Annotated in this window: 47 protein-coding genes and 1 tRNA gene (2 of these 48 only partly in view); 19 read left to right on the top strand and 29 right to left on the bottom strand. The window is 68.3% G+C overall.

All coding sequences use genetic code 11. From position 1 onward, the window contains the following. The 4 genes from glmS to maf form a co-directional block, all read left to right on the top strand. Positions 1–225: the 3' end of a glutamine--fructose-6-phosphate transaminase (isomerizing) gene (gene glmS / locus KF709_03270; GenBank protein MBX3173401.1), read on the top strand. It extends 1,602 nt beyond the left edge of the window; 225 of the gene's 1,827 nt are visible here — the last part of the coding sequence; its start codon lies beyond the left edge, outside the window; the stop codon is at positions 223–225. Positions 226–574: 349 nt separating this feature from the next. Next, positions 575–3,040, top strand: a complete 2,466-nt coding sequence (locus KF709_03265; protein MBX3173400.1) for a M20/M25/M40 family metallo-hydrolase — start codon at positions 575–577, stop codon at positions 3,038–3,040. Positions 3,041–3,078: 38 nt separating this feature from the next. Beyond that, positions 3,079–3,516, top strand: a complete 438-nt coding sequence (dtd, locus tag KF709_03260; GenBank protein ID MBX3173399.1) for a D-tyrosyl-tRNA(Tyr) deacylase — start codon at positions 3,079–3,081, stop codon at positions 3,514–3,516. Next, positions 3,501–4,121, top strand: coding sequence for a septum formation inhibitor Maf (gene maf / locus KF709_03255; protein ID MBX3173398.1), 621 nt, complete (start codon positions 3,501–3,503; stop codon positions 4,119–4,121). Before dtd ends, maf begins: the two co-directional genes overlap by 16 nt. Here the strand turns inward: maf and KF709_03250 are convergent. The 3 genes from KF709_03250 to KF709_03240 form a co-directional block, all read right to left on the bottom strand. Beyond that, entirely contained in the window at positions 4,118–6,535 is a 2,418-nt protein-coding gene (locus tag KF709_03250; GenBank protein ID MBX3173397.1) for an ABC transporter permease, read from the bottom strand. The two genes, maf and KF709_03250, sit on opposite strands and share 4 nt — an antisense overlap. Before the next feature lie 102 nt (positions 6,536–6,637). After that, on the bottom strand, positions 6,638–7,099 hold the full coding sequence (locus KF709_03245) for a hypothetical protein (GenBank protein ID MBX3173396.1): 462 nt from the start codon (positions 7,097–7,099) through the stop codon (positions 6,638–6,640). A 48-nt stretch (positions 7,100–7,147) separates the two neighbouring features. Next, the gene (locus tag KF709_03240; protein ID MBX3173395.1) at positions 7,148–7,582 is read right to left on the bottom strand and encodes an Rrf2 family transcriptional regulator; all 435 of its coding nucleotides are present in this window, start codon (positions 7,580–7,582) and stop codon (positions 7,148–7,150) included. A gap of 153 nt (positions 7,583–7,735) precedes the next feature. On the opposite strand from KF709_03240, the gene nosZ reads away from it, so the two are divergent. Genes nosZ through KF709_03210 form a run of 6 tightly spaced genes read left to right on the top strand, consistent with a single transcriptional unit; the run spans position 7,736 to position 13,988 of the window. Then, positions 7,736–9,721, top strand: a complete 1,986-nt coding sequence (gene nosZ / locus KF709_03235) for a Sec-dependent nitrous-oxide reductase (protein MBX3173394.1) — start codon at positions 7,736–7,738, stop codon at positions 9,719–9,721. A gap of 1 nt (position 9,722) precedes the next feature. Next, the gene (locus KF709_03230; protein ID MBX3173393.1) at positions 9,723–10,754 is read left to right on the top strand and encodes a nitrous oxide reductase accessory protein NosL; all 1,032 of its coding nucleotides are present in this window, start codon (positions 9,723–9,725) and stop codon (positions 10,752–10,754) included. A 22-nt stretch (positions 10,755–10,776) separates the two neighbouring features. After that, on the top strand, positions 10,777–12,009 hold the full coding sequence (locus tag KF709_03225; GenBank protein MBX3173392.1) for a nitrous oxide reductase family maturation protein NosD: 1,233 nt from the start codon (positions 10,777–10,779) through the stop codon (positions 12,007–12,009). Next, positions 12,006–12,731, top strand: a complete 726-nt coding sequence (locus KF709_03220) for an ABC transporter ATP-binding protein (GenBank protein ID MBX3173391.1) — start codon at positions 12,006–12,008, stop codon at positions 12,729–12,731. Before KF709_03225 ends, KF709_03220 begins: the two co-directional genes overlap by 4 nt. Further along, positions 12,728–13,519, top strand: a complete 792-nt coding sequence (locus KF709_03215) for an ABC transporter permease subunit (GenBank protein ID MBX3173390.1) — start codon at positions 12,728–12,730, stop codon at positions 13,517–13,519. The genes KF709_03220 and KF709_03215 overlap by 4 nt, the downstream gene beginning before the upstream one ends. Positions 13,520–13,553: 34 nt before the next feature. Next, entirely contained in the window at positions 13,554–13,988 is a 435-nt protein-coding gene (locus KF709_03210) for a c-type cytochrome (protein ID MBX3173389.1), read from the top strand. A 72-nt stretch (positions 13,989–14,060) separates the two neighbouring features. Here KF709_03210 and KF709_03205 read toward each other — a convergent pair whose 3' ends face one another. Further along, positions 14,061–14,336 carry a DUF4254 domain-containing protein gene (locus KF709_03205; GenBank protein MBX3173388.1) on the bottom strand — a complete coding sequence of 92 codons (276 nt, stop codon included), beginning with the start codon at positions 14,334–14,336 and terminating at the stop codon, positions 14,061–14,063. Further along, positions 14,329–14,538 (bottom strand): DUF4254 domain-containing protein, encoded by a 210-nt coding sequence (locus tag KF709_03200; protein MBX3173387.1) that lies wholly within the window; start codon positions 14,536–14,538, stop codon positions 14,329–14,331. Before KF709_03200 ends, KF709_03205 begins: the two co-directional genes overlap by 8 nt. An 86-nt stretch (positions 14,539–14,624) precedes the next feature. Between KF709_03200 and KF709_03195 the strand changes: the two genes are divergently transcribed. Beyond that, positions 14,625–15,647 (top strand): glycosyltransferase family 9 protein, encoded by a 1,023-nt coding sequence (locus KF709_03195; GenBank protein MBX3173386.1) that lies wholly within the window; start codon positions 14,625–14,627, stop codon positions 15,645–15,647. A 246-nt stretch (positions 15,648–15,893) separates the two neighbouring features. Here KF709_03195 and KF709_03190 read toward each other — a convergent pair whose 3' ends face one another. From KF709_03190 to KF709_03175, 4 genes are all read right to left on the bottom strand, one after another. After that, positions 15,894–16,931, bottom strand: coding sequence for a glycosyltransferase family 9 protein (locus KF709_03190; protein MBX3173385.1), 1,038 nt, complete (start codon positions 16,929–16,931; stop codon positions 15,894–15,896). 64 nt (positions 16,932–16,995) lie between these two features. Beyond that, on the bottom strand, positions 16,996–17,763 hold the full coding sequence (locus tag KF709_03185) for a hypothetical protein (protein MBX3173384.1): 768 nt from the start codon (positions 17,761–17,763) through the stop codon (positions 16,996–16,998). After that, a complete protein-coding gene (locus KF709_03180) occupies positions 17,760–19,349 on the bottom strand; it encodes an FHA domain-containing protein (protein MBX3173383.1) in 1,590 nt (529 codons plus the stop codon). Before KF709_03180 ends, KF709_03185 begins: the two co-directional genes overlap by 4 nt. A gap of 15 nt (positions 19,350–19,364) precedes the next feature. Further along, positions 19,365–20,903: a chorismate-binding protein gene (locus KF709_03175; GenBank protein ID MBX3173382.1), complete on the bottom strand. Its 1,539-nt coding sequence runs from the start codon at positions 20,901–20,903 to the stop codon at positions 19,365–19,367. On the opposite strand from KF709_03175, the gene KF709_03170 reads away from it, so the two are divergent. From KF709_03170 to KF709_03160, 3 genes are all read left to right on the top strand, one after another. Further along, a complete protein-coding gene (locus KF709_03170) occupies positions 20,898–22,967 on the top strand; it encodes a hypothetical protein (GenBank protein ID MBX3173381.1) in 2,070 nt (689 codons plus the stop codon). The two genes, KF709_03175 and KF709_03170, sit on opposite strands and share 6 nt — an antisense overlap. Positions 22,968–23,148: 181 nt before the next feature. Beyond that, positions 23,149–25,464: a Flp pilus assembly complex ATPase component TadA gene (tadA, locus tag KF709_03165; GenBank protein MBX3173380.1), complete on the top strand. Its 2,316-nt coding sequence runs from the start codon at positions 23,149–23,151 to the stop codon at positions 25,462–25,464. 2 nt (positions 25,465–25,466) lie between these two features. Continuing rightward, entirely contained in the window at positions 25,467–25,940 is a 474-nt protein-coding gene (locus KF709_03160) for an NUDIX domain-containing protein (GenBank protein MBX3173379.1), read from the top strand. A 230-nt stretch (positions 25,941–26,170) separates the two neighbouring features. Here the strand turns inward: KF709_03160 and KF709_03155 are convergent, their stop codons facing one another. The 11 genes from KF709_03155 to dnaK all read right to left on the bottom strand — a co-directional run bounded on the left by KF709_03155 (position 26,171) and on the right by dnaK (position 38,696). Then, a complete protein-coding gene (locus KF709_03155) occupies positions 26,171–27,016 on the bottom strand; it encodes an acyltransferase (protein MBX3173378.1) in 846 nt (281 codons plus the stop codon). 278 nt (positions 27,017–27,294) lie between these two features. Then, positions 27,295–27,936 carry a ribosome biogenesis GTP-binding protein YihA/YsxC gene (yihA, locus tag KF709_03150; protein ID MBX3173377.1) on the bottom strand — a complete coding sequence of 214 codons (642 nt, stop codon included), beginning with the start codon at positions 27,934–27,936 and terminating at the stop codon, positions 27,295–27,297. Beyond that, positions 27,933–29,180 carry an ATP-dependent Clp protease ATP-binding subunit ClpX gene (gene clpX / locus KF709_03145; GenBank protein ID MBX3173376.1) on the bottom strand — a complete coding sequence of 416 codons (1,248 nt, stop codon included), beginning with the start codon at positions 29,178–29,180 and terminating at the stop codon, positions 27,933–27,935. Before clpX ends, yihA begins: the two co-directional genes overlap by 4 nt. Positions 29,181–29,359: 179 nt before the next feature. Further along, positions 29,360–29,986: an ATP-dependent Clp endopeptidase proteolytic subunit ClpP gene (gene clpP, locus KF709_03140; protein ID MBX3173375.1), complete on the bottom strand. Its 627-nt coding sequence runs from the start codon at positions 29,984–29,986 to the stop codon at positions 29,360–29,362. A gap of 44 nt (positions 29,987–30,030) precedes the next feature. Then, positions 30,031–31,275, bottom strand: coding sequence for a trigger factor (gene tig / locus KF709_03135; GenBank protein MBX3173374.1), 1,245 nt, complete (start codon positions 31,273–31,275; stop codon positions 30,031–30,033). A gap of 97 nt (positions 31,276–31,372) precedes the next feature. Continuing rightward, complete coding sequence (locus KF709_03130) at positions 31,373–32,269, bottom strand: carotenoid biosynthesis protein (GenBank protein ID MBX3173373.1); 897 nt, start codon at positions 32,267–32,269, stop codon at positions 31,373–31,375. Positions 32,270–32,295: 26 nt separating this feature from the next. Continuing rightward, complete coding sequence (locus KF709_03125) at positions 32,296–33,294, bottom strand: phytoene/squalene synthase family protein (protein MBX3173372.1); 999 nt, start codon at positions 33,292–33,294, stop codon at positions 32,296–32,298. Beyond that, positions 33,294–34,808, bottom strand: coding sequence for a phytoene desaturase (locus KF709_03120; GenBank protein MBX3173371.1), 1,515 nt, complete (start codon positions 34,806–34,808; stop codon positions 33,294–33,296). Before KF709_03120 ends, KF709_03125 begins: the two co-directional genes overlap by 1 nt. A 128-nt stretch (positions 34,809–34,936) precedes the next feature. Next, positions 34,937–35,018: transfer RNA gene (locus KF709_03115), tRNA-Leu, on the bottom strand. A gap of 99 nt (positions 35,019–35,117) precedes the next feature. Then, entirely contained in the window at positions 35,118–36,653 is a 1,536-nt protein-coding gene (locus KF709_03110) for a Do family serine endopeptidase (GenBank protein MBX3173370.1), read from the bottom strand. A gap of 111 nt (positions 36,654–36,764) precedes the next feature. Further along, the gene (dnaK, locus tag KF709_03105) at positions 36,765–38,696 is read right to left on the bottom strand and encodes a molecular chaperone DnaK (protein MBX3173369.1); all 1,932 of its coding nucleotides are present in this window, start codon (positions 38,694–38,696) and stop codon (positions 36,765–36,767) included. A 159-nt stretch (positions 38,697–38,855) separates the two neighbouring features. Here dnaK and KF709_03100 point away from each other — a divergent pair, with 159 nt between their 5' ends. The 4 genes from KF709_03100 to ppk1 all read left to right on the top strand — a co-directional run bounded on the left by KF709_03100 (position 38,856) and on the right by ppk1 (position 43,628). Beyond that, on the top strand, positions 38,856–39,641 hold the full coding sequence (locus KF709_03100; protein ID MBX3173368.1) for a rhomboid family intramembrane serine protease: 786 nt from the start codon (positions 38,856–38,858) through the stop codon (positions 39,639–39,641). 141 nt (positions 39,642–39,782) lie between these two features. Then, a complete protein-coding gene (locus KF709_03095) occupies positions 39,783–40,394 on the top strand; it encodes a DUF47 family protein (GenBank protein MBX3173367.1) in 612 nt (203 codons plus the stop codon). An 8-nt stretch (positions 40,395–40,402) separates the two neighbouring features. Beyond that, entirely contained in the window at positions 40,403–41,434 is a 1,032-nt protein-coding gene (locus tag KF709_03090) for an inorganic phosphate transporter (protein ID MBX3173366.1), read from the top strand. A 4-nt stretch (positions 41,435–41,438) separates the two neighbouring features. After that, positions 41,439–43,628, top strand: a complete 2,190-nt coding sequence (gene ppk1, locus KF709_03085) for a polyphosphate kinase 1 (protein ID MBX3173365.1) — start codon at positions 41,439–41,441, stop codon at positions 43,626–43,628. A gap of 53 nt (positions 43,629–43,681) precedes the next feature. Here ppk1 and KF709_03080 read toward each other — a convergent pair whose 3' ends face one another. The 9 genes from KF709_03080 to udk all read right to left on the bottom strand — a co-directional run bounded on the left by KF709_03080 (position 43,682) and on the right by udk (position 56,363). Beyond that, on the bottom strand, positions 43,682–45,268 hold the full coding sequence (locus tag KF709_03080) for a PAS domain S-box protein (protein MBX3173364.1): 1,587 nt from the start codon (positions 45,266–45,268) through the stop codon (positions 43,682–43,684). 159 nt (positions 45,269–45,427) lie between these two features. Further along, the gene (locus tag KF709_03075) at positions 45,428–47,041 is read right to left on the bottom strand and encodes a Ppx/GppA family phosphatase (GenBank protein ID MBX3173363.1); all 1,614 of its coding nucleotides are present in this window, start codon (positions 47,039–47,041) and stop codon (positions 45,428–45,430) included. Then, positions 47,038–48,135, bottom strand: a complete 1,098-nt coding sequence (gene pstS / locus KF709_03070; GenBank protein ID MBX3173362.1) for a phosphate ABC transporter substrate-binding protein PstS — start codon at positions 48,133–48,135, stop codon at positions 47,038–47,040. The genes KF709_03075 and pstS overlap by 4 nt, the downstream gene beginning before the upstream one ends. Positions 48,136–48,141: 6 nt before the next feature. After that, a complete protein-coding gene (locus tag KF709_03065; GenBank protein ID MBX3173361.1) occupies positions 48,142–48,747 on the bottom strand; it encodes a hypothetical protein in 606 nt (201 codons plus the stop codon). A 72-nt stretch (positions 48,748–48,819) separates the two neighbouring features. Continuing rightward, positions 48,820–50,232 carry a hypothetical protein gene (locus KF709_03060; protein ID MBX3173360.1) on the bottom strand — a complete coding sequence of 471 codons (1,413 nt, stop codon included), beginning with the start codon at positions 50,230–50,232 and terminating at the stop codon, positions 48,820–48,822. Between the two features lie 143 nt (positions 50,233–50,375). After that, positions 50,376–53,138, bottom strand: coding sequence for a TonB-dependent receptor (locus KF709_03055; protein MBX3173359.1), 2,763 nt, complete (start codon positions 53,136–53,138; stop codon positions 50,376–50,378). Between the two features lie 179 nt (positions 53,139–53,317). After that, positions 53,318–55,030, bottom strand: coding sequence for a HAMP domain-containing protein (locus KF709_03050; GenBank protein MBX3173358.1), 1,713 nt, complete (start codon positions 55,028–55,030; stop codon positions 53,318–53,320). Then, complete coding sequence (locus tag KF709_03045; GenBank protein MBX3173357.1) at positions 55,027–55,740, bottom strand: response regulator; 714 nt, start codon at positions 55,738–55,740, stop codon at positions 55,027–55,029. Before KF709_03045 ends, KF709_03050 begins: the two co-directional genes overlap by 4 nt. Then, on the bottom strand, positions 55,737–56,363 hold the full coding sequence (gene udk, locus KF709_03040; protein MBX3173356.1) for a uridine kinase: 627 nt from the start codon (positions 56,361–56,363) through the stop codon (positions 55,737–55,739). The genes KF709_03045 and udk overlap by 4 nt, the downstream gene beginning before the upstream one ends. Before the next feature lie 179 nt (positions 56,364–56,542). Here udk and KF709_03035 point away from each other — a divergent pair, with 179 nt between their 5' ends. After that, a protein-coding gene (locus KF709_03035) for a 5'-nucleotidase C-terminal domain-containing protein (GenBank protein ID MBX3173355.1) crosses the window boundary here: on the top strand, positions 56,543–57,671 show its 5' portion. It continues 1,973 nt past the right edge of the window; the window shows 1,129 of its 3,102 coding nt (coding positions 1–1,129); it begins with the start codon at positions 56,543–56,545; the stop codon falls past the right edge of the window.

Genomic DNA, 57,671 nt, shown 5'->3' with positions numbered 1-57,671 from the left:
GAGGTGAAGGCGCGCCACGGCAAGACAATCGTCATCACGAGTCGCGACGAGCCGGCGCTGGCTGGTTTGATTGACCACGAGATCCGCGTTCCCGAGACGCTCGACGCGCTGACGCCGATTCTGGCTTCTGTGCCGTTGCAGCTGCTGGCGTACTACATCGCGGTGAAGCGTGGGGCCAATGTGGACCAGCCGCGCAATCTGGCCAAGTCGGTGACGGTGGAGTAACGGCAACGGCTTTGCCACAGAGTCGGTGACGATCAAGTAACGGCAACGGCTTTGCCACAGAGACACAGAGACACAGAGGTGTCGGTGCGCTGAGTCGCCTCTGTGTCGATCCCAAGGGCAGCTTCTCAGGGGGCTCGGCGGACGGATCTGTCCGCCGGTCCCCTTTCAAGTGCAGTTGAAGAAGGCGCACGGCCTTTGGGCCTCGTAGATGTCCTCTGTGTCTCTGTGCCTCTGTGGCAATGCAGTTCCATCCGAATTCCGAGCCAGGATGAACCGCACGCGAATCGTGGCTACCTTACGAGGCTGACGGAAGGCAAGACTGATCTCCTCAAAGCCACGGACTGAGATGATGCTGCGTCGAATTGCCGCCCTCTGCGCGCTCGCTGCACTCCCGCTCGCTGCCCAGCAGGGCGCGCGGCAGGCCACCCTCACGACCGCCGAGCGCTTCGACCGCGCGTATTTCGCCTGGGATGCGGGGCGCTACGACGAGGCGCTCGTGGACCTCAAGGCGGTCTTGGCCGCGTCTGATGCCGATGCCTGGCAAGATCGCGTCGCCGAGCTCACGGGCGAGATCTATCAGACCGTCGAGGTCGCCAAGGACGCCCGCACGCCGGTGTGGTCGGCGGACGGACGGCATCTCGCGTACGCGACCGGCACCGGCGCCGCCGCCAAGATCGTCGTCGTGCGCAACGAGGCTGGGTTCCCCGTCGCGACCGAAGGGACAGGCGTCAACGTCAGCTTCGCTCCCGACGGACGCTCCGTGGCTTGGCTCTATCGCTCGGCCGCCGGCCGGCCCGCCATTCGGTGGGTGCCACTCGGTGGCGGCGAGGCGCAGGATATCCCACTCGACGCGGCCTCGGCGAGTTCGCTCACGCTGTTGGGAACGGCACCGCTGCGCGTGGCCCTGATCGTCGGCGACGAGAACGCCTCCAAAATCATCGTGCGAGACCTCACCGGCAACGACGGCACCTGGCGTGAAGTCGCGGTGGCTGGTCGCAACCCCATCCAGATTCTGTCGTCGCCGAACGGTCGGCGTGCGCTGGTGACGCTTGGAGAGCGCAGCGCCTTCGCGCGCTTCGTGCCCGGCTTCGCCGGCGGCGCGCGCAGCGACAGCTTTGCCGAGTTCACGCCGACAGGTCTCGGCGCGGCGATGGGTGGCGTGAGCCCTGTGTGGGCGCGCAGCAGTTCGGCATTCGCGTGGATTGAGAACGGTGGCGAAGTGGCCCGTGTGCGCGTGAAGCGCGACGGCGAGCCCACGACCGCGGCGACGCTCGAGGGTGCGTTCATGAATCCCGCGTTGTCGCCCGACGGCCGCACCGTCGTCTTCGGCCAGATGCCGCGCGAGGACTGGGAGCTGTTCGCCGTGCCCGCCGACGGCAGCGAGTCACCGCGACGCCTCACGCACGAGATCCAGCACGACCTCTTCCCGCAGTTCATCTCCGACGAGCGCCTGCTCGGCGTCATCGGCGAGGGTCGACATCGCCGCTCGTACCTGTACGACCTGAGTACCGGCGACCGGACGCGGCTCTTCCACAACAACACCGTGCGCACCGTCGCGCCGGAGTACGAGTGGGAGGTGAGTCCGGACGGGTCCCGCGTCGCCATCGTCTCCGAGCGCGACGGCGACACCGTGACGCCGCATCGCCATCTCTACGTGACGGACCTCGGCACCAAGGTGCCGCGCACGCAGCTGGTGGCGCGGGTGGACTCGATGCTGGGCGCCGAGCGGGCGTTGCGCGAGAACGGACGCCGTGCATTCGCGCCGATCGCCGAGCAGGTGCGCGCCGCGGTAGCCGAGGTGAGCACCGGCCGCATCTATTCGTACGAGAAGGCGCTGTTCGAATTCGACTCCAAGCACATCACCCAGCCCGGCAACTGGAAGGCCACCGACTGGTTGCTTGCGCAGTACCAGAGCTTCGGGCTGGATGCGCATCTCCAGCGCTTCACCACGCTGCAGGGCGGGGAGATCCCGGTCGCGAATGTCGTGGCGACGGTGAAGGGCACGGTGAACCCTGAGCTGATCTATGTGGTCGGCGCGCACTTCGACTCGCGTGCCGAGGGCCCCGGTGCCGACGACAACACGTCTGGCACGGCGATGATCCTCGAGGCGGCGCGCGTGTTGGCCAAGCGCCCGCTGCCCGCCACGGTGATGTTCGTGGCCTTCACCGGCGAGGAATCCGGCCTCCGCGGCGCCCGCGAGTTCGGCCGCCGGATGAAGGACTCGATCCACGTGGTCGGTGCGCTGAACAACGACATGATGGGCTGGTCCAACGATTCGCGGATGGACAACACCATCCGCTACTCGAACACGGGGATCCGCGACATCCAGCACGCCGCGGCCATCCAGTTCTCCGAGCTCATCACCTACGACGCCTTCTACTACAAGAGCACGGACGCCCACGCGCTCTACGACGCCTGGGGCGACATCGTCGGCGGCATCGGCTCGTACCCGATCCTCGGCAACCCGCACTACCACCAGGTGCACGACGTCCTGGAAACGATCAACCATCGCCAGTTGGCCGAGACGTCGAAGACGACGATCGCGACCATCATGCTGCTGGCGTCGAGCCCGTCGCGGCTCGTCGGACTCACGGCCGCCGGCAAGACGGCGACCTGGGAGCGGGCGGTGGAGAAGGAGATCACCGGCTACATCGTGCGCTACGGTCCCGCGTCGAACCCGATGCAGTACACGTCGCGCGTCACCAACCCGCGCATCACGCTCAACTCGCTGCAGCCGGGCTGGCACATCGCGGTGAAGGCGGTGAACGCGAAGGGGATGGAGGGCTGGGACTGGGCGCGGGCGGTTGTGCAATGAGGGGACTGCCCGCCGGCCTCCCTCCTGCATCCTAGAGAATGCGCGTCCTGCTTCAACGCGTCTCCCGTGCCGAGGTCCGCGTCGATTCCCGCGTCACGGGGAAGATCGACACGGGCTTCTGCCTGCTCGTGGGCTTCACACACACGGATTCGGAGGAGCAGTGCGTGTGGATGGCCGACAAGGTGGCGGGGTTGCGCCTCTTTGCCGACGACGAGGGCAAGATGAACCGCGGGCTGGACAACGTGGACGGAGCCGTGCTCGTGGTCAGCCAGTTCACGCTCTACGGCGACGCAGCCAAGGGACGTCGGCCGAGCTTCATCGACGCGGCGCGCCCGGAGGTCGCCATCCCGCTCTATGAGCGCTTCGTTGGCCTGCTGCGCGAGCGCGGCCTGCGCGTGGAGACTGGCGAGTTCGGCGCGATGATGGACGTCGAACTCGTGAACGATGGCCCCGTCACGCTGTGGCTCGAGAAGTGAGCGGCCTGCACGTCATCCTGGCCTCGCAGTCGCCGCGTCGGCGCGAGCTGCTCTCGCTGATCGGCATCACGCACGCCGTGATGCCGGCGGACATCAACGAGGATGTCCGTGCGGGCGAGGAGGCCGACGCCTACACGGAGCGTCTGGCGCGAGAGAAGGCGTTGGTGATTGCCGGCCGTGAACCGGAGGCCGTGGTCATTGCTGCGGACACTACGGTCGTCGTGGACGGCGACATCCTCGGCAAACCGCTCGACGCGGCGGACGCACGGGCGATGATCCGGCGGCTCTCCGGCCGCGAGCATACGGTGATGACCGGGATCGCGGTGGCGCGCGGCGCCGCGGTGCACAGCGCCGTCGAGGCGGTGCGCGTCACCTTCCGTCCGCTCACGGACAGCGAGATCGCCGAGTACGTGGCCACGGGCGAGCCGATGGACAAGGCGGGCGCCTACGGCATCCAGGGCTACGGCGCGACCATCGTCGAGCGAGTGGACGGCGACTACTTCAGCGTGATGGGGCTGGGCCTGCGGAGGCTCGTGGCGCTGCTCGAGCGCCACGGCATCCACTATCGCTTCTCCGACGGACTGTCCGCCGAGCCGCCGCGCTAGTCGGCGCGCATCGAGACCATCGGGTCCACGGTACTTGCGCGCCGGGCCGGCAAGAACGCCGCCAACATCGCAACGGCCAGCAGCATCAGCGACATCACCACGAACACTGCAGGATCCAGCGCCGAGACGCCGAAGAGGATGGAGCGCATCGCCCGGGTCGAGAGCAAGGCGGCCACGATGCCGAGTCCGACGCCGGCAAGCACGATCCGCGTACCCTGGCCGACCACCATGCGCTGCACGGCGCCGGCGGTCGCACCCAGCGCCATCCGCACACCGATCTCGCGCGTACGCTCTGCCACGACGTACGAGAGCACGCCATAGAGGCCCACTGCGCCGAGCACCAACGCCAGCGTGGACACGACGAGCAACGTGAGCATCGTGAAGCGCAACTGCACCATCGCCCGCTGCGAGAGGAACTCCATCGTGTACTCGCGATAGACCGGCGCCTCCGGCGCGATCTGCCGCACCAGGTCCCGGATTTCCCGCGTCAGCGAGGCGGCGCGCGGCGACTTCACCACGTAGGCCGGCGAGCCCATCGCCCAGAACTCAGGGGTCGGTCCCGTCAGCGGGTGGTACACGATTGCCTCACCCTCGTCGCGCCAGTCGCTCTGCTTCACATCCTCGACCACGCCGACCACTTGGTAGATGTGCGGCTGGCCCGGACGCCGCAGGCGTTGGTCAATCGGGTCCTGCCCAGGCCAGAGGCGCTCTGCTGCCGACTGGCTGATGATCACGCTGGTATTCGGCGTGACCGCCTCGCTGGTCGTGAAGTTGCGGCCCCGCAGCATCGAGATGCCCATTGTCTCGAAGTAATCGCCGCCCGCGAAGTTGCGGTCGAGCAAGGTGCCGGCGTCCTCGGCGGACATCCCCTCGGTCTGGTAGCGCACCGTGCCGGTGCCTTCGTCGAGCGGGATGTTGTTCACCACGCCAACCATCTCCACGCCGGGCAGGACGCGGATGCGATCCATGAAGTCGAGATGCAGCGCTCCCCAGGTCGGGCCGTCGATCAACTGCGGCTGCTCCGGCGCGAACTGGAAGGTGTAGAGGTCTTTCGTCTCGTATCCGGGGTCCACGCTGCGCAGTTGCTGGAAGCTGCGCACGAGCAGCGCCGAGCCGATGAGCAACACCAACGCCAGCGCTGTTTGGCCGACCACGAGCGCGTCACGCCCCCAATGCCGGCGGCCGGTGCCGGTGCGACCACCCTCTCGCAATCGCTGCAGGTCAGGCTTGCTCGCGCGGTAGGCGGGAATCAGGCTGCACAACGCCGCCGCCACGGCGACCAGGCCAAGGGCGGCCAAGATCACCGTACCGTCAAGCTGGACGCCGGAGAGGCGCGGAATGCCATCCGGGGCCGAGCGCAGCAACAGCGGCATCGTGACGGCGCTGATCCCGACGGCGAGCACCCCCGCCAACACTGCCACAACCACGCCTTCCGAGAGCTGCAGCCCAACCAGTTCGCCGCGGGCGGCGCCGAGCGCACGCCGCACGGCGAGGTCACGTTGCCGCCCCTCCACGCGCACGAGGAAGAGATTCGTCACGTTGGCGCAGGCAATCAGCAGCACGATGCCCACCGCGCCCAGCAGGACCCAGAGTGAGGTGCGTACATTCGGATCGACAATGACTTCGAGCGCCGGTGTGACGACCGCGCGATGCGCGGCGATCATCCGCGCATAGTTCGGCGATCCGCCGAAGCGTTCGGGCAGCTCCTTGGAGATCGTGGTGAGCTCCGTGGCCAACTGCTCCGTCGTGACGCCGGGCTTGAGGCTCGCGATGATCGGGACGCCAAGGTTGCCGGGCCGCACGTCGGCGGGTCGGAAGTTGCTGACCACCCAGAGCAGCGCGCCGTCGTCCGGGAAGATGAAGTCGCGCGGCATCACGCCGATTACCTGCCGCATCGCGCCGGCCGTGAAGAACGTGCGCCCGACGATGTTCGGGTCCCGCCCAAACCACTCGGCCCAGAGCCGGTCGCTGATGAGGATCACGCTCTCGTCGGACTCGGTCGGAACCCGCCCCAGTTGCGGAGAAACGCGCAACGCCTGCCACATATCCCAGGACGGGAAGGCCATCTCGATGCGTTCGACGCGGTCGTCGGTGCGGAACGTCGACGTGCCGCCACCGAAGGCGAAGATGCCGTCGATAAGCTGTGACCGCTCCTTGTAGTGCAGGTAGAAGTCCACGCCGAGGGCGAAGCGCTCAGGCAGGTCCATACCGGGCGCGCTGCCCTGCAGCACCACGAGGCGTTCGGAGTCCGGGTAGGGCAGCGGTTTGAGCATCACCGCGTTCACCACACTGAACATCCCCACGGCCGCGCCGATGGCGAGGGCCAGGGTACCGACGGTGGTGGCGAGGAATCCGGGGTTCCGACGCAGGCTGCGCCAGGCGACAAACAGGTCAGCGATCCAGCGATTGGGCACGACGCAGTCCTCCCCTTGGGGGTTGCGCGTGAGACAACGACAACCGCGGATTGGTTGCCTATCCCGGTGCCGTACGGGGACACGGCCCTACGGTTTCACGCCTCAGTGCGCGTCGGCCTGCGGCAGTGTCTCGAGCGGGCGTCCACCGCGCGCGTGCACGGCGGACATCGGGCTGGCGTCGATGGTGCGCCAGACGTTGAGCACGAAACATCCCGCCGCGACGGCTGAGGTCAGCCCGCCGACGGCCAGCAGAGCTGGTGCAGCGGCAAACGCGTGGGCGCGCAGCACGAAGCCCAATGCGAGCGCGGCGAGCCCGACCTGCGCCGCAAAGAACTGCACTTCGGCGAGACGCCGATGCACCAACGGCTGCCCGAAGAAGCGAGGGATCACGTGCAGCGCGACGCCGTAGATCATCTGCGTGACGAATCCGAGCAAGGCCATGTGCAGGTGCGCGGTGCGGTATCGCAGCAGGGCCGGCTCCAGGGCCATGGCAACCGCGAGCAGCACGGCGCTGCTGAACCAGACAAGGCTGGCCTTCAGGAAGGAGCGGACGAACCAGTCCATCTTGAGGATGAAGGATGAAGGATGGAGGATGAACGAGAGCGGCGGAGCCTAGGCCACCAACAGGCGCGTGAGTGCCCGTGGCTTGGCCACCAGGTCGGCGAGCGTGTAGCGATCGAGCACCGCGAAGAAGGCTTGTAGGGCCTCGTCCAGTGCCGGTGCCAGCGCGCACGCAGGCGCGATCGGACACTGGTTGGTCGCGGGATCGAAGCACTCGACCAGGTTGAGATTGTCCTCGGTCGCCCGAACGACGGCCCCGACGTTGATGTCCTGCGCCTGCTGCGCGAGCCGTACGCCGCCCTCGCGGCCGCGGATGGTCTCCACGTACCCCAACTGTGCGAGGCGCGCCACCACCTTGGCGAGGTGGTCCTGGCTCATCCCCATGCGTCGGGCGATGTCGGTGATCCGGGCCGGCCCCTCGTCGCGGTGGATGCCGAGGTAGATGAGGGCGCGCAGGGCATTGTCGGTGTGGCGGGTGAGTCGCACGCGGTCGCCGTGTCGGGGGTTTGCCTGACAGAGGTTCCGGAAAATCCGGACTGGATGAAAGATGCAAGTAATATGCATCTTTTAGCCGTCCGAGGCAAGTCCCCGGATCGGCCGGCCCGTCGCCGGAGCACCCCCATTGGTTGTGAGGTCGGTATGCCTCTGTTCTCTCGTTCACGCCTGATCGCCGGCGCCCTGCTCCTCGGAGCGGTCGGCTTCGGGTACGCCTGCGCGGGCCGCAGCACGGCTTCGCTCGCCGGCAGCGGCGCCAACGCCCAGCGCGTCTACGTGGCCCCCGGCGCGTACGACGAGCTCTACGGTTTCTTCTCCGGCGGATTCAATGGACAGGTCGGGGTCTATGGCCTGCCCTCCGGCCGGCTCCTCCGGCTCATCCCGGTGTTCTCGCAGCACGCGGAGAACGGCTGGGGCTATTCCGAGGAGACGAAGCCGATGCTCGAAACGTCCTACGGCTTCATTCCCTGGGACGACCTGCACCACACCGCGCTCAGCCAGACCAACGGTGAGGACGACGGCCGCTGGCTCTTCGTGAACGGCAACAACACGCCACGCGTGGCGCGCATCGACCTCACGACCTTCGAGACCTCCGAGATCCTCGAGATCCCGAACGCGGCCGGCAACCACGCCTCGCCCTTCGTCACCGAGAACTCGGAGTACATCGTCTCCTCCACGCGCTTCAGCATTCCGGTGCCGAACCGCGACGTGCCGATCGACGAGTACAAGCGCTTCTTCAAGGGTCAGATCTCGTTCATCACGGCCAACCAGCCGGGCAAGATGGACATCGCCTTCCAACTGATTGTCCCGGGCTTCAACTACGACCTCGCCCGCGCCGGCAAGGGCCCATCGGCCGGCTGGATGTTCTTCTCCAGCTACAACTCCGAACAGGCCAACACGCTGCTCGAGGTGAACGCCTCGCAGAACGACAAGGACTACATCGCCGCGGTGAACTACCGCACGGCCGAGGCCTGCGCCCGTTCGGGCAAGGGTTCGCGCGCCACCGTGGACTATCGCCACAACTTCATGGACGAGTTCACCCGGTCCGCGCACTCTGAGCGCAAGACCAGCGTCCTGCAGATCACGCCGGCCCAGTGTCCGGGCGTGATGTACTTCATGCCGACCCCGAAGTCCCCGCACGGCGCCGACGTGGATCCCACCGGTGAGTTCATCGTCGCCGGCGGCAAACTGGCGGCGACGATTCCCGTGCACAGCGCGGTGAAGATGCTCGACGCCATCAAGAACAAGGAGTTCGAAGGCGAGCTCGAGGGCATTCCCGTGCTGAAGTACGAGGCCACGATTGCCGGCGAGGTGCAGGAGCCGGGTCTCGGCCCCCTCCACACGGAGTTCGACGGCAAGGGCTACGCCTACACGTCGATGTTCCTCTCCTCCGAGATCGTGAAGTGGAAGCTCGGCACCTGGGAGGTCGTGGACCGTGCGCCGACCTACTACGCGGTGGGCCACCTGATGATTCCGGGCGGCGGCACACGGAAGCCCTACGGCCGCTACGCGGTGGCGATGAACAAGATCACGAAGGACCGCTATCTCCCGACCGGACCGGAACTCGCCCACTCGGCGCAGCTCTACGACATCTCCGGCGAGCGGATGCAGCTGCTGCTCGACTTCCCGACCATCGGCGAGCCGCACTACGCCAACGCCATCGACGCGAACCTCGTGCGCGAGCGGCAGAAGCGCTTCTATGCACTGGCCGAGAACCGGCACCCGCAGGCGGTGCGCGCCGAGCGCGAGACGGGCGTCGAGCGCCGTGGCAAGGTCGTGCACGTGCGAATGAGCTCGATCCGCTCCCACTTCGCGCCGGACAACATCGAAGGCGTCGTGGTCGGAGACACGGTGCTCTTCCACGTCACCAACCTGGAGCAGGACTGGGACGTCCCGCACGGCTTTGCCATCCTCGGCGCACGGAACGCCGAACTGTTGGTGATGCCGGGTGAGACGAAGACGCTGCGCTGGGTGCCGGAGAAGCCCGGGGTCTATCCCTTCTACTGCACCGACTTCTGCTCGGCGCTGCACCAGGAGATGCAGGGATACCTGCGCGTGTCGCCGGCAGGCACGACCATCGCGCTGACGGGCACGATCAACCGCAAGCGCGCGTCGGCGGGAGGGCAGTGAGATGACGTCCCGGGCCCGTTGGTTCGTGCTGGCGGCCGTCGCGCTGCTCGCCACGGCGTATGTGCTCCCGCTCTGGCGCGTGGACTTGATCGCGCCGCAGTACCCCGAGGGGCTCGGGATGTACATCCGCGTCGACGGGGTCGAGGGCCTGAAGCCCAACGACCTCAATTCGATCAACAACCTCAACCACTACATCGGAATGAAGGCCATCGTCCCCGAGGCCATCCCAGAGCTGCGTTGGATGCCCTGGATCCTCGCGGGACTGATGGCCGGCGGGCTCGCTGTTGCCGCATTGGGACGGCGAGCGCCGCTGCTGGTTTGGAGCAGCGCTTTCGGCCTGCTGATGGTCGCCGGCCTCTATGACTACTGGCGCTGGGGCTACGACTACGGGCACGACCTGGACCACGAGAACGCCATCCTGAAGATCCCGGGGATGACGTACCAGCCGCCGCTCATCGGCTCGAAGAAGCTGCTGAACTTCCACGCCACGTCCTGGCCCAGCGGTGCTGGCGTGGCCTGGGCAATCGCGGCGGGGCTGGTCGGCTTCGCGGTGCTGGACTCGAGACGGCGCGGAGCGGCCGCCCTCGTGGCTGCGGCGACGCTCAGTGTGGGCTGCGCGGCGCCCGGTCCGCGCGCGATCGTCGCCGGACAAGACGCCTGCCACTACTGCCGGATGGAGATCAGCGATGCGCGGTTTGGCACGCAGGTAATCCTCGGCACTGGCAAGACCTACGTATTCGATTCGGTCGAATGCCTGGCGGGCTTCCTGCGCACCAGCCCCGGATCGGCCATAGCCTCCACGTGGGTGACCGATCCATCGACTGGCGACTGGGTGCCGGCCGACGAGGCGGGCTACCTGCTCGACAGCTCCCTGCGCAGTGCGATGGGGCGCGTGGTGGCGTTCGCGACGCCAGCCGATGCGGCTGCGGCGGTGTCGCGCTTCGGCGGCTCGCCGGTGTCCTGGCAGGCGGTGCTGACCGACTCGGCTGGAATCGTCGCGCACGGCGCGACGGTGGCGGCGGGGGCGCACTGAGATGCGGTGCGCGGCGCGCTCGTTGGCGGCGATCGCAGGGCTGGTCGCGTCGGCGGCGATTCTGACGGCACAGGAAGCCGCCGTCCTGCACGTCGGACCGGGCCAGCGATACGCGCGCATCACGGATGCGGTCGCCGCGGCGAGACGTGGGGATACGGTTCGCATCGCGCCCGGGACATATCGCGAGCCCACAATCGTCGTGGCGGTGCCGGATGTCGCGCTCGTGGCGGCGCCGGGCGCGGTGCTCGACGGTGAGGGCCAGCGCGGCCTACTCGTGCTGGCGGCGCCACGGGTCCGCGTCCAGGGGCTCAGCTTCCGCAACACGGGCATCACCCATATGGAAGACCGCGCCGCGCTGCGTGCGGTGGAAGCCGACGGTTGCGCCATCGTCGGCAACCGCTTCGATGATGCCCTCTTCGCCATCTACCTCCAGCAAAGCGCCGACTGCACCGTGCGCGACAACACGATTCGCGGCGGTGGGCGTGGCGAGTCCACCAATGGCAACGGCATCCACCTCTGGCATTCGCCCAATGCGCAGGTCCTGCACAATCGCATCACGGGCCAGCGGGACGGGATTTACTTCGAGTTCTCCGACGGCGCGGTGGCGGTGGCCAACGAGAGTGTCGGGAACGTGCGCTACGGGCTGCACTTCATGTTCTCCAGCCACTGCCGCTACGAGCGCAACCGGTTCGTCGACAACGGGGCCGGCGTCGCCGTGATGTACAGCAAGCATTTGACGATGACGGACAACCGCTTTGAGCGTTCCTCAGGCAGCGCGTCCTACGGCCTGCTCCTCAAGGAGATCACCGACGGCTCGCTCAGAGGCAACACCTTCGCCGACAATGCAACCGGCCTGTTCCTTGAAGGCGCGTCACGGCTCGACATCCGCGGCAACACATTCCGCGCGAACGGCTGGGCGGTGCGGCTGATGGCCGACGCGCTCGACAATCGCTTCGAGAGGAATCAGTTCCACGCCAACGCCTTCGACGTGGCCACCAACAGTCGCACCGTGCGCAGCACCTTCGAGGGCAACTGGTGGGACGAGTACCGTGGCTACGACCTCGATCGCGACGGCCATGGCGACGTGCCGTTCCGGCCCGTGCGCCTGTTCGCGCTCATCGTCGAGAAGCATCCCGAATCCCTGCTGTTGCTCCGCGCGCCGGTTACCGTGGTGCTCGATGCCGCGGAACGCGTGTTCCCCGTGCTCACCCCGGCGCTTGCCGATGCACGTCCACTGATGAGGCCTCCCCAATGATCGCGGTCGATGGACTTCGAAAAGCCTACGGTACGCGCCGCGTGCTCGATGGCGTGTCGCTGGCCTTGGTGCCGGGCCGCATCACGGCCCTCGTGGGTCCCAATGGATCCGGCAAGACGACGTTGATCAAGTGCATCCTCGGGCTCGCGCGCGGCGACGCCGGCCGCATGACACTCGACGGCGAGCTCGCCGACACCGACGGTCGCTACCGCGGCCGCATCGGCTACGCCCCGCAGGCCCCGCACTTTCCGCCGAACCTCGCCGTCGGTGAGGTCTTTGCGATGCTTCGCGCCCTTCGCCCCTCCGCGCCGACCGACGAGTCCCTGCTCGACGCCTTCGGCTTGCGCGCCGAGTGGGAGACGCCGGTGGGGACGCTCTCGGGCGGCTGGCGGCAGAAGGTGAGTCTCGCCGCCGCCTGGCTCTTTCGTCCTGAGGTCTTGGTGCTCGACGAGCCGACGGCGGGATTGGATCCCATCGCGGCTGGCCTGTTCAAGCACGCGGTGCGCGAGGCGCGTGCCGCTGGGCGCACGATCCTCATCACCTCGCACATCCTGAGCGAACTCGAGGAGTTGGCGGACGACGTGGCCTTCCTGACGGACGGCGCGTTGCGCTTCGCCGGTCCGGTCCCGCGCTTGCTGGAGCAGACGGGAATGCGCCGTCTCGAACCGGCGGTCGCGGCACTGTTGCGTGGGCTGCGGGTGGAACGCGGAGGTGCCGCGTGAATGCGACCGTCCTCGTCCTGCGCGCGGGCATCCGCGACCTTGCGCGCAATCGTTGGCTACTCGCCTACGGGCTCGGGCTCGCCGCCGTCGCCGAACTTCTGTTCGTGTTCGGTGGGGCGGGGAACCAGGTCGTGCTCTCGCTGCTGAATGCGACGCTGCTGCTCGTGCCGTTGGTGGCCCTGGTCTTCGGCACGATGCACGTCTACGCCTCACGCGAGTTCATCGAACTGTTGCTGGCGCAGCCACTGCCACGTGCGGCGGTGTTCACCGGCCTCTACCTCGGGCTCAGCCTTCCGCTGGCGGCGGCGTTTCTGCTGGGCGTGGGTGTCCCGCTGATGTTGCACGGCGCGGCGGCCGAGGCGCCTGCTGCAGCGCTCGTAGCCCTCGCACTCAGCGGGACCGTGTTGACGATCGCCTTCTCCGCGCTGGCGATGGCCATCGCACTCGGCAGCGACGATCGGTTGCGGGGAATGGCGCTTGCGCTCGGGGCCTGGTTCCTCTGCACGATCGGCTACGACGGGGCCGTCCTGGGTGTCGTGGCCGTGCTGGGTGACTGGCCGCTGGAGCGCACGCTGCTGGCGCTGATGCTGGGCAACCCGGTGGATGTCGCGCGAGTGCTGGTGCTCACCGGCCTCGATACGGCCGCGATGCTCGGCTACACCGGCGCGCTCTTCCGTCGCGCGTTCTCCGGTGCGACCGGACCCGTCCTGGCCTCGACCGTCCTCCTACTCTGGGCGACGCTGCCCATCCTGCTCGCCCGCCGACGCTTTGTGCGTCGCGACTTCTGACGATTATCCGACACTTTTCCGAGGACCCATCACCATGCGCCCGCAGCTCCTACTCCCTCTCTTGGCCATTGCCGTCGCCTGCGGCGGGGATGCCCCGGCGTCCGACGTGCCGGCAAGCGGCACTGCCCGCCCGCTCGCGCAGGCCTCCGGCCCAAACCTTGACCCCGCCGCCATCACGCCCGCGATGGTCGCGCTCGGCGACTCGATCTTCCACGGAAAGGTCGGTGCATCCTCGTGCCAGGCCTGCCACGGCATCGGCGGCAAGGATGGCGCCGCCGCGCCGAATCTCACGGACAGCGAGTGGCTGCACTCGGACGGCTCGCTTGAAGGCATCTTCAAGACCATCAAGAGCGGGGTGATGTCCCCGAAGCAGTTCACGTCCGTGATGCCGCCGTACGGCGGCGTGATGCTGCCGGAGGATCGCACGCTGGCGGTGGCCGCGTACGTGTACCGGTTGAGCCACCCATAGCCCTCGGCGGTACCTCACGCAGGGTCGGGAGCAACGGACGCCGCGCAGCGAGATTCGCCGCGCGGCGTCTGGCTACTTGGCCGGCCCGCCCCGATACTGCTTGTCGTTGTACATCTTGAACTGCCGATAGACCTTGGGCACCACGCGTCCGCTGATGACGTCGCCCATCAGCTGCGTGAGCTCCGCCGCGAGGTCGTCGCGCTGCTCCTTCATCACGGCGACCTTGGCCCGGCACTGTTCCCGGAACGCCTCGTCGCGGTCCCTGCGGTCGGCCTGTTCCTGCATGTGGTAGATCTTGAGCTCGATGATGCTGAGCTTGTCGGCCAGCCAGCCCACCGTCTCAGCCACGCTTCACCTCGGCGGCGATCTCGCGCACGCGTTCGTCGATGCGCTCGATGCAGTCGTTGCGGCGCTGGTTCAGCTTGTCTACGTTCCGCTTCGCCGCGGCGACCTGATGGTCGTCCTCGACGCGCGCCTTGTCCTCCTCGTGCCACAACTCGATGTTCGTCTGCGCCAGTTGGGCAATCAGGCTGCCGATGCTCGCGTCCACTGCCGTGCTCCGATCCGGGGTGCTGGGTGAGGCGGCGGGCGCCTCGTTGACCCGCGAAATCTAATCCCTCCCCGACGCCTCCGGCCGTGCCTGAGTTCCCGCGCTCGATCTGCATCGTGATGCTCACTGCCGTGGGCGATGCGGTGCACGTGTTGCCCGTGGTGACGGCCATCAAGCGGCACTCGCCGGGCACGCGGATCACCTGGATCCTGCAACCCGGCCCCGCCACCCTCGTGCGCGGCCACCCGGACGTGGACGAAGTGTTGGTCTTCGAGCGCAAGCTCGGCTGGCGCGCCTACGCCAAGCTGCGGGAGCAGCTGCGGGGTCGCCGCTTCGACGTGGCGCTGGCAATGCAGCCATACTTTAAGGCGGGCCTCATCACGGCGATGGTGGACGCACCGCGGAAGATCGGCTTCGACCGCCCGCGCTCCCGCGACCTGACGTGGATATTCGCCAACGAGCGGCTGGAGCCGCGCGGCGAACGCCATTTCCAGGACCAGTACCTCGAGTTCGCCGAGGCGCTGGGGGTGGATCCGCAGCCGCTGACCTGGAACCTCGGGCCCTGGCCGGCGGAGCAGCCGCTGCGCGAGGCGTTCGTGGCCAAGCTGGCGAAGCCGGCCGCGAGCATCGTCATCGCCACCAGCAAGCCGGAGAAGGACTGGCCCGCCGAGCGCTGGGCCGAGGTCTGCGACGCGCTGGACGCGGAGTTCGGCCTGCAGCCGGTCTTGGTGGGTGGTACATCCCCGCGCGAGTTGGCGGCGCAGGAGACGATTCTCGCGCGCACAACGTCCACGCCGCTCTCCACGCTCGGCGCGCCACTGCGCGAGCTCGTGTCGATCCTCGACGCCTCCGCCCTGGTGCTCTCGCCCGATACGGGTCCGCTGCACATGGCCGTGGCGCTCAACCGCCCGACGATCGCGCTGATGGGCTACACGAATCCGAAGCGCGTGGGGCCATACCGGCGCTTTCAGGACTTGGTGATCGACGCCTACGGCGATCCGGGTGAGACGTACGAGGTCTCGCGCGTGAACCGTCCGGGCCGTGTGCAGCGGATCACAGTCGAGCAGGTGGTCGAGAAGATCCGCGAGTGGAAGACTCGGTACGCGTAGCACGGCTAGCTGGGGCGATGAACTTCTTTGCCACAGAGGCACAGAGACACAGAGGTGTCGGGATGCCGAGCTGTCCTTCGCGTGCGGGAGCGTAGGACCTCCACGAATCAGCGCTCGCTACCGCGAATGGCGCGCGCAGTTCAAGCACAAGAAGACAGAGAGGCCGCGCCGCTGCCGTGAGCAGCGCGCATCAAACCTCTGTGTCTCTGTGCCTCTGTGGCAAGAACTCGCCACGCCAATCCATCCCTAGGCACCTCGAGCCTTCCACCGCCGCACGCGCTCAAGCACATCGGCGACCGTGATCCGAGACATCCGCCCGCGCCGCCGCTCCCAGATCACTGCATCGGGCGGATCGTCCGGCTCCGCAAAGGCATTCACGACCAGCTCAAGCCCCTGGCCATAGGGTCCGGATCGCTTCGGATCCGCCTGGGCCATCAACGCCACCACGGGCTTGCCGAGCGCCACTGCGATGTGCAATGGCGCCGTGTCCAGCGCCAGCACGAGCGCCGACCCATCCAGGATCCCAACCAGTCCGCGCAGCCCGCCGTGCGCCAGCGCATTGAACGGGCGACTCGCACGAGCGTGGTGCTGGATTGCCGTCGCGGTCTGCTGCTCCCGTCTCGAGGGGCCGCCCACGAGCACGGGCTGCAATCCGAAATCCGTCCAAAGCGCATCGCAGACCTCCGCCCAGCGCTCCGGCATCCAGTCGCGATCGGCGTCGCTGGTTCCGACGACGATCGAGGCGATGGGGCGCTCGAATCGGCCCAGCAACTCGCGTTGCGCCTCCCGCTCATCGTCGCGCACGCCAAGGTTCCAGCGTACGGGTGCCGGCGCCACCCCGAGGTGTGATAGAAACTCGAAGTACTGGTCCTGCACGTGCTGGTAGGCGTGCGCGGGAATGCGATGCGTGGTGAACAGCCAGTTCGCGTCGCGCGCGCGGGCGCGATCGAAGCCGAGCTTCACGGGCGCGCGGGTGAACGACGTGATGATGCCGGCCTTCAGCGAAACCTGCAGGTCGATCACGAGGTCGAATCGTTGCGCCCGCAGTGCACGCCGCAGGTCGGCGTAGGCCTTCCATCCGCTGCCGTACTGGAAGGGGATAAACGCATCCACATCGGGATGCCCGCGCATCAGGGCGGTGGGGCCTGGCTGCAGCACCCAGCTGAGATGCATCGCCGGGTGGTGCCGCTTGAGTGCGGTGATCACCGGCAGCACGTGCACGCTGTCGCCCACGGCGGAGGTCATCACGATGCAGACGCGGTCCATCGGCACCTGAAGGGTCACGGGTGCAGCGCCTCGTCGTCGTGCAGCAACACGGCCGCGCCTCCGTGGCCATCCTCGCGCGGCATCACGGCTGCGGCTCCATCGCCGCCTGCGCGATTGCGGCGCGCGTGGACTCGTCCACTTCGAGGCCCTGCTGCACACGCCACTTCTCCAGCGACCGCGTGAGCCTCGCCAGGTTCCGCGCGCGCGCCGCGTCCACCGCGTGCCCGAACACCACGCGGTCCACGTCCAGTGCGTACGCCACCAGGCCACCGCTCGTCCGCGCGAGGTGCAGGTTCTTGATGTTGAGGTCCTCGTGGTGCGCCCCGAGCGCCGAGAGCCGACGCAGCAGCGTGCCCACCGCGGCGATGGCGTCACGGCGGGCCGTCGAGTCCGCGCTACCCCAGAACGCAGGGAAGTCCGCGCCGTCCGGCAGCAGGCCCGTCGCCACGTCCGCGCGGCAGAAGCCGAGTCCGGCCGGATACAGCGCGTAGGCGACGACCGTCGGCGTGGGCACGCCACCCGCGAGCAGGCGCCGGCTCGCGTCGAGCTCCCAAGGCGCGCGCGACGGCCAGCGAAACAGGTCGCCGGTGGCGCGCGCCAACAGCCCACCGTGGCGCGCGTGGCGCACGACGACTGTCGTCGCGCTGCCCGGCAACGCGGCCGCCCACGCGGTCGCGCGGCCGCTGAAGGGGCGTGCGCCCGGCGTCGTGGCGGCCCAACAGTGCAAGGTGCGCGCCGTGGCAAACGCGGCGGTGATGCCGTCCACGGCATCCGTGCGGGCGACGACGGTCGCTCCGGCGAGCGAGAGCTGCGTGTACCCTGTGGGCGCGGCCGGGACCGCGGCGCTCACCGCTGCACGCGGAAGACGGGCAGCGCTTGGCTCTTGCCCTTCAGCTCCATTGGCGGCAACGGCTCCAGCGGCGGCGGCGCACTCAAGGCCGCGCGGAAATTCTCCGAGAGCAGGATCTCGCCCGCGCCGGCCTTTCCGCAGAGCCGGCTCGACACGTTCACCGGATCGCCGATCACCGTGTATTCCAAGCGGCGGTCGCTGCCGATGTTGCCGGCGAACACATCGCCGACATTGAGCCCGATGCCGATCTCCAGCGTCGGTCGGCCCTCGGACTTCCAGCGCGCATTCAGCCGCTCGAGCTCGATCATCATGTCCAGCGCGGCCGCCATCGCGCGGTCGCAGTCGTCGCTCTCGCCGATCGGTGCGCCCCACTGCGCCATCACCGAGTCGCCGATGAACTTGTCCAGCGTGCCGCCGTGTCGGAACACGCACTCCACCATCTCGGTGAAGTACTCCGTCAACAGCCGCGCCATCGTGTCCGGGTTCATCGTCTCGCTGAGCGCCGTGAACCCGCGGATGTCGCTGAACAGCACCGCCACCCGGCGCTTGTCGCCGCCGAGCTTCACCGCGTCCGGGCTCGACGCGATCCGCGCCGCCAGGTGCGGTGTGAAGAATCGCTCGAAGTTGCTGCGCGCCAGCGCCTCCACCCGGATGCGCTCGGCGAACTGCCCGTTCTCCAGCGCCACCGCGGCGATGCCGGCGAAGGCAATCAAGAAGTCGAGGTCCGACTCGCCGAACTGCTTGAGCGAGAAGTTGTCGACATACAGCACGCCCAGCGGCTTGTTCTCGCTGCCGATCAGCGGCACGCACATCGCCGAGCGGACCTTCTGCAGCACGATGGACTGGCCGGTGAAGCGCTGGTCGTCCCCGGCGTCGCCGGTGAGGATCGCGACCTTGTCCGCCACCGCCTGCGTCGCAATGGACTGCGGCACCTCGCCAGATGCCGACTCGCCGCGCCGGTCGCGCGAGATCTGCGGGTGCAGATGACCGTCGCGATCCATCAGCAGGATGGCGCAGCGGTCCGCTTCCAGCGTCTGGAACGCGTACTCGGCGATCTGCACCAGCAGGCCGTGCACGTCCTTCGCTTTCGTCAGGCCCTTCGCGACCTCGAGCAGGATGGCCAGCTTGCGCCGGTCCTTCTCCGCCGGGTCCACCTGGCCCGCCAGCTGCTTGTTGAGCTTGCCGCTGTCGCCGTCGAGCGCGCCCTGCTCGCCCGTCTTCGGGATCTGGCGGACAATCGTCGCGCCCGCAGGCTTGGGAGGCACGGCCGGTGTGGAGACCGGCGTGGCCGGCTTGGCCGCTTCGACTTTGTCGAGCTTGAAGGGCACCTTGCCGAAGGTGACCTCGGCGCCGGGCGCCACGTGCGACTTGTCGATCTTGACGCCGTTGACGAAGGTGCCGTTGCTCGAGCCGAGGTCGGTGATGTCGAGGCCGTTCTCGGTCGGCTTGAGCTCGGCGTGCTGGCGCGAGACCGTTGGGTCCACCACGGCGCACTCGTTGGTCACGGCGCGCCCCACGTGGAAGACGCCGCTGCCCTTGAGTTCGAATCGGAAGTCGTTGCCGATGCCCGTCAGACGGTAGTGCACGCCTGAAATATGCCCCTAAGCGACAGGGTGCGCGACCCGCCCGCGCACGCGGCCGATCGCCGTGAGCATCGCGCGGGCCTTGGATTCGGTTTCCTCCCACTCGCTCGCTGGGTCCGAGTCGGCGACGATGCCGGCGCCAGCCTGCACGTTCGCCTCGGCCCCCGCCAGCACACAGGTGCGGATGGTGATGGCGAGGTCCATCCGCGCGTCGCCCCAGCCGATGTGCCCCACGGCGCCTGCATAGGGCCCGCGGCGCTCCGGCTCGAGGCTGTCGATGATCTCCATCGCCCGCACCTTGGGGGCTCCCGTCATCGTCCCCGCGGGAAAGACGGCCTTGAACACCGCCAGCGCCGAACTGGCGTCGCGCAGCAGACCCTCGACCTCGCTGACGATGTGGAGCACGTGGGAGTAGCGCTCGACCACCATCAGCTCGCGCACGTTCACGCTGCCGTAGCGCGCCACGCGCCCGACGTCATTGCGGCCGAGGTCCACGAGCATGATGTGCTCGGCGCGTTCCTTCGGGTCGGCGAGCAGTTCCTCGCCGCGGGCGGCGTCCTCTTCGGGTGTGGCGCCGCGCGGCCGCGTGCCGGCAATCGGCCGTACGACCACGCGGCCGTCCGCCACACGCACCAGCAACTCGGGTGAGGAGCCCACGAGTTCCAGGTCCTCGAGCACCAGGTGGTACATGTACGGCGACGGGTTCAGCGCGCGGATCGCGCGGTAGAGCGCCGTGCCCTCGAAGTCGCGCGGCACGCTGATGCGACGCGCGAGCAGGCATTGGAAGACGTCGCCGGCGAGGATGTGCTCCTTGATGCGCCCGACGTCGGCGATGAATCGCTCGCGCGTGTAGGTCGAGCGTCCCTGAGCCGGGGCCGCGGCGAGTTCGAGGTCGAGCGGCGGCAGCGACGGGCCGCCGCGCAGCCGCGCGATGGTCGTGTCGATCTCGCGCTGGGCCTCGTCCCAGAGCGCGCGGTGGTCCACGGCGCCGTCGTGCGGAATCGGCACCGACGTCACCACGCGCGCCTGGGCGCGCAGGTTGTCCACGATGACCACGGTCCGCGTCAGCAGGTAGAGCGCATCGGGGCAGGGAATCGCCCGCGGCGGCGCGCTGGGCAGGCGCTCGATCTGCCGCACCACATCGTAGCCGAAGAACCCAACGGCGCCGCCCCAGAAGGGGCCGAGCTCGGGTTCCTCGACCGGCTGGTACCGGGTCAGCTTGCCGTGCAGATCCGCGAACGGGTCATCCACGGCGCGTGCGCCGTTCCAGCCGGCGCCTGGACTCCAGTCCTCGACCACCCCGTCCGTCAATCGCCACGCGGCGAGCGGCGCCGTGCCCATAAAGGTGTAGCGCGCCCAGGTCTCGCTCCCGGCGGGCGCCGACTCGAGCAGGAACGCGAACGGACCCTCGCGCAGACGGTGGAAGGCGCCGACCGCGGTGTCGGCGTCGAGCAGGCAATCGCGCCACACGGGCACCAAGCTGCCCGGCAGCGCGCGCGCGGCGAAGGTCTCGAAGTTGTTGCGGCCCTGTCCCGCCGCGATCTTGCCTGTATGCATCCGGTCCGCGCCACCCGCGCCTTGCTGATGTTCGCCCTGCTTGCCGGGCCGCTCCGGCTCGCGGCCCAGCAGCCGGAGTGGAACGACGCGCGCGCCCTGGAGCTGGTCCGCGCCGCGACGGCGCGCCGCGCCCTGCAGCTCGCCGACACCGGACTCCGCGACTACACCGCGCGCGCCACGGGCTACGTCACCTTCTTCGCCCAGTTCGGCAACGGCATCCTGCAGACGCCGGCGCTCGTGAAGAGCGATGAAATCGTCGTCGAAGTCTATTGGGGCGCGCCGGACCGCAGCAAGCAACGCATCGTCGGACGCCGCGACACACTGTTGCTGCCCACCGACATCAACTACCACCGCGACCATCTGGCCGTGGTGCAGAACAACTTTCCCGACATCATCCGCCTCGGTGACGGCGATGAGGTCCTGGACGTCGTCCACCCGCTGTCGCCGCGCGGCACAGAGGTCTACGACTTCCAGGTGGGCGACTCGCTGGCCATCCGCGGACAGGGCCTGTCGATCGACGTGATGATGCTGCGGCTGCGTCCGAAGGATGCCTCGCGGCCCGCCGCAGTCGGAGCCGTGTACGTGGACCGTGCGACTTCAAGCGTGGTGCGAATGACGCTCTCCTTCACGCGCGCCGCCCTGCGTGACCCGCAGCTCGAGGACGTCTCGGTGATCCTCGAGAACGGCCTTGTCGACGGCCGCTTCTGGCTGCCACGGCGCCAGGAGATCGAGATCCGCCGCTCTGCGTCGTGGATGGACTTCCCGGCCAAGGGCATCATCCGCGGCAAATGGGAAATCTGCTGTGTCGAGACCAACCGCAGCCTGCCGACGCAGACCTTCCTCGGCGCCGAGATCGTCGAGGCTGCCCCCGAGCGCGAGCTGCGCGCGTATCCCTTCGAGGGGCGTATCCTCGACCAGCTGCCGGAGGAACTGCGCGCGCTGGACGAGGCCGAGGTGCGTGCGGTGCAGGAGGAGGCCAGGGCGCTGGTGCAGGCGACGGCGCTGGCACGCGCCCGTAGCGGGAACCTCGCGGCCCGCGGCATCAGCGACTTCGTCCGTGCAGACCGCGTCGAGGGTCTGGCGTTGGGCGCAGGTGTCTCCAAGCGCGTCGGGTCTGGACTCGAGCTGCGCGCGATGGGCCGGTACGGCACCGCGGACTCGCGGTGGAAGGGACGTGGCGCCCTGTCGTGGGCCTCGCCGCGCGGGCTCGAGCTGACGGTGGAAGGGCACGACGACTGGCGCCAAGTCGGCGAGACGCCCGAAGTGAGCGGACTGCGCAACTCGATTGCCGCGCAGGAGTTTGGCTCGGATTGGACCAATCCCATTTCCTCTCGAGGCGGCGAACTGACACTGGCGCGCCGCTCGCCTCGTGTCGGACGTCTCTCGTTTGGACTGGCGGTCACGGCGGAATCACCGCTCACGGTGCACGCGAGCGGTGCCTGGCGCGGAGTGGCGCCGACGCTGCCGGCCGAGCGCGTCGATCGACAGGCCGCGACGCTCGGCTGGGAGCGCGCGTGGCTCAGCGGCGAAGGCCGGGCGCGCACGCGCGCTGATGGACGGCTGACGGCTGGCACGGCGAAGCCCACGGCGGGTGGGGGGGAGCAGCGCTTCGCGCGAATGGCCGTCTCACTGGAGACGGAGCGTGCGTTGCCGCTTGGACGCTTGGTGCTGCGCAGCTTGGCGGCGGGCGTCAGCGCCGGCGACATCCCCCTGCAGGAGCAGGTCTTCCTGGGCGGGCCGATCTCCGGTCCCGGCTACGATTTCCACTCGCTGGTGGGCGGCGTGGGCGTCAGCCAGCGCGTGGAATGGCAGGTGTCGGTCCCATTCGTGCCAATCTCGCTGGGTCGTTTCGGCCGCGTGCCGGCATCGCTACGTCTCGCGCCGTTCGCGCATGCGGTGTGGCTCGACCGCGGGCTGGCTGGCCGCCGAGGCAGCTACCCGGCGCTCGGCCTCGCGGCCATCGGGTTCTTCGACCTCGTCCGGGTGGACGTCGCCCGCGGTCTGCGCGACGGACGCTGGACCTTCTCGCTGGACGTCAGTCGCGAGCTCTGGCCGGTCCTCTGACGGCGGGGAGGCCGCACTCGTGACGCGCATCACGAGCCCGCGGCCGGAATAGCCGGGCGCATGGGCAATGGAGAGGTGACGACCGCTCCCCCGGAGCCGTCTATCTTCTGGCCACTCTCGGCCGCTCGCGTAGATTAGCTATAGATACGCACGTTCTCACGAGTTCCGCCCCAACCACGGAATGACCAGCAGCGCAAAACCCGCCCGCGACGAGTGGTTGATCGCCACGCTCGAGGGCCTCCTCGATGCGTCCCAAGTGTCGGCCCTCCGGGAGAAGCCACCGGAGAGCCTCTGGGAGGATGTTGTCCGCCGAGGGTGGGTGACCGAGGAGGCGCTGGTGCAGGCGGTGGCCGCGCGCTTCCGGATGCGCGTCGCCGACGTCGGCTCGGTGTCGCAGTCGGCCCGCGAACAGGTGCCGGAAACGCTCGCACGACGATACCGCATCCTGCCGCTGTCGATCTCGGATTCCGTGCTGGATATCGCCACGGCCAATCCGCTGGACCTCGACTGCGAGCGCACGCTGGCCTTCGCCCTCGGCCGCACCGTGCGCATGAGCATCGCCGCGCCGCGCAAGATCAGCGAGCGCCTCGACGAGGTCTACCGTCCCGAGAACCTCTTTGAGAAGCTGCTCGAGCGCGTCGAGGGCACCTACGACGTCGAGACGGTGGACGAGAGCGCCGAAGACGACGACATCAACCTCAGCGCGGCGCGTGCGGGTGAGCGTCCCGTCATCCAGCTGGTGGACCGCATCGTGGCCGAGGGCATCCAGAGCCGGGCCTCGGACATCCACCTCGAGCCGGAGGAAGGCGGCATCGTGGTGCGGTACCGCATCGACGGCGTGCTCCGCGAGGCGATGAAGCTGCCGAAGGCCGCGGGCATCCCGCTGGTCTCCCGCGTGAAGATCATGGCCTCGCTGGACATCGCCGACCGCCTGCGCCCGCAGGACGGCCGCGCGCGCGTCGCCGTGAGTGGGAACCGCGTGGACCTGCGCGTCTCGACGCTGCCGGCCTCGCAGGGCGAGAAGGTCGTCATCCGCGTGCTCGACCAGCGCAGCACGATCCTCTCGCTGGACTCGCTGGGCCTGCTACCGGATGAATTGAACCGCATCCACGAGCTGCTGCAGGCGCGCGAAGGCATTGTCCTCGTCACCGGCCCCACGGGCTCCGGCAAGACGACGACGCTGTACTCGATGCTGCGCTCGGTGCAGGGCCGCGGCGTCAACATCGTGACCGTCGAGGACCCCGTAGAGTACCGGCTGCAGGGCATCGTGCAGGTGCAGGTGAACGAGAAGGCGGGCCTCACGTTCCCCGCCGCGCTGCGCTCGATCCTGCGCCAGGACCCGGACGTCATCCTCGTCGGTGAGATCCGCGACAAGGAGACGGCGAACATCGCCGTCCAGGCCTCGCTGACCGGCCACTTGGTGCTCTCCACGCTGCACACCAACGACGCGGCCAGTTCGGTGACGCGATTGGTGGACATCGGCATCGAGAGCTACAAGATCGCCGCCGCGCTCAAGGGTGTCGTCGCCCAGCGCCTGATGCGCCGCCTCTGCCTGCAGTGCCGCGAGCTCGCGGTGGGCCAGGTCCCCGACCGATTGCAGCGCTACTTCCCGGAGCAGGGCACGCTGTACCGCGCCGTGGGCTGCCCGGAGTGCGCACAGACGGGCTATCGCGGGCGCTTGGCCATCGAAGAAGTCCTGCAGGTGACCGAGGAAGTCGAGCGTCGCATCGCCGGCAATGAGAGCGTGGACCGCATCAACGACGCCGCCAAGGACGGCGGGATGCGCTCCCTCTGGGACTCAGCCGTGCAGCACGTGCGGCAGGGCGAGACGACGATCGAGGAGCTGCTGCGCGTCCTCGAGGCCCCGGGCGAGAGTGGCACGCGCTCCGGTGCCTCACCACGCGTGACGACGCAGGAAGTCGAGGTGCGCAAGCCGACGTCGTCTACACCCCCGCGTCCTTCCGCGATGACGGCGCCGGTGCTCGACGACGAGGACTCACCCTCGGCGCCGGCCCCGGGCACCCCGAAGCGCCGCGCTGGCACGCGACACTCTGCGCCCGCGACCTTCACCGGCGATTCGTTCGAACTCGTCGGCGAGGAGCACGAGAAGAAGCCGGCCGCCAAGCGCGTGCTCCTGGTTGAGGACGAGGACTCGCTGCGCCGCGTGATGAAAGACCTGTTGGAGCGCGAAGGATTCGTCGTGCACGAAGCGGCCGACGGCGTCATCGCGCTCGATGAGGTCGATCGGCTTGCGCCCGACCTCGTGGTGCTGGACCTCAACCTGCCGCGCCTCGACGGCTACGGGGTGCTCAGCCACCTGCGCGCGCGGCCGGCCACCCAGAAGCTGCCGGTCATCGTGCTCACGGCGAAGGGAGATGAGGACAGCGAGGTGCGCGTCTTCGAATACGGCGCCAGCGACTACCTCACCAAGCCCTTCCGCGCCCGCGCCCTCTCGGCGCGCATCCACTCGCTGATCGGCCGCAAGGCGTCCAGCTGACGGTGGGCCCAGTCCCCGTCGAGGTTCGGGTCGTGGACGTGATCGTCTTCCGTCCCGTGCTCAAGGGTTGGCAGGTACTGGTCCTGCGCCGCCGCGCCGAGACGCGTTGCCCGGGCAGTTGGGAGATGGTCCACGGCAAGGTGGAGGATGGTGAGACGCTCGAGGCCGCCGCGCTTCGCGAACTGGCCGAGGAGACGGGCCTGGTTCCGACGCAGCTCCTGAGCGTGACGATGCACCCGTTCTACCTGCTTCCGAAGCAGACCGTGCAGCTGGCGGCGGTCTTCGCCGCCGTGGTGTCACCGGACGCCCCCGTCCGCCGCGCCGACGAGCACGACAAGCACGTGTGGCTCACGGTCTCCCAGGCCCGCCGCCGCTTCACCTGGCCGCACGAGCGGCGGCATCTCGACGATGCGTATGTGCTGCTGCGGACGCCTCTTGTGCATGACGTCCTGTCCGTGCGCTTGGACGGGATCTGATTGCCACAGAGGCACAGAGACACAGAGGGTTTCGCGACTTGACCGCAGCGTCGGCGCGCCGGCCTCAGCACTTCTGGATGTGAACAGCGCGCGGTGCCGTCGGCATCGCGCGCTGTTCACAAGAAAAGAACCCTCAGAGCTTGCACTGAAGCCTAGACACCGCCCCGCCCCCCTCTGTGTCTCTGTGCCTCTGTGGCAAAGCAGTTCCCCGCCACGCCGATCCCAAACGCCTACGAACTCGACCGCTCCGAACTGGTGCGGAGCCGGTCCGAGCGATCATCCGACGGCGCCCCAGGCTTCACGCGCACCGACTTTGCCGGGATCCCCACATTCACGTGGAAGGGCCGCACGTCCTTCGTGGCCACCGCGACTGCGCCGACCATGCCGTTCTCGCCCACGTGCACACCGGCGAGCACCGTCGCGTGGTAGGTGATGCGCACGCCGTCGCTGAGCACGGTCGTTGCGTTCGTCACGTCCACCTGCTCGACGATCGAATGCGTGTGTGAGTAGATGTTCGCGTAGTCGGAGATCGAGACCTTGTTGCCGAGCTTGATACCGCCGCGGTCGTCGAGCAGCACATGGCGATGCACCACCACGTCGTCCCCGACCTCCATGTTGTAGCCGAACGAGAACTCCACGTGCTGGAAGCACTTGAAGTTCCTCCCGACCTTCTTGAAGATGTGCGGCGCCAGCAGCCGCCGGAGCTTCACGCCGAGCTGCACGGCCTGCCCGCCGATCGGCAGCCGGTCGAACGAGTACCAAAGCCAGAGCAGCGGCTTCACGCGCTGGAAGCGCGCCTGGTCGCAGTCGCCGTAGTACTCGGGCTCCAGCGTGACATTCCGCGGGTCCATCGCCGCCACCGCCAGCCGCGTCCCCAGCGGCAGCAACTCGTCGGCAACCACCGCGTCGAAGCGTCCCACGTACTCGGGATACGCCAACTCCAGCAGCGTGTCCCGGCAGAGCAGGGCGCGGTCCGTGCTGGAATCCGCCAGCGCAGTTTCGAGTCGCGCGAGCCACTGGTCCTCCAGCGGCTCCGTTGGACGGGTCGGCAATGGTGCGAGCGGGATCTTCGGCATTTCTCAGGCTCGGTCTTCTGGAAGGAAACATCAACGGCTTGCCACAGAGGCACAGAGACACAGAGGGGGTCGCCACCGGCCGACACATCGAGCGCCAACCCCAACAAGAAGAAAAAGGGGGAACGACAGCCCGAGAGCAAGCTGTCGTTCCCCCAAGTAGTTCTGATTCGAACCGCGCTCGACACCGAAGTTCGCGCACGGAGCCCTCTGTGTCTCTGTGCCTCTGTGGCAATTCACACGGATCCCAGCCCAGACACGCAGCCCAGCCCCCGGCGCACTCAGCCTTCAGCCACCGGCCCCGACACCAGGGACACAACAGCGGCTGCAAGCTCATCCCGCCCAGCTCCAGTTACTGACGAGAACGCAATCACCTGCTCCGGATCCAACGCCAACCCGCGCGCCAGCTCCTTGATCCGCCCCGCCACCGCGCCCTTCGACAACTTGTCCACCTTCGTCACGCAGACCAGTGTCGGCAGCTCCAGCTCGGCCAGCAGGTCCAACATCTGCCGGTCATCGTCGGAAGGGTCGCGGCGCACATCCAGAAGCTGCACGATGCCCCGCAGCTGCGGCGCGTGGCGCAGGTAGCCCTCGATCAACGGCCGCCACTCCGCCTGGCGCTCCTTCGAGATCTTCGCGTAGCCGTAGCCCGGCAGGTCCACCAGCGTGAAGAGGTCGTTCACGCCGAAGAAATGGATCTCGCGTGTGCGGCCCGGCGTCTTGGACACGCGGGCCAGCGCCTTCCGACGCACCAGCGCGTTGATCAGCGAGCTCTTGCCCACGTTCGAGCGGCCACCGAAGGCCACCTCGGGCAGCGACGTGTCCGGGCGCCAGCCGCCAGCGGCGGCCATCGGGCCCAGGTAGTCGATCTTCCGAATCGGGAGCGGGTCGGGCGCGGCGCCCGATCCTGCGGTCCCGCTCACGCTTCCTTCTTCTGGCGCTGGGCGGTGATTTCCAGCAGCGGCGGCTGCTGCTGCGTGACCGTCGCCTCCGTCACGCGCACCTCGAGCACGTCATCGCGCGAGGGCAGGTCGAACATCGTCTCCAGCAGCAGCTCCTCGACGATCGCCCGCAGGCCACGGGCGCCCGTGCCGCGCTGGATCGCTTTCCGCGCGATCGCCTTGAGCGCCGCATCGTCGAAGGTCAGCTGCACGTCCTCGAGCTCGAAGAGCTTCTTGTACTGCTTCGTGAGCGCGTTCTTCGGCTCCTTGAGGATCGTCACCAACGCGTCCTCGTCCAGCCCCTGCAGCGGCACCGTCACCGGCAGACGGCCCACCAACTCGGGAATCAGGCCGAAGCGGAGCAGGTCCTCCGGCTCCACCTCGCCAAAGACGTTCGTCGCCGAAGCCTCGACCTTGTTCTTCGGGCCGTCGCCGCCGAAGCCGATCTGCCGCTTGCCCAGCCGCGCCTCGATGATCTTCTCGAGGCCGTCGAAGGCACCACCGCAGATGAACAGGATGTCCTTCGTGTTGATCTGGATGTACTCCTGCTGCGGGTGCTTGCGGCCGCCCTGCGGCGGCACGCTGGCCACCGTGCCCTCGAGAATCTTGAGCAGGGCCTGCTGCACACCTTCACCGGAGACGTCACGCGTGATGCTCGGGTTCTCCGACTTCCGCGCGATCTTGTCGATCTCGTCGATGTACACGATGCCGCGCTCGCACTCCGCGACATTGAAGTCGCCGGCCTGCAGCAGCCGCACCAGGATGTTCTCGACGTCCTCGCCTACGTAACCAGCTTCGGTGAGCGTCGTGGCGTCGGCGATCGTGAACGGCACGTCGAGGATGCGTGCCAGCGTCTGCGCCAGCAGCGTCTTGCCCACGCCCGTGGGGCCGAGGAGCAGGATGTTCGACTTGTCGAGCTCGACCTCGCCCTCGCGCTTGGCGCCCGAGTTGATGCGCTTGTAGTGGTTGTAGACCGCCACCGACAGCGCCTTCTTCGCGGCTTCCTGCCCGATCACGTACTGGTCCAGCACACCCTTGATCTCCTGCGGGGCAGGGACCTGGGTGTGCGTCTCCGCTACCTCGCGCTCTTCATCCTCCGCCAGGATCTCGTTGCAGAGGGCGATGCACTCGTTGCAGATGTACACGGACGGCCCGGAAATGAACTTCCGGACGGCGTCCTTGGACTTGCCGCAGAACGAGCAACGCAGGTGTCGGTCTTGGGACATCGCGTAAGGGACTGGAGAGCGGGTCTGCGGATACCGAAACGGGCACCCGTCCGGCGGCCGGTTGGCCGACGGGCCTAGGTTCGACGCCCGACCTCCGGATGAGTAACGCCGGGGCTCGGGGGGGTCAAGAAAAGGGTCGGGGCGTTCGTGAAATCCTTCACAAACGCCCCGGAATCACGTCACTTCGTGGCGGTCAGTTGGGCCGCCGCCTCGGCCTCGAGGCGGCTCACGATGACCTGGTCGATCAGACCGTACTGCTTGGCCTCCTCGGCGCTCATGAAGCGGTCACGGTCCACGTCGCGCTCCACCTGCTCAAGCGGACGGCCTGTGTGCTTGGCCATCAGCTCGTTCATCTTCTGGCGCAGGTAGATGATCTCACGCGCCTGGATCTCGATGTCGGCCGCCGTACCCTGCGCGCCGCCCGAGGGCTGGTGGATCATGATGCGCGAGTTCGGCAGCGCCGAACGCTTGCCTGTGGCACCGGCCGCCAGCAGGAAGGCGCCCATCGAGGCCGCCAGGCCCATGCAAATCGTGTTCACCGGCGACTTCAGGAACTGCATCGTGTCGTAGATCGCCAGGCCCGCCGAAACGCTGCCGCCCGGCGAGTTGATGTACAGGTGGATGTCGCGCCCCGGGTTGTCCGCCTCGAGGAACAGCAACTGGGCGATGATCATGTTCGCCACGTCGTCGTTCACCGGCGTCCCGAGGAAGATGATCCGGTCCATCAGCAGGCGGCTGTACACATCGTAGCTGCGCTCGCCGCGGCTGGACCGCTCGATCACATACGGATTCGGGATGATGGGCATCGGGTCCTACTCCTCCTGGGGAAGAATCGGAGAAAAAAGAAAACTCAGGACTGCTCGATCGTGTTCCGCTCGAGGAGCCACGCAAACACGCGCTCTTCGGTGATGCTCCGCTCAAGCTCGCGGAGGCGTCCCGCCTTCTGCAAGGTCGCGTAGAGCTTGCCCGGCTCTTCGTTACGCTTGCCGGCCAGTTCCGCCACCTTCGCGTCCACGTCCGCTTCCGTCGCCACCAGCTGCTCCTTCTCGGCCAGCGTGTCGAGGATCAGGTCGCGGCGCACCTGCCGCTCGGCCACCTCGCGCATCTCGTCGGCGAACTTCACGATCTCTTCCTGCGGGATGCGATACGCCTCGGCATAGGCCTGGAGCATCTGCTTCACCCAGCTCGGCGGCAGGTCAAAGGGGTTCGCGTCCACGATCTCGTTCATCAACTGCATCCGGGCGGCCGAGTCGGCCTCCCTGACCATATTATCGGCCAGGTCTTCCTTCACCGTGTTGGTGAAGGCCTCGAGGCTGGGGAAGTCGCCCATCTCCGCGGCAAACGCATCGTCCAGCGGCGGCAGTTCCTTGCGCTTCACCTCGTTGAGCGTGGCACGCACGGGCTTGCTCTTCCCACGCTGCGACTCGTCCGGGAAGTCCTCCGGCCACTTCACGCTCTGCTCCACGGTCTCACCCGGGGTCAGCCCCAGCAGCAGCTCCTCGATCGGGGCAATGGCCTGGCCGGAGCCAAGCACGATCCGGTACTCCTTGCCCTCGGGCAGCTCGCCGCCCTCGTCGGCCGTGGACAGCAGCACCGTCACGAGGTCGCCCTCGCTGGGCTTGCCCTCCACGGGCGTCCACGTGGCGCGCTGCTCGCGCATGCGATCCATCTGCTCCTGCACCATCTCGTCCGTCACGTCCGACTTCGGGCGCATCACGCGGAAGCCCTCGAGCTTCGTGAGCTCGATCTTCGGGCGGATCTCGCAGTGCAGCTCGAACGACAGGCCGTCGTCCTCGCCGAACTTCACGTCGTGGGCGTGCGGCTGCGTGGCGAGGTCCAACTGCTCCTTGGCGAGCACGGCCTCGAAGGCCTCGCGCAGCAGCGCCTCCACGGCCTCTTGGTCGATCGCGGCCTTGTACTGCTTTTTGATGATGTTCTGCGGGGCCTTGCCCGGGCGGAAGCCGGGGACGCGGACCTGCTTGGCGACGCGAGTGGCCGCCTTGGAGCGGGCCTCGGCCACCTTGGCCGGCGGAACAGCCACCTGGAGGCGGCGCTCGGCGCCATCGGCCTTGGTGGCGGTGATCTGGATGTCCATTGGGATGTCGTGCGGGTCAGGGGATCTGCCAGAGCAATCCGCCCCGCCCGGGCGTGGTTCGCCAAGGCGGGGCGGGGGGCTGCCTGTGCCCCTAAAACTAAGCGGATAGCGCGGTTGCTCCAAGTGCGGAAGGCTCGCGCCGACGGCGCGCCTTCAGGACCAGCCACAATGGCGCACCCATGGCCAGGACGCCGAGCACGGCGGCCATCCACAGGCCGTGCCGGGCAACGGTCGCGATCGGCATGATGCCGTTCGTGGCGTAGAGGATCAGCGGGAACGCCACGCCTCCCGCCATGCGCTGCCAGGTCGACGGCGGCACTATGGCCAGCATCAGGCGACTGACGAGCACCCCGGTCAGGAACCAGCCGATCCAGTTCGAGAGCGGCATTCCGTAGAACAGCGGGCCTCCGAGCCATCCCGGCACCCAGTCTGGGAACCGGCCGAGCTCCCAGACCCAGTGCGCGGGCTGCACGTTGGTCATCTGCACCTCCATCGGCACGTCCCAGGCCGTCAGGAACGCGCCGGCCACCAGGGCCCAGCGCCACTTGTTCCGGCCGCTGTCGCCCGGTGCCATCAGCGCGGCGCAGAAGGCCAGGCAGCAGTACAGCATGTAGTACCAAGAGATCGGAATCGGGTACGGCACATCGCCGTTGATCATGTAGCCCAGCATCGGCGTATAGCGGTACGGCCCGAAGGGCAGCCCGAGGTTCGTGCCTCCGAGCTCCGACAGCAGGGCCACGCCGCTGGCCGCGACGAAAAGCAGCAGCGCGCGCCCGACGCCGAAGCGCGGAGCCGAGTGGAGCAGCGCAGCCAGCGCGCCGAGTATGACGTACACCTGGCCGGAGTAGCGCCAGCCGAGTTCGTAGACCGTGGCCGTGTACGGACCCTGCAGCCAGACCGGGAAGGGGCCGGCGAGGATCGTCACCATCGCCGCCGTCGCAAAGGCGATCAGGGCGAGATGTCCCCACAGCATTCCGGCCGCGGCCCGTTCCATTGCGGCGCCTCCGAGTGGCTTCGTCGTCACGCGCTCAGGACCATTTGTTCGGCGCGTTCCAGGCGCTGGCTTCCCCACTCGATCACCGGTCCGGCGTGTTGTGTGGGTGGCGCCTCGCGGCCAGCGCGCCAGAGGCTCCACAGTAGGCTTGCCCGCTGCCAGCTTCCCACGCGGGCGCGCAGCGAAATCGAGTCATAGTGGTTTCGCTCGATGGCACCAAGGATTGCCGCATACCCGTCGGCGCAGGCGCGGGCGCAGCGCTGGGCATCCGCCTCGAGCAGCGCGATGCCCGGCGACGCCGCACGGTAGAGGGCGCGTGCGCGCGCAATCTCGTGCCGCATCAGGCGCGCCCAGGCGGGATCGTCCTTCAGGCCGGGATCGTGCAGCACGCGCTCCGCGCTGAGCCCGAAGGTGGCGAGGTCCTCGTCCGGCAGGTAGACGCGCCCGATGGCCGCGTCCTCGCCCACGTCGCGCAGGATGTTCGTGAGTTGCATGGCAACGCCGAGGGTGCGCGCGTACTTCAGGGCCCGGCGGCGCGTGTCCTCATCGCCGTCCACGCCGAACACATAGGTGCACATCGAGCCGACCGACGAGGCCACGCCCTCGCAGTAGGAGGTGAGGTCGGCCCAGGTGGCGTAGCGCGGGGGCTTGAGGTCGCTCGCCACGCCGTCCAGCAGTTCATTGAGTGCCGACTCCGGCACCCCAAACTCGCGTACGGCGCGTGCCAGTTCACGAAGCACGGGCCCATCGGCGCGCCCCGCCAGCGCCGCACCCACGGCGGCACGGTACCGTGCCAGTTCCGCCACCAGCTGCGCCGGCGCGGCGCCCTCGTTGCGATCGACAATGTCGTCGGCGATGCGGCAGAACGCGTACACGGCAAAGGCACCGCGACGCTTGCGAGGCGGCAGGAAGCCGCTTGCCAGGGAGAAGGTGCGTGCGTGCGCGCGGGTGATGCCCTCACACTGCAGGGCGTCGGCGCGGGCCAGCGCGTCGTCTGGTGGTGCGGCGACCGGGGCGTTGGACATCAGGACACCCCCGCCGTCTCGCGGGCGCGGCGCCGCGGGGATGCGGCGGCCTCGCCGATCAGCTCGGCCACGATCTTGCCCGAGCTGATGACGCCCGGTAGGCCGGCGCCCGGGTGAGTCCCGGCGCCCGCGAAGAAGAGGTTCGGGATGTCCTCACTCTGGTTGTGCGGCCGGAAGTACGCCGACTGGAACAGCGTGGGCTGCACCGAGAACGCGCTGCCCAGGTGGCTCGACAGCGTGTCTCGGAAGTGCAGGGGATCGATCCGGTGCTCCGTGACGATGTGCTTCGACAGGTCGGGGAGATATCGGTCCTCGAGGTACCTGATGATGGCATCGCGATACGGCTGCGCCGCCTTGCCCCAGTCCGTCGGCCCACCCAGGTGCGGCACCGGCGACAGCACGTAGAAGGCGTCGCAGCCATCCGGGGCGAGCGACGGATCGGTGGCGGTCGGGCGGTGCAGGTACAGCGAGAAGTCCGGGGACAGGCGTTTGGCGTCGAAGATGTCGCGCAGCAACCCGCGATAGCGGGGCCCCATCAGGATCTCGTGGTGCGCGATGTCGTCGTAGCGGCGATCGGTGCCGAAGTAGATCACGAACAGCGACATCGAGTAGTCGAGTCCGTCAACGCGCGCATCGGTATTGCGGCGGCGGTACCGGGGTGCGATCAGATGCTTGTACGTGAACGCGACGTCGCCGTTGCTCACCACGACGTCCGCCGGCAACAGGCTGCCATCGGCAAGCCGCACGCCGCTGGCGCGGCCGGTCCTGTCGTCGATCACGATCTCGGACACGCGCGTCGAGAGTCGGAGCGACCCACCGATCTCCTCGAACAGTCGAACGAAGGCGCCGACCAGCTTGCCCGTGCCGCCCATGGCAAACCACACGCCCCACTTCTGCTCCAAGTGGTGGATCAGCGCGTAGATGCTTGTGGTCTCGAAGGGGTTGCCGCCCACCAGCAGTGGGTGGAACGAGAAGACCTGTCGGAGGCGCTCGTCCTTGAGGTGCTTGTTGGCCAGCCCCGCGACGCTGCGGTCGGCGCGCAGGCGCACGAGGTCCGGCAGCACCTTGGCCATCGAGCCCAGGGAGCCAAACGGCTGGTCGATGAGGGCCATCCCAGAATCGAACACGGCCTCGCTCGCCTCGACAAAGCGCAGGTAGCCCGCTTCGTCCGCAGGATTGAATGCGCGAATCTGCCGCAGCAGCGCCTCGCGATCGCCGTTGTACGTGAACAGCGAGCCGTCTTCGAACCGGATCCGATAGAACGGATCGATCGGCACGATGTCCACGTAGTCGCGCGTCTGCCGTCCGGCCGCTGCAAACACCTCGTCGATCAGCCACGGCGCCGTGATGATCGTCGGCCCGCCGTCGAACGTGAACCCGTCCTGGCGATACACGTAGGCGCGGCCGCCGGGTTGGTCGCGTTGCTCGACGACCGTGACCTCGTGCCCCTGCGCCTGCAGCCGGATAGCCGCGGCGAGTCCCCCGAATCCACTGCCGATGACGACGATGCGCATATGGGCCCTGAACGCGGCCACGGGTCCGATAGTTCGCGACGTGCGTGCTACGCTCACTCGCGGGGGGCGGCGGTATGGACTCCGTCCATCCTTCGTCCTCCCCCCCTTCGTCCTTCATCCCAACGGAATGCGAGAGGTGGGACTCGAACCCACACGCCTTGCGGCACGGGATCCTAAGTCCCGGGCGTCTACCAATTCCGCCACTCTCGCGCAGAGCCACAACTTACCGTCGCTGCCCCCAAATGCCCACGGGCGGCCCGGCATCGCGATGCCGGGCCGCCCGTGTTGAACAGCGCTTGGACCGCGCGCTCAGTTCGTGCGGAGATTCACCACCACGGTGCCGCCGCCCTGGCCCTGCACACCGCGGAACACGAGCAACGACAGGATCTCGCCGGGCTTCATCCGGTCGAGCACGCGTTGCAAGTCCGCCGAGTTGGACACGCGCGTCTTTGGCTGCGGATACAGCACCTCGGCGATCACGTCATTGACCACGAGGCGATTGTCCGCCGCCGGTCCCGCCGGATCCACCGCCGCCACACGCAGTCCGCGATACTGCTCGGGAATGCGGCGCGCGTTGACCAATTCTGAGGGCACGGGCTCCACGCTGATGCCAAGTCGAGAGGTAGTCGCCGGTTCCTCGGGCTGTCGCACCGCCTCTGCCACCGTCGTCTCGCTGCTCGGCGCAGCCGCCAGCCGCACGCGGAAGGTCTTCCGGCTGCCGTAGCGCCAGGCCTCGAGCTCCACCGTCTCGCCGGGCGCCTTGGCGCGCACCGCCCGCTGCAGTGCGCTCACGCGATCCACCGACTTGCCGTCGATCTTCGTGATGATGTCACCGGGCTCGAGGCCCGCACGCTGCGCCGGCGAATCCTCGCCGGAGTAGCCGCCGATCTTCACGCCGGTGATCGTGCGCAGGCCGGCGACCTGCGCGTCCTCCGGCGTCACCTCGTTGATGCCCACGCCGAGCACCGCGCGACGCACCTCACCGTGCTCGATCAGGTCGTCCATCACCTGCTTGGCCAGCGTGATCGGGATGGCGAAGCCGTAGCCCGAGTAGAAGCCGGTTTGAGAGGCGATGGCCGTGTTGATGCCGACCACCTCGCCCTTGGAGTTCACCAGCGGCCCGCCCGAGTTGCCGGGGTTGATGGCGGCGTCCGTCTGGATGAAGTCGGTGATGGCATACGAGTCCGGGTTCAAGCCCGGGAGGCCGCGACCCTTGGCGCTCACGATGCCGGCCGTGACCGTGAAGTCGAGGCCGAGCGGGTTGCCAATGGCCAGCACCCACTCACCGATGCGCAGCGACTCGTCGTCGCCGAAGGAGAGCGGCGTGAAGTTGCGCCCCTCGATCTTGAGCACGGCGACGTCCGTCGTCGGGTCGCGGCCGATGATCTTGGCGTCGAACACGCGGCGGTCCTGCAGCGCGACCTTCACGCGGTCCGCGCCCTCGACCACGTGGTTGTTCGTCAGGATGTAGCCGTCGCGCGAGACGACGAAACCACTGCCGGTGGCTTCCTGCGGCTGCTGCTGCCCTTCGGGGATGCGGAAGAACTCCTCGAAGCCCGGCGGGACCTGTTGGCGGCCACGCGGGTTGCGGGCGCGGCGGTCGCGTTCGGCCTGGATGCTGACCACGGCCGGCGTGATGTACTCGGCGATCGACACGAAGGCGTTGCTGGCCTCGGCGATCGTGCGAACTTCGTCGTTGCGCGGCTTGGGCGCCGCCTGCTGCGCGGGGCTGCCCTGCGCGAAGATGCGGTCCGTCCAGTCCATCGACGAGGCGAAGATGATGCCTCCGACGAACGCGACCGTGGCCGCGATGAGGATCTTGGTCCGATTCAAGCGCGTCACCATAGTGTTGGGAAGGTAATGAAGGGGGCCCCCACTGGTGGCGGCCCCCTTCGTCACGACTGCCACTCTCTTCCGATAAGTACCGAACCGGCGAAAGATGGTTTCCGGCCCGCCTTACTTCTTGCTGTCGTCCACGATCTCGTAGTCGGCCTCGACCACGTCGTCCTTCTTGGCCTCGGCCTCGGCGCCCTCGGCTGCGGGGGCCTCGCCCTCGGCCGGCTGCGCGGCGCCGGCGGCATACACCGCCTGGCCCGCCGCCTGGAACGCGGCGGTGAGTTCCTCGAGCGCGGCCTTCACCTCGGCCATGTCGTCGCCGCGGTGCGCCTTGCGGGCGCGCTCCACAGCCGTGTCGAGGCGGGTCTTGAGGTCGGCCGGCACCTTGTCGGCCCACTCCTTCGACTCCTTCTCGACCTGGTAGGCCAAGGTGTCCAGGCGGTTGCGCGTGTCGATCTCCTCGCGCTTCCGCTTGTCCTCGCCGGCGTTCTTCTCGGCGTCCTTCACCATGCGGTCGATCTCGGCGTCCGACAGGCCGCTCGAGGCCTCGATGCGGATCTTCTGCTCCTTGCCGGTGGCCTTGTCGCGCGCCGTCACGTGCAGGATGCCGTTGGCGTCGATGTCGAAGGTCACCTCGACCTGCGGCAGGCCGCGCGGGGCAGGCGGGATGCCCGTCAACTGGAACTTGCCGATGGTCTTGTTGTGCAGCGCCAGCTCGCGCTCGCCCTGCAGCACGTGGATCTCGACCGTCGTCTGGTTGTCGTCGGCCGTGGAGAAGGTCTCCGACTTCTTCGTCGGGATGGTCGTGTTCCGCGGGATGAGCACCGTGGTCACGCCACCCAGCGTCTCGATGCCCAGCGAGAGCGGGGTCACGTCGAGCAGCAGCACGTCCTTCTGCTCGCCGGTGAGCACCGCGCCCTGGATGGCCGCGCCCACGGCGACGACCTCGTCCGGGTTCACGCCCTTGTTGGGCTCCTTCTTGAAGAAGTCCTTGACGATCTCCTGAATCTTCGGGATGCGCGTCGAGCCGCCCACGAGGATCACTTCATCGATGTCCGACGGCTGCAGGCCGGCGTCCTTGAGCGCCTTCTGCATCGGCGGGATCGAGCGCTGGACGAGGTCGTCCACCAGCTGCTCGAACTTGGCCCGTGTCATCTGGTAGTTGAGGTGCTTCGGGCCCGAGGCGTCGGCCGTGATGAACGGCAGGTTGATGTCCGTGCTCGTCGTGCCCGAGAGCTCGATCTTGGCCTTCTCCGCGGCCTCCTTGAGCCGCTGCAGCGCCATCGGATCCTTGGAAAGGTCGATTGCCTGGTCCTTCTTGAACTCCGCCACCAGCCAGTCGATGAGCTTCTGGTCGAAGTCGTCACCACCGAGGTGCGTGTCGCCGTTCGTGGACTTCACCTCGAACTGGCGCGTGCCGTCCACCTCGTAGAGCTCGAGGATGGAGATGTCGTACGTGCCGCCGCCCAGGTCGAACACGGCGACCTTCTCGTCCTTCTGCTTGGCCTTGTCGAGACCGTAGGCGAGCGCGGCCGCCGTCGGCTCGTTCACGATGCGCAGCACCTCGAGGCCGGCGATCTTGCCGGCGTCCTTGGTGGCCTGGCGCTGGGCGTCGTTGAAGTACGCCGGCACGGTCACGACGGCCTTGGTCACCGTGTGCCCGAGGTAGTCCTCGGCGGTCTGCTTCATCTTCTGCAGCACCATCGCGGAGATCTCGGGCGGCGTGTAGGTCTTGCCCTGCACCTCGACCGTGACCAAATCGTTCTGGCCGCGCAGGACCTTGTACGGGACGCGCGCGCGCTCGGCCTCGACCTCGTCCATCTTGTGGCCCATGAAGCGCTTGATCGAGAACACCGTGTTCGTCGGGTTCGTCACCGCCTGGCGCTTCGCGATCTGGCCGACGAGACGCTCGCCGTCCTTGCTGAAGCCCACCACGGACGGAGTCGTGCGCCCGCCCTCGGCGTTCGGGATGACGACCGGGTCGCCACCCTCCATCACAGCAACGACGGAGTTCGTCGTGCCCAGGTCAATGCCAATCACCTTGTCTGCCATCGCTTCCTCGGCTGGATATCTTGAATCCTGCAGTTGAGCCAAGCCGTCATAGGGCTGGCTGACTTCTGAATAGTTGGAACGGCAAGCTGAAGGCCAGAGATTCACGCCATTTTGGCGGAGAAATGGTCGTCGTCGCGCCGGCTCTGACAGGAAAATTCCTTGATTCCGCTGAGCGACGACAATCCGACGGTCCGCGTGCCGGTGATGACCATCCTGCTGCTCGGGGCGATGGTCTCGGTCTGGCTGATCGTGCAGGGCGCGGGGTTCGACACGACGACTCTGGCGATGAGCGTCTGCAACCTGGGCATGGTACCGGCGGAGCTCACGGGAGCGGCCCCACTGGGGACGAGCATTCCACTCACCCGCGACCTGGCCTGCGTGGTGGACGCCGAGCCGACGAACTGGCTTTCGCCGCTGACCTCGATGTTCCTGCACGGCAGCTGGGCGCACCTGGCCGGCAACGCCCTCTTCTTCTGGGTGTTCGGCAACAACATCGAGGACGTGACGGGGCGTGGCCGCTTCCTCGTGTTCTATCTCGTGTGCGGGCTCGCTGCGGCCGCTGCGCACGTGCTGCTGCAGCCGGGTTCACCGGTGCCGACCGTCGGGGCATCCGGTGCCGTGTCAGGTGTGATGGGGGCCTACCTGATGCTCTTCCCCCGGGTCCGCGTCCGGATGCTGTTCGTCTTCGTGATCTTCTTTCGGATCATCCCGCTGCCGGCTTGGGTCGTGCTGCTCTGGTGGTTCGGATTGCAGGTACTGCTGGGGTTGTCTGACCTGGCGATACTGGACCGTTCAGGAGGTGGCGTGGCGGTCTGGGCCCACGTCGGCGGGTTCATCGCCGGGGCACTGCTGATTCGCCTATTCGAGCGGGACGAGCTCGTCGAGAGGCGCCGCGCTATCCTGTTGCGGCGTGGACTCTTGGGGCCCGCGGCCCTCGATTTGTAACGATTCCGCCACGAGGCGTTACATCGCGTTTGCCGAGTGGGCCTGGGCGGGCGTAAATTTTCGGGCTCATGAGGTCGTTGCGGTGCCAGCCGGCACCCCGAGGCCTCGCGGCCCATCCCGCCCCACCCGCGGATCCGACCCGTGCGATTTCTTCCCAAGGACGAAGGCTTCTTCGACCTGTTTGACAAGCTTGCCGAGCGCCTCACCAACGCCTCGAGCCTCCTTCACACCCTCTTCGACCAGCCGGCCCGGCTCGAGGACCTGACCAAGCAGATCAAGGCCGAGGAGCACGCGGCCGACGTCATCACCTATGACGTGATGCAGCGCATCGACCGCTCCTTCGTCACGCCGCTGGATCGCGAGGACATCCATCTCCTCACGAACCGTCTCGACAACGTGGTCGACCTGATCGACGGCACCGCCCGCCGCGCCCGCATGTTCCGGGTGACCGAGCGCCGCGAGCCCGTCGTCCAGTTGATTGGCGTCCTCAAGGAGTGCGCCGCCGTCATCGCCACCGGCGTGAAGGACATCCGCTCGCCAGCGGCCGTGCACAAGTCCGCCCGCCGCATCAAGGAACTCGAGGAGAAGGCGGACGTCATCTACGGCGACGCGATCCACGCCCTGTTCGACGGCAAGCCGGACGCGCTCGAGGTGATCAAGTGGAAGGAGATCTACGACAACATCGAGCACGCCGTCGACGAGTGTGAAGACGTGGCGAACGTGCTGGAGAGCATCTCCCTCAAGAATTCCTGAGCGTCGACGTGGTCTGGTATATCCTCGCGATCGTCTTCGTCGCGTTCATCTTCGACTACATCAACGGCTTCCACGACTCGGCGAACTCCATCGCCACCATCGTGGGGACGCGGGTGCTCAGTCCCTTCACCGCGGTCGTCTGGGCGGCGACGTTCAACTTCATCGCCCTCTTCATCTTCGAGACCAAGGTCGCCAAGACCATCGGCTCGGGGATGATCGACATCGCGATCGTGAATCCCGACGTGATCCTCGCCGGCCTGCTTGGCGCCATCACCTGGAACCTCATCACCTGGTGGTACGGCATCCCGTCGAGCTCGTCGCACGCGCTCATCGGCGGCTACGGCGGCGCGGCCATCGCCAAGGCGGGCTTCGGCGCCCTGCTGCTGCCGGGCTGGGTGAAGCCGATCATCTTCATCTTCCTTTCGCCGATGGTCGGCATGTTGGCCGGCTGGCTGTTGATGGTCGCCTCGACCTGGATCTTCCGAAAGGCGCGGCCGGCCAGGGTGGAGCCGCTGTTCCGCGGCATGCAGATCGCCAGCTCGGCGCTGTTCTCGCTCTCGCACGGCGCCAACGACGCGCAGAAGACGATGGGCATCATCGTCTCGCTGCTCGTGGCGGGGCAGGTGTACTTCGTGAACGAGACGGGATTCCTGCGGCACTTCTATCTGGAGAACGGCAACACCATCCCGTTCTGGATCAAGCTCGGTGCGCACGCGGCCATCGCCCTCGGCACGCTCATGGGTGGCTGGCGCATCGTGCACACGCTGGGCTCGCGCGTGACCAAGCTGCGGCCCATCGGCGGGTTCTGCGCGGAGACTGGCGGTGCCTCGGCCATCTTCCTGGCGACGGCGCTCGGCATTCCCGTCTCCACGACGCACACCATCTCCGGCGCCATCGTTGGCGTGGGCGCCACGCATCGCCTCTCGGCCGTGCGCTGGGGTGTCGCGACCCGAATGGTCTGGGCCTGGGTGCTGACGATTCCCGCATCGGCCATCGTGGCCGCCCTGTCCTACTTCCTGGTGGCCGCGGTGCGCGGCTGACCGGATGAACCCCCTCGCCTCCAAGGATCCGGGCTACCTGAACCGGGAGCTGTCCTGGCTCGAGTTCAACGCCCGGGTCCTCCACGAGGCGGAGGACGTACGGACCCCGCTGCTCGAACGCGTGAAGTTCCTGGCGATCTTCGCCTCGAACCTTGACGAGTTCTATATGGTGCGCGTCGCCGGCCTGCGGCGGCAGCTCTCGGCCGGCGTGCTGCAGACACCGCCCGATGGCCTGACGCCAGCCGAGCAGCTGGACCTGATTGACGCCCGCGTGCGCGAACTGTCGGCGCGCGCCCGCGCGCTGCTGCACGACGAGCTCATCCCGCGGCTCGATGCCATCGGCGTCGAGCTGCGGCCCGACGGGTCGCTCGACGACGACGAGCGCGATGCCGTGGACCGCTTCTTCGAGGAGCAGGTCTTCCCGGTGCTGACACCGCTAGCGGTGGATCCCGGCCACCCCTTTCCCTACATCTCCAACCTCTCGCTCTCGCTGGCGGTGGAGCTGCGCGACCCGGAGCAGGGCGACGTGCGCTTTGCGCGCGTGAAGGTGCCGAAGAGCCTGCCGCGCTGGGTGCCGACCGGACGCTCCACAAGCTTCGTGCCCCTGGAGGCGGTGATCGCGCAGCGGCTCGACGCACTGTTCCCTGGCATGGAGGTGATGGGCAGCTACACCTTCCGCCTCTCGCGCTACTCGGACCTCGAGATCTCCCACACCGAGGAGCCCGAGGACCTGCTGGCGATGATCGAGGAGCAGCTCTTCCAGCGCCGCTTCGGCGAGGTCGTGCGCGTGGAGGTGCAGGAAGGGATGCCAGTGCACCTGCGCGAGCTGCTGCTCGATGAACTACGCGCCAGCGAGGCGCCCGAGATGGCGCCGCTGACGATGCGCGAGGTGCACGAGCCAGGTCCGCTCCTCGACCTGAGCGCGCTGATGGCGATCGCCGGGCTCGACCTACCCGAGCATCGCGACCCGCCGCTGATCCCCGCGGTGCCGCCGGAACTGCGCGACACCACGCGCTCGATCTTCGATGTGGTGCGCGACCAGGAGATCCTCGTCCACCACCCCTTCGATTCCTTTGGGGCCTCGGTGGAGACCTTCATCGAGACCGCCGCGCGCGACGAGCAGGTGCTGGCCATCAAGATGACGCTGTACCGCACCTCGGGTGACGGCGCCATCGTGCAGGCACTGACTCAGGCGGCCCAGCGTGGCAAGCAGGTGGCCGTGCTGGTGGAGCTGCAGGCGCGCTTCGACGAGGTCAACAACATTGCCTGGGCGCGAACGCTGGAATCGTTTGGCGTCCACGTGGTCTACGGACTGCCCGGCCTCAAGACGCACACGAAGACCGCACTTGTGGTCCGCAAGGAAGGCGACGGCATCCGCCGCTACGTGCACGTCGGCACCGGCAACTACAACACGCGCACGGCGCGGCTCTACACGGACCTCGGCCTCATCACCTGCGACGAGGAGATCGGGGCCGACGTCAGCGACCTCTTCAATGCGCTCACGGGGTACTCGCGCCAGCGCGAATACCGGCGCCTGCTCGTCGCGCCGGTGAACATGCGGGCACGCCTGCTCGGGCTGATTGCGCGTGAGACGGCCAATGCGCGGGCGGGCGGCGCGGGCCGCATCATCGCGAAGATGAACTCGTTGGTGGACGCCGAGGTCATCCAGGCGCTCTACGAGGCCTCACAGGCCGGCGTGGAGATCGACCTCGTCGTGCGGGGCATTTGCTGCCTGCGACCGGGTGTGGCCGGACTTTCCGAACGCATCCGTGTCATCAGCATCATCGGCCGATTCCTGGAGCACTCCCGCATCTGGATGTTCGGCGGCGATGGCGAGCCGGAGTATTTCTTCGGCTCCGCCGACTGGATGCCGCGCAACCTCGATCGCCGCGTCGAGGTCGTGACGCCGGTGCTCAATCCGTTGTTCCGCCGCCGCCTGCAGTCCGTGCTCGACATCTGCCTGAGCGACAATCGCCAGGCCTGGGACCTCCAGCCCGACGGCCGCTACGTGCAGCGTGAGCCCGGGGAGCACGGCGAGCGCGCCACGCATCGGATGCTGCTGCGCGACTCCTGGGGCGCCAGCCGCGAGAGCGGGGCGTTCACGTTCGACGCCAGCCCGCTGCGCCGCGACGACGCGCGCGGCATGGGCCGCCCGCCGTCCTCCACGGCCGAGTTCCGCGCCTTCACGCACTGAGCGCCGCAGGACCGCAGTCCCACGGCGCCCAGTCCCGCGTCTGCCCCCTCCGGTCAGATCGCGAAACGCTTGACGGTGCGGTCCAGGTCCTCGGCCAGGCCGCGGAAACCGCGGGCGACCTCCAAGGCCTCGCCGGCGCTCGACGCCGCCTGGGTGGACGAGGCGGAGATCGTCTCGATATTGCGCGCCACCTCGTTCGCGGCGCCCGTCGTGTCGTGCACGTTCGACGCGATCTCGCGCGTCGTCACTGACTGCTGCTCCACCGCCGCGGCGATCGTCACCGAAATCGACCGCACGTTGGCGAACACCTCGAGGATGTCGGTCATCACCTTCATCGAGTCCTGCGAGCTGCGCTGCATCCCCACCACCTTCGACTTGATGTCGTTGGCGCTGATGGCGGCTTGACGCGCCAGTTCCTTCACCTCCGAGGCCACGACCGCGAAGCCCTTGCCCGCGTTGCCTGCTGCCGTGGCCTCGATGGTGGCGTTGAGCGCGAGCAGGTTGGTCTTGGCCGCGATCTGCGTGATGCTCTCCACCACCGACTCGATGGCCTGCGCATCGGACTGCAGCTGGGACAGCGTGCGCTGCGCCAGTTCCGCCTGTTCCGCCGCCGCCTGCGCCACGCGCGCCGCATCCGCCGCCTGCTTGGCGACCTCGTCCACCGAGACCGACATCTCCTCGGTGCCCGCCGAGAGCGACATCAGCGTCTGGCTCATCTGCGTGGCCGCCGAGGCAATCGAGCTCGCCTGGCCGGCGATGTCGCGGGCCCCGGTCTCAATGCTTTCGCTGGTGCGCCCGATCGACACGGCGGAGCCATTCACCGTCTGTGAGCTCTCGCGAATCTGCACGAGCAGGCCGGCGGTGTTGATCAGCATCGCGAGCAGCTGCTGCTGCACGCGGCCGACTTCGTCGCCGCGCGTGTGGTCGATGCGCGCGGTGAGGTCGCCGGTAGCGATGCGGCCGGCCACGGCGGCCGCGTCATCGAGCGGCGTCACGACGCTCACCACGACCTTGCGGGCGTAGACCATCGCCGTGACGATGCCGACCCCGACGGCGGCCGCAAAGGCCACCGGAGCGCCCAGCACGACGCCGACGACGCCAGCGAGGGACAGCGCGGCCGCCGCGGTGAATGCGACATCCGCCCTGCGCCGCACGGACACGACCTTGCGCGCGGTGAAGGGGAACGTCGCCTGGTCGTCGAGCACCTTGCGGTACAGGTCATCGGCGCGACGCACCATCTCACGCGTCGGCTTGCGGCGCACGGACATGTACCCCACGTGCTGGCCGTTCTCGACGATGGCGGCCACGTTGGCGTCCACCCAGTAGTGGTCGCCGTTCTTGCAGCGATTGACCACCATCCCGTTCCACGGGCGACCGGCCTGGATGGTGTCCCACAAGTCAAGGAAGGCGCTGCGCGGCATGATCGGGTTGCGGATCATGCTGTGCGGGCGGCCGATCAGCTCCTCGCGCGTGTAGCCGGAGATCTCCACGAACTCGTCGTTCGCGTAGGTGATCTTGCCCGTCAGGTCGGTGCGCGTGACGAGGGTGCTGCCGTCCCGCATCTCGACCTCGCGACCCGTCAGCGTGAGCGATGAGCGCTTGCGCTCGGACTCGAACTTGCGATGTACGGGAGTTGCCATTGCCGGTCTGCCTCAGGAGGGTTGGGCAGTGGCCGGCGGCATCTGACTACCGGGAGTGATAGGCCAGGTCGTCGGTCACTTGTCACTGAGTGTCGGACGGGCGGCTGGCTTGTTCACCGCTGTCGGGGAACCCTGCACAGCGGGCGAGGTCGCGTCCGGCTATTCGGCGCTGTCGGCGGTATACACGGTCGCGTCGGGGCCCACCAACTCCACCGGCTTCCCGGCCATCTCGGCCAGGAGCTGGGACTTTCGGCTACCACCCCAGAGTTCGAGCCGGAGATGCGCATTTGGGCGCCGCGGCACCGGGGTGATCCGCACGGCGCGTTCGAGCCAGCGCACCTTCACGCGGTCCACGGCCCCCACGTGGCCGCGGTCGAGACCATCCGCCACACGCAGCAGTGCGCTCAGGCGTCGAATGCGCTCGCGCGTCGAGCCTTCAAGGGCCCAGTACTCGGCGTGCTTCCGCCGCGGCTCGTTGCCGCGATGATACCGCGCGACGTGGGCAATGACGATCTGCTCTTCCGGCGCGATGCCGAGCAAGTCCGCGTGCTGGATCAGATGGTACGAGTGCTTGTGGTGTCCCTGGTAGTTGATGTGGTAGCCGACGTCGTGCAACAGCGCCGCGTCGGAGAGCGTCTGCCGCTCCTCGGGCGCGCAGCCGATGCGCGCGCCGATCGCGTCGAACAGCTGCAGGGCAAGGCGCTGCACGTGCTTCGAGTGCGGGGCCTCGTAGTGGCAGCGTTCGGCGAAGGCACGCACCGAGCGCTCGCGGGCCTCGCCCGGGTCGGCGATCACCGGCATCACGCGCGCAGTCTCGAGCAACAGCCCTTCGCGGATGCCGTAGCCCGACGCAGTGAGCTCGCGCGGTTCAATGCGCGCCAACACCTCCGCCGCGACGGCGAGACCAGCCACGATGATGTCCGCGCGACCGGCGTTGAGCCCTTCCACCTCCAACCGCTCGTCCGGCGTCATCGACGCCAGTTGCTCGAGGATGTGCTCGAGCTCGTGCCGCGGGATGTGCGTCCCGTGGACGCTCTTCACCCGGATGCCTTGCCGCGCGAGGAACATGCCCGCGAGGTTCGTGAAGGTGCCGCCGGATCCGATGACCATCGCGCCGCGCCAATCCCGCACCGGCAGAGCCTTGCGAATCGCTACCCGCACGTACTTCCGCAGCTTCTTCACGCCCTTTGACGATGGCTTGCCGTCGAGGAAGCGCTCCGTCAGTCGGATCGCCCCGAAGGGGAAGGTGATCAGCCGCTCCACCAGTCCCTCGGCAGCCAGCGCCAGTTCCAGCGAACCGCCGCCGATGTCCATCACCACCGAGCGGCCGACGCCCAGCTCGAAGTGCGCCAGCGCGGAGCGGAAGGCGAGCCGTGCCTCCTCCTCGCCGACGAGGATGCGCACGCGCAGGCCTGCCTCGCGCCGCACGCGGCTGATGAACTCCGCCCCGTTGCTGGCGTCGCGCACCGCGCTCGTGGCGACCGTCTCCACCTTCTTGGCCCCAATCTGCCGCGCAAGCGTCGCCATCCGCACGAGTGCGGCGACGGCTTCCTCGATATTCCGCTCGCCGAGTCGACCTGTCTCCGCGAGGCCGGCGCCAAGGCGCGGCGCGGCCTTCAGTTCATCCACCACGCGGATGCTGCCCTCGGGCGACACATCGGCGACGATTTGCCGGATCGAGTTCGAGCCGATGTCGATGGCGGCAATGCGAATGTCGCGCTCCTCCTGCGCGGAGCGGTACGGACCATCGCCGCCCGACTTGGGCAGGTTCATCGACGGGCCGGAGCGGGGCAGGCGCCCGGCGTCAGCGTCGCCAGGTAGCGCAGTTCGCGTGCCCGCACCGACTCCGGAAGCGGCGCGTATCCAAGTTCAGTCGCGAGGTTGGCCCCGTCGCGCAGCGCCCACTGCGCAAAGGAGACGAAATGCGCCGTCGTCGCCGCGTCACGGAGGACCCCGTCCACGATGATGCGCGTGAGGGCGACGACGGGGTACGCATCGGCGCCTCCGCTGTTCACGAGGCCCGGGAGCGTGTCCGTCGTGCTCGGATCGCTGATGCTGCGTGCCGCCGCGGCCACCGATGACGAGCTCGGTGCCACGTATTCGCCGGCGGCATTGCGCAGGTTCGCCACGGCTAGCCGCGCCTGCTGCGCGTAGGTCAACTCCACCGCACCGATGGCACCGTCGCGCGCGGCAATCGCGGCCGTGATGCCCTCGTTGCCCTCCACCGCCTCACTACCGGTTTGGGGGCCGCCGGCCGCCTCGGCGGCGCGCCAGCGCAGGCTCGCCGCGAGGTAGCGGTTGAAGACAGCGCCCGTCCCGGTGACGCGGGCGCGCCGTACCGGACGGATCTCCAACGCCGGCAGGCGAAGCCCAGGGTTCAGCGCCTGGATCGGCGCGTCATCCCAGCGCGTCACGCGGCCAAGGAAGATGTCGGCGAGCGTCTCCGCGTCGAGGCGCAGTGGCGCCGAGAGCCCCGGCACGCGGTAGGCCACCGCGACCGCACCGAGCACAGTGGGAATCTCCACGGCTCCACAGCTGGCTCTCGTGCGCTCGGCGGCGGTCAGCGGACGGTCGGCAGCGCCAAAGTCCGTGTCGCCGGCGAGCACCATGCGGATGCCTTCGGCGCTCCCCACCGAGTAGTAGTTGATCGCCACGCCGCTTTGGCGGCCGTACTCCTGGAACCACCGCCGGTAGAGTGGGAACGGCAGGGTGGCGCCGGCGCCGGTCAGGTCGATGCCGCCCGAGGGAAGCGGCGGCTCGCTCCGCGAACGAATCCATTCGACGCCGACAGCAAAGCCGACCAGCAGTCCCAGCCACCCGAAGGCGACGGACTGCAGGAGGACACGGGAGCGCGGCGGGACGGTCAAGCCGACCTACAGGTCATTGGCATACGTCACGAACTTGACGCGTCCGTCGCGCTCCAGCAATGACCCGAACAGCCGCATGGTCCGCGCGGCGGAGTCGGCGGCCGCGAATCGGACTCGGCACCCGGTGACCACACGGTTCGGCCCTTCGACGCTGACACTGTCCGGGCACTCGAGCGCCTCGAAGCGGAGCGACGAGCCGCCGTAGCGGCGCACGAGGCGCGTGGCCCCCTTCTCGCTGGCCAACTGCAGCTGGAACCAGAGCAGCTCGGGCCCGAGCTCATACGGCGGCGCCGTGAACTTCGTGTGCGGATAGTACAGCCAGGCGAACTCGCTGCGGGTGAGCACCAGCTGACGGAGCGCCGCCGTGTCCTGCTCTTGCAGCGCCGTCAGCAGGGCACGCGTCAGCGCCTCGGCATCGCGCGCGCCGCCGTCCAGGCGGCGGGGCGTATCCGCCACCGTGGCCCGGAACCGGGCCAGCAGCGTGTCGATCGGCAGCGCGCTGTCCACGTGGACTTCCTGGTGTGGGACGTCGGACGCGGCCTGCTCGCTGCGGTTGCGGTCACAGCCAACGACAGCCACCAGCGCGATGAGAAAGGGAAGGACGTTGCGCATGGAAAAAGGTCGTGAATGCCGGAGCGGCCGGCGCCCGGATCCGGGCACCGGCCGCTCCCACAATCTACTGGGTCAGTTGGTCGCGTAGCGCGTCCAGCCGGCCCACCACTTCACGCCACCCGGCGCGGCGGCGCCGCGGTAGGCAGTGCCGGACACCGCGGTGCCGGCGGCAGTGGCCATGTTGCCAGCAAAGACGGTCAGGCCGCCGGTCGCGGCCAGCGATCCGCCCGGCGGTGTCCAGTCGAAGGAGGCGGCCGAGGTGGCCGGCAGCGTGAAGGTCGTGGTATTCGCCGCCATGGTGACCGCACCGTCCCGCACGATGTTGCGCGCCGCTGAGTCGGCGAGGAACAGGCCGCTGGAGGCCGTGCCGAAGATCATCGGCGACTCGAGCACGAGGATGTTGCGGGCGTCGAACTGGCCACCGGTCACGCGGGCGATGGTCGTGGAGTCGCGCAGCGAGAAGCCGGCCTTGGGCCAGCGGGCCACGAGCCCGTTCACGTAGTAGCCACCCGTGCCGCGGCGCAGCACGAGGCCATAACCGCCGCTGGTGGCGTCGATATCCGTGCCAGCGCCCGCGCCAACGAGGGTGAAGTTCGCGACGACTGGCGTCGTGTACGGCGTCGAGAGCTGGCCGAGGTCGCAGCCCGCGCCGGCGCAGCCGTCGTTCTCGATGCCCTGCGGATCCGACGAGGTGTTGCCGGCGCCAGCGCGCGGCACCACCAGGCGCGACTGGTAGGCAATGAGATACTGCAGGCGCCCGCGATAGCCTTCCGACATGTCGAAGTGGTCGTCGCCCGACTCATAGGAGACGAAGTACTTGCCGTCCACCGTGCCGCCGAAGAACTCAAAGGAGTCGTCGAGCCCGTACAGCGACTGCAGGTACTCGAGCGTCGTGCCCGAGCCCACGGCCGCGAGCGTAAAGGTATTGAGCTCGGCGTCCGTCGCCGTCGCGTACCCGGCGAACTCGACGCGCACGTAGCGCAGCGTGCCGCTGTTGGAGAGGTCGTCGGTGCCGCCCGAGTACTGCTGCGACGGATTCGACGGGCCGGTGCCGGTGCCCTCAAGCACCACCGTACCCGAGCGGTTGATCGTCGCGTTGCCGATGATGATCAGTCCGCCCCAGTCGCCAGCCTGTCGGGAGCCCACCGGACGCGAGGAGGTGAAGACGATGGGCTCGGCGGCCGTGCCGATGGCGTTGATGCGCGCGCCGCGTGTGATGAACAGTGAGGAGCCGACGGTGGCGAAGTCGCCCTGGATCACCGTGCCCGCCTGGATGTTCAACGTGGCACCGTTGGTGACCTGCACGAAGCCCTGCAGGGTGTAGACCGTGTCCTTGTAGAGCGTGCGGTCCGCCGTGATGTTCGCGGCGATCACCGCCGCCCCGGATTCGGTCGGGCCGGTCGTGGTGTCGTCTTCGTTGCAGGCCGCGAGCGTCAGGGCGAGCAGGCCGATGCTCGCGGTGCGGAGGGCAGTGAGTCGAAGCATTGGGGTTCCAGTGGAATGGAAGTGGGCGCGCCTTCGTGGGCGTCGCGTGACGGGCACATCAGTACAAAAGCGCCATCGTGTCTCTGCACGATGGCGCTTTCGTCACAGCCCAGTCACAGCGGCGCGACCGCCGCGTTGCGATGCTACGGGCGCCAGTTCAGCCCCAGCGTGAAGCCGCGGCCCACGCGATACGACTCGCGCGTCACCGGACCCTGTACGATGCGGTACGGCGCGTCGAGCAGGTTCTTCGCATCGAAGCGGGCGCTGATCTGCTCCGTCACCGGGAAGCGCAGCGAGAAGTCGACGATGTGGCGCTCGAGCTCCTCGACGTTCGGCAGCGGGATCTCGCCGGCGTCCGTGATGCGCTTGCCGACGACGTTGTACAGCACCGAGGCGCTGGTGCCGCCCGAGTTCGACGTCCACTGCAGGCCGGCGTTGAACATGTACGGGGCCTGGCCCACCATCGCGCGGTTGGCGTTGGTCACCGACGCCGAGGTCGCGTCGAGACGAATTTCCGACGCCATCACCGTGGCGTTCGTGGTCACCGCCATGTTGGCCAGGTAGGGGTTGATAAAGTCGAGGAACTTCCGTGCCTCCAGCTCGAGGCCGAAGTTGTCGGCGCCCTTCGCGTTCACGAAGGTGATGATGCGCGTACCTGACGAGCCGATGTACACGCGCTCGATGGGGTCGGTGAAGCGCTTGGCGAAGGCGGCCAGGCTGATCACCTCGCCCTGCGAGGGATAGAACTCCCAGCGCAGGTCGTAGTTCTGGATCAGCGCGCGCTGGAGGTTCGGGTTGCCGATCACGTTGTCGAAGCCGATGACCTCGCGGTACTGGATCGGCGCGAGCTCACGGTACTCCGGCCGCGACACCGTCTGCGACGCCGAGAGACGGATGTTCGTGCGCTGGCCCGGGCGATACGTGATGGCTATGGCCGGCAGCACGTCCATGAACGTCGGGTTCGTCGAGGTGCGGGCGCCGACCGTCGGCTCCGAGCGCACCAGCACGTCCGAATACTCGGCGCGCGCGCCGGTGATCAGCTGCCACTTCGGCCCGAACTCCTTCTCCACCATCGCGAAGCCGGCGAAGAGGTAGTCGCTGGCGTCGTAGGAACCGCCGACGCCGATCGGCGTCACGCGCCAGACGTTGTCGGAGCTGTTCAGGTAGCGCGCGAAAATCTGCTCGGGCGCCAGCTCGCGGTCCGCCTGCGTGAGGCCCGAGCCATTGATGCTGTACGCCGTGTTGATGGCGTCGCGGCCGGCGTGGCGGCCGAGGCCGCCCACCTTGAGAGCCGTCGAGCGGCCCGGCTCGCCGAACTGGATGCGCCAGTGCGCGCGACCCTCGATGCCCGACTCCCGGAGGTCCGCGAAGGTGCGCACCGCGCCCTCGTTGGACGCGGCGAACCACTGCGGCGCCATCGGGGCGCCCGTGCCCGGGTCGGTGAAGATCGCCTGCACGAACTCCGAGCGGTCCGGCTCCTTGCGCGTCACGCCCGACGCCGTGATGGCGGCCTCGAACTTCTGGTTCGTCGTCAGGTCGCTCTGCAGCAGCAGCTGCGAGGAGCGGATGCTCCGCTCCACATACTTCTGCCGCGTGATGATGAAGGGGATGCCAATGTTCTCCGAGACGCCCTCCTCGCGGCGGGCCTCCGAGTCCATCGTGCGGTTGTAGGTGTTGTTCAGCGCGAGGCGCGTGCGCGAGCCCAGCAGCGTCGAGAAGTTCGCCAGGCCGCCCCAGAGCACCGACTGCTTGCCGACGTCGCCGGTGTAGCGGTCGATTGCCGACGGTGTCGCGCCCGACTGCGCCAGCGCCAGCGCGCGCACGTTGTCCACGCGCGCTTCCTGGCCGTACGAATAGGTGCCGCTCACGAGATAACCGATGCGACGACCAAAGACTGGATCGTTGCCGCCGACCGACAGCGAGGTCGAGCCGTTGAGGCCGCCCTCCTGCCCGCGCGGCGACCAGGCGTTGCGGAAGTCCGAGACCATCCGGTTGTAGTCCGCCTGTCCAGGCACGCTGCTGGAGAAGTTGCCGTACTGCTGGATGAAGCCGGGCAGCGAGCGCGGCACCGCGCCGTTCGCCACCAGGTCGCCACCGACGCGGATCGGCATCAGGAGCTTGCGACCGACCACGGCGTCCGAGCCGCCCACGCTGGTGCTCATCGCCCAGGTGCGCTGCGCCGGGAACTCCTTGGTCTGGATGTCCACCTGCGCGCCCGAGAAGTCACCCGGCTGGTCCGGCGTGAAGGTCTTCACGGTCGTGATCGTCTGCAGCAGGCCGGCCGGGAACAGGTCCAGCGGCACGACCTTCTTCTCCGGCTCCGGGGAAGGAATCCGCGCGCCGTTGAGCGAGGCCTGCGTGTACCGCTCGCCGAGGCCGCGGACGAACACATACTTGCCGTCCTGCACGCTCACACCCGACACGCGCTGCACGGCCTGCGCCGCGTCGCCGTCGGGGCTCTTGGCGATCTGCTCGGACGTCACGCTGTTGACGACGTTGATGGAGTTCTTCTGCGCGTCCAGCGCCTCACCCACCGTGCCGCGCTCGGCGGCGGCGGTCACGACCTGCGCCGTCAGTTCGACGCTGGCCTGCTCGAGCGCGACGTTCTGCTCGACCGTCTTGCCGGCCTCGAGGAACAGGCCGGTGATGGTCTTCTGCGCGTAGCCGATGCGGCGCACGATCAGTGTGACCGTTCCGGCCGGCACGCCGGCGATGGAGAACTGGCCGTCCACGCCGGAGCGCGTACCGATCGTCGTGCCGACGACCTGGATGCCCGCCTCGGCGAGTCCGGCGCCGCTCGAGGCATCGACCACGCGGCCGACGATGCGGCCCGCAGTCGGCGTCTGCGCGCTGAGTGGGGCAGTGAGGGTCAGGCCAGCAAGAAGAACAAACAGAACACGGCGCATTGGCGTCTCGTGGGATAAGCGGAAAGGTTGGTGGTCCGGCGCAGGACCCCTCGCCGAACACCACAAATCTCCCGAGACCCGGTACCGGACCTCCCACGGAACTGCAACGAACGTGTAACGGCCCCCGTGATGCGGGGCAGCTTGCGTGACAATCGCGGCGATTGCCGCCCGCGCTGGCTCTACGCCGAGGCGGCCGGGAACAGGGCCGTAATGGTGGTTCCCGCGCCCACCTCGGACTCCGCGCGCGCGCGCCCCCCGTGCGCCTCCACGAGGTGCTTCACGATCGCCAGGCCAAGCCCCGTGCCGCCTTCCTCACGCGCACGGCCCGGATCAACGCGATAAAAGCGCTCGAAGATCCGCGGCAGGTGCTCGGCCGCGATGCCGCTGCCGGTGTCGCGCACGCCTACGATGGTGCCCCGTTCGTGCGGCGCCGCAAACACGGTCACGTGGCCCGACGTGGTGTGGCGCACCGCATTGTCGACCAGGTTGCCGACCACCTGTCGCAGCGCCGTGGCATCGGCGTACACGGTCGACTGGGCCGGCGGGATCTCCGTATGCAGCGAGAGTCCCTTGCGGTCGGCCGCATCGCGGGCGGCCTGGAACACCTCGCTGACCATCGCCACGAGGTCGATCGGCTGCGGATTGGGCTTCCAGCCACCTGACTCGATGCGCGAGAGGTCGAGCAGGTCGTCGACGATGCGCTGCATTCGCCGGGTGTTGCCGAGGATGCGTTCGGCGAACTGGCGGCGCACATCGCTGGGGACTTCCTCCTCCACCATCGTCTCCGCAAATCCGCCGACGATGGTCAGCGGCGTGCGCAGTTCGTGCGACACGTTCGCCACAAAGTCACGCCGCACGGCCTCGAGCCGGCGCACGCGCGTCAGGTCGAACAAGGCGAGCACCGCGCCGCCGCCCGTGAGCGGCCGTGCGGTGATGTTCAGCGTACGGCCGAAGATCACCAACTCGGCGCCCTCCGTCGTGTCGCCGGCGAAGGCCGACGAGAGCGCCTCGCGCAGCGCCACGTCGCGCGGCAGCTCGTCCACGGCGAAGGGTAGGGGCGCCCGCATCCCCAGCAGGCGCCGCGCCGTCTCGTTGATGCGCACGACGCGTCGCGAGGTATCCACGGCAATGACGCCCTCGTTCAGCGACTCGGTCAGCTGCACCAGCAGCGTCTCGTCGGCCTCAAGGGCGTGGAGGCGCGCCGACAGCTGCGCCGCCAGTTCGCGCAGGGCCTGCTGCAGGTCGCCCACCTCGCCCGGCGCGCGCAGCGTGGGCCGGCGTTCGAGGTCGCCGTCGGCCAAGGCCTCGGCGACGTCGCGCAGTTCCTCGACGGGCCGCGACACGGAGCGCGAGAAGAAGAACGCGATGACCAGCGCTCCAAGCAACGCCAAGAGCGACGCCTTGAGCACGTCGCGGCGGGCGGCGTCGGTCACCTGCTCCAGGCTCTGGGTCGGGATGGAGACCCGCGCGACGCCGCGGCCCTCGACCAGTACGGCGACATACAGCTCCTCATCGCCCGTGGACGGCGAGGGGCGCGCGCTCGATCCGATCCGCTCGATGAAGGCCCGCGCGATCTCGGGCCGTTGCCGATGGTTCTGCAGGTTGGCCAGGCCTTCGCCGTCGAACTCCGAGTCCCCCAGGACGACGCCGAGGGAGTCCACCAGCGTGACGCGTCGGCCAAGGGCCCGGCCGACACGGTCGGCCAACGCGTCGGGGTCGCCGGGTTCGCGCTGCCAGAGGACGCCGGTCAGCGTGGCCTCGCGCGAGAGAAAGCCCTCGGCGTCCTCGCGCAGGCGGTCCCGCAGCTGGCCGTCCACGAAGATGACCAGCGCGATCGAGAGGAACCCGACAACGATGAATGCACCCAGCAGGAGCCGCTGGGTGAGCCTCACGCGTCCTTGCCCATTCCCTTGAGGCGATACCCGAAGCCGCGCACGGTCTCGATTTGGTCGCCGGCGGGGTGCAGCTTGGTGCGCAGGCGCTGGATGTGCATGTCCACCGTGCGCGTCTGGATGTCCGGCGCCGCGTCCCAGACCGTCTCCAGCAGGTGCGAACGCGACTGCACGCGCCCGCGACGCTCCGCCAACGTGAGCAGCAGCTTGAACTCCGTCGGAGTGAGCTCGACCTCGTGGTCCCGTACCGTCACGCGATGCGCCGAGCGGTCGATGCGGATGGCACCGGCGTGGATCGTGTCGCTGGCCTCGGAGGGCGAATGCACGCGGCGCAGGATCGCCCCGACGCGCAGCACCAGTTCCTGCGGGGAGAACGGCTTGGTGAGGTAATCGTCGGCGCCGAGCTCGAGGCCGCGGATGCGGTCCGGTTCCTCCTTGCGCGCTGTCAGCATCAGCACGGCGATGCCTTGCGTGCTTTCGTCCTCACGCAGCCGCGCGATGACGTCGAATCCGGACATCCCCGGCAGCATCAGGTCGAGCACCACCAGGGCTGGGCGGTCGCGCTTGGCGAGCGCCAACGCGTCGGTGCCGGTGGAGGCGCTGGACACCTTGTATCCGGCCTTCGCGAGATGGTAGACGACGAGCGCGACGATATCCGGCTCGTCGTCCACGACGAGGATGCGTTCTGTCGGGGCGACGGCAGCGGTCACGCGCCCGCTCCTTCGAGGCGGCGTGACACGGCAGCGACCAACAGGTCGATGGCGACGCTATTGTCGCCGCCACGTGGGATCACGACGTCGGCGTAGCGCTTGCTCGGCTCGACGAACTTCAGGTGCATGGGTTGGACCGTGGTGAGGTACTGCTCGAGGACGTCGTCCAGTTGCCGACCGCGCATGGCCATGTCGCGCCGGATGCGGCGGACCAGTCGGATGTCGGCATCGGTGTCGACGAAGACCTTGATGTCGAGGCGCGACCGGATGCGTTCGTCCACTAGCAGCAGGATGCCGTCAACCACCACGACATCGGCCGGTTCCACGCGCTCGGCCGCGGCCTGGCGTCGGTGGTGCACGAAATCGTAGACCGGCTTGTCGATCGCCTGCCCAGCCGCCAGTTGCTGCAACTGCGTATCCAAGAGGTCGAGGTCAAACGCGTCCGGGTGGTCCCAATTGAGTTTGCGCAACGCGTCTGGCGACAGCCGGTCGTGGTCCCGGTAGTACGCGTCCATATCGAGGAACGCGCACTGGGTCTCGGTCAGCGCCGACGCGAGGTTGCGGGCGACGGTCGTCTTGCCCGACCCGGAACCCCCCGCGATCCCGATGATCAGCGGACGCATCGCGCGGCAGTGGGGGAAGGAAGCACGCGAGGAATCTGTCCGGGGCTGGCGGGCGCGAAAAGCGTTACGGACGTCACGGTCCTGTATCGGAGGTAGCCGCCGAACGTTGGGGGTTGGGAGGGCCGGCCGTCAACTCCGCACGCACCTGCAACCGCGGTCACGCTTCGGTATTCTTCAAGATGTTGCGAAAGTGCCTTGCGCCCGCGGTGGCGGGACTGCTCTGTATCTCGGCCTTGGGCGGCCTGCAGGCCCAGGAGCGCCTGACCATCAAGATTGCCGCGACCACGGACGTCCACGGTCGCCTGCGCGGCTGGGACTACGCCGCTGGAGCCCCTGACAGCCTCCGCGGCCTCGCGCGCGCCGCCAGCATCGTCGATTCCCTCCGCCGCGTGGCCCGCGACCGCGTCGTCCTCGTCGATGCCGGCGACCTCCTGCAGGGCAACGCGATGACCTACGTCGCGGGTCGCGTGGACTCGATGCGGCCGCACCCGGTCATCGCGGCGATGAACGTGATGCGCTACGACGCGGCGGCGGTGGGCAACCACGAGTTCAACTACGGCGTGCCGCTGTTCGACCGGGCCATTGCCCAAGCGGGCTTCCCGTTCCTCGCGGCCAACACGCGCCGCCTCGACGGCAAGCGGGAGTATCCGGCGCGCCTGACCGTGACGCGCGGCGGCGCCAAGATCGCCATCATCGGCGTCACGACGCCGGGCTCGATGATCTGGGACCGCGACAACCTGCGTGGCCGCGTCGAGGTCACGGACATCGTGGCGGCCCTGCCCGCCGAGGTCCGCGCCGCCCGCGCCGAGGGCGCGGATGTCGTCGTCGTCGTGGCCCACTCAGGACTCGGCGAGGTCAGTTCGTATGACACCGTCGGCACCGCCGTGGCCAGTGAGAACCCGATGGCCCGCGTCGCGCGGGAAGTGCCGGGCATCGACCTGCTGGTGATTGGCCACTCGCATCGCGAGCTGGCGGACTCGACCATCAATGGCGTGATGGTGATGCAGCCACGGAACTGGGCAACCAGCGTTGCCGTCGCGACGCTTGAGCTGGAGCGCGCGCCGGGCGGCGCGTGGCGCGTGGCGTCAAAGTCCGGCGTCACGGTTCCCGTGCGTGGATGGCCCGAACAGCAAGTGGTCGTGCGCGCGGTGGAGCGTGCACATCGCGCGGCGATGGCCTACTCCACCGCCGTTGTCGCGCGCACCGACGCCATTTGGGCCGGCGACTCGGCGCGACTGCGTGACACGCCGCTCATCGACTTGATCCACTACGTCCAGCGCCAGGAGACGGGCGCCGAGCTGAGTATCG

Source organism: Gemmatimonadaceae bacterium, from assembly GCA_019637445.1.
GTDB lineage: Bacteria > Gemmatimonadota > Gemmatimonadetes > Gemmatimonadales > Gemmatimonadaceae > Pseudogemmatithrix.
Note: the sequence above shows the minus strand (reverse complement) of the source record. Positions and strands in the feature narration are given on the sequence as shown.

Coding starts and splice junctions, on each gene's coding strand:
- KF709_03055 (MBX3173359.1), bottom strand. CDS start 53,138: ATGCGCCGTGTTCTGTTTGTTCTTCTTGCTGGCCTGACCCTCACTGCC.
- KF709_03120 (MBX3173371.1), bottom strand. CDS start 34,808: ATGCGCATCGTCGTCATCGGCAGTGGATTCGGGGGACTCGCCGCGGCT.
- tadA (MBX3173380.1), top strand. CDS start 23,149: ATGACCAGCAGCGCAAAACCCGCCCGCGACGAGTGGTTGATCGCCACG.
- clpX (MBX3173376.1), bottom strand. CDS start 29,180: ATGTCCCAAGACCGACACCTGCGTTGCTCGTTCTGCGGCAAGTCCAAG.
- KF709_03080 (MBX3173364.1), bottom strand. CDS start 45,268: ATGGCAACTCCCGTACATCGCAAGTTCGAGTCCGAGCGCAAGCGCTCA.
- clpP (MBX3173375.1), bottom strand. CDS start 29,986: ATGCCCATCATCCCGAATCCGTATGTGATCGAGCGGTCCAGCCGCGGC.
- udk (MBX3173356.1), bottom strand. CDS start 56,363: ATGCGTCCGCTGATCATCGGGATCGCGGGGGGTTCCGGGTCGGGCAAG.
- KF709_03170 (MBX3173381.1), top strand. CDS start 20,898: ATGCATCCGGTCCGCGCCACCCGCGCCTTGCTGATGTTCGCCCTGCTT.
- KF709_03075 (MBX3173363.1), bottom strand. CDS start 47,041: ATGAACCTGCCCAAGTCGGGCGGCGATGGTCCGTACCGCTCCGCGCAG.
- KF709_03130 (MBX3173373.1), bottom strand. CDS start 32,269: ATGGAACGGGCCGCGGCCGGAATGCTGTGGGGACATCTCGCCCTGATC.
- KF709_03175 (MBX3173382.1), bottom strand. CDS start 20,903: ATGCATACAGGCAAGATCGCGGCGGGACAGGGCCGCAACAACTTCGAG.
- KF709_03220 (MBX3173391.1), top strand. CDS start 12,006: ATGATCGCGGTCGATGGACTTCGAAAAGCCTACGGTACGCGCCGCGTG.
- dnaK (MBX3173369.1), bottom strand. CDS start 38,696: ATGGCAGACAAGGTGATTGGCATTGACCTGGGCACGACGAACTCCGTC.
- ppk1 (MBX3173365.1), top strand. CDS start 41,439: ATGAACCCCCTCGCCTCCAAGGATCCGGGCTACCTGAACCGGGAGCTG.
- KF709_03245 (MBX3173396.1), bottom strand. CDS start 7,099: ATGGACTGGTTCGTCCGCTCCTTCCTGAAGGCCAGCCTTGTCTGGTTC.
- nosZ (MBX3173394.1), top strand. CDS start 7,736: ATGCCTCTGTTCTCTCGTTCACGCCTGATCGCCGGCGCCCTGCTCCTC.
- KF709_03125 (MBX3173372.1), bottom strand. CDS start 33,294: ATGTCCAACGCCCCGGTCGCCGCACCACCAGACGACGCGCTGGCCCGC.
- KF709_03065 (MBX3173361.1), bottom strand. CDS start 48,747: ATGCGCAACGTCCTTCCCTTTCTCATCGCGCTGGTGGCTGTCGTTGGC.
- KF709_03210 (MBX3173389.1), top strand. CDS start 13,554: ATGCGCCCGCAGCTCCTACTCCCTCTCTTGGCCATTGCCGTCGCCTGC.
- KF709_03155 (MBX3173378.1), bottom strand. CDS start 27,016: ATGCCGAAGATCCCGCTCGCACCATTGCCGACCCGTCCAACGGAGCCG.
- dtd (MBX3173399.1), top strand. CDS start 3,079: ATGCGCGTCCTGCTTCAACGCGTCTCCCGTGCCGAGGTCCGCGTCGAT.
- KF709_03060 (MBX3173360.1), bottom strand. CDS start 50,232: ATGCTTCGACTCACTGCCCTCCGCACCGCGAGCATCGGCCTGCTCGCC.
- tig (MBX3173374.1), bottom strand. CDS start 31,275: ATGGACATCCAGATCACCGCCACCAAGGCCGATGGCGCCGAGCGCCGC.
- KF709_03110 (MBX3173370.1), bottom strand. CDS start 36,653: ATGGTGACGCGCTTGAATCGGACCAAGATCCTCATCGCGGCCACGGTC.
- KF709_03265 (MBX3173400.1), top strand. CDS start 575: ATGCTGCGTCGAATTGCCGCCCTCTGCGCGCTCGCTGCACTCCCGCTC.
- KF709_03230 (MBX3173393.1), top strand. CDS start 9,723: ATGACGTCCCGGGCCCGTTGGTTCGTGCTGGCGGCCGTCGCGCTGCTC.